This is a genomic window from Micromonospora sp. NPDC005710, from assembly GCF_040630995.1.
Taxonomy (GTDB): Bacteria; Actinomycetota; Actinomycetes; order Mycobacteriales; family Micromonosporaceae; genus Micromonospora.
The window spans coordinates 1-57,671 of record NZ_JBEXYP010000004.1 but is presented as its reverse complement, the minus strand read 5'-3'; the positions used below and the strand labels follow the sequence as shown (position 1 = coordinate 57,671).

General features: G+C 70.0%; 44 protein-coding genes and 1 pseudogene. 15 read left to right on the top strand and 30 right to left on the bottom strand.

All coding sequences use genetic code 11. The annotated features are described in order from the left end of the window. Nucleotides 1–419: 419 nt before the first annotated feature. Nucleotides 420–1,598 carry an alcohol dehydrogenase catalytic domain-containing protein gene (locus ABZ406_RS06735; protein ID WP_357756445.1) on the bottom strand — a complete coding sequence of 393 codons (1,179 nt, stop codon included), beginning with the start codon at nt 1,596–1,598 and terminating at the stop codon, nt 420–422. Nucleotides 1,599–1,737: 139 nt separating this feature from the next. Here ABZ406_RS06735 and ABZ406_RS06730 point away from each other — a divergent pair, with 139 nt between their 5' ends. After that, nucleotides 1,738–2,322, top strand: coding sequence for a TetR/AcrR family transcriptional regulator (locus ABZ406_RS06730; RefSeq protein WP_357756442.1), 585 nt, complete (start codon nt 1,738–1,740; stop codon nt 2,320–2,322). Next, the gene (locus ABZ406_RS06725) at nt 2,319–3,152 is read left to right on the top strand and encodes an alpha/beta hydrolase (protein ID WP_357756439.1); all 834 of its coding nucleotides are present in this window, start codon (nt 2,319–2,321) and stop codon (nt 3,150–3,152) included. The genes ABZ406_RS06730 and ABZ406_RS06725 overlap by 4 nt, the downstream gene beginning before the upstream one ends. A gap of 76 nt (nt 3,153–3,228) precedes the next feature. Here the strand turns inward: ABZ406_RS06725 and ABZ406_RS06720 are convergent, their stop codons facing one another. Further along, nucleotides 3,229–3,621, bottom strand: coding sequence for a PPOX class F420-dependent oxidoreductase (locus ABZ406_RS06720; protein ID WP_357756436.1), 393 nt, complete (start codon nt 3,619–3,621; stop codon nt 3,229–3,231). Between the two features lie 399 nt (nt 3,622–4,020). Here ABZ406_RS06720 and ABZ406_RS06715 point away from each other — a divergent pair, with 399 nt between their 5' ends. Both ABZ406_RS06715 and ABZ406_RS06710 read left to right on the top strand, forming a co-directional pair. Beyond that, nucleotides 4,021–5,736 (top strand): ATP-binding cassette domain-containing protein, encoded by a 1,716-nt coding sequence (locus ABZ406_RS06715; RefSeq protein WP_357756432.1) that lies wholly within the window; start codon nt 4,021–4,023, stop codon nt 5,734–5,736. Next, entirely contained in the window at nt 5,726–7,192 is a 1,467-nt protein-coding gene (locus ABZ406_RS06710) for an aminotransferase class V-fold PLP-dependent enzyme (RefSeq protein ID WP_357756429.1), read from the top strand. Before ABZ406_RS06715 ends, ABZ406_RS06710 begins: the two co-directional genes overlap by 11 nt. A gap of 5 nt (nt 7,193–7,197) precedes the next feature. On the opposite strand, the gene ABZ406_RS06705 is transcribed toward ABZ406_RS06710, so the two are convergent. Beyond that, on the bottom strand, nt 7,198–7,596 hold the full coding sequence (locus tag ABZ406_RS06705) for a hypothetical protein (protein ID WP_357756426.1): 399 nt from the start codon (nt 7,594–7,596) through the stop codon (nt 7,198–7,200). A gap of 375 nt (nt 7,597–7,971) precedes the next feature. Between ABZ406_RS06705 and ABZ406_RS06700 the strand changes: the two genes are divergently transcribed. The 4 genes from ABZ406_RS06700 (at nt 7,972) to ABZ406_RS06685 (ending at nt 12,124) form a co-directional block, all read left to right on the top strand. Continuing rightward, nucleotides 7,972–9,228, top strand: a complete 1,257-nt coding sequence (locus ABZ406_RS06700) for a family 16 glycosylhydrolase (protein ID WP_357756423.1) — start codon at nt 7,972–7,974, stop codon at nt 9,226–9,228. 168 nt (nt 9,229–9,396) lie between these two features. Next, on the top strand, nt 9,397–10,419 hold the full coding sequence (locus ABZ406_RS06695; RefSeq protein WP_357756420.1) for a DUF4331 family protein: 1,023 nt from the start codon (nt 9,397–9,399) through the stop codon (nt 10,417–10,419). A 159-nt stretch (nt 10,420–10,578) separates the two neighbouring features. Next, the gene (locus ABZ406_RS06690; RefSeq protein WP_357756417.1) at nt 10,579–11,124 is read left to right on the top strand and encodes a hypothetical protein; all 546 of its coding nucleotides are present in this window, start codon (nt 10,579–10,581) and stop codon (nt 11,122–11,124) included. A 76-nt stretch (nt 11,125–11,200) separates the two neighbouring features. After that, the gene (locus ABZ406_RS06685) at nt 11,201–12,124 is read left to right on the top strand and encodes a hypothetical protein (protein WP_357756414.1); all 924 of its coding nucleotides are present in this window, start codon (nt 11,201–11,203) and stop codon (nt 12,122–12,124) included. A 235-nt stretch (nt 12,125–12,359) separates the two neighbouring features. Here the strand turns inward: ABZ406_RS06685 and ABZ406_RS06680 are convergent, their stop codons facing one another. From ABZ406_RS06680 to ABZ406_RS06670, 3 genes are all read right to left on the bottom strand, one after another. Next, complete coding sequence (locus tag ABZ406_RS06680; RefSeq protein WP_357756411.1) at nt 12,360–15,368, bottom strand: fibronectin type III domain-containing protein; 3,009 nt, start codon at nt 15,366–15,368, stop codon at nt 12,360–12,362. A 163-nt stretch (nt 15,369–15,531) separates the two neighbouring features. Beyond that, on the bottom strand, nt 15,532–15,762 hold the full coding sequence (locus ABZ406_RS06675; protein WP_357756408.1) for a DUF2188 domain-containing protein: 231 nt from the start codon (nt 15,760–15,762) through the stop codon (nt 15,532–15,534). A 72-nt stretch (nt 15,763–15,834) separates the two neighbouring features. Then, the gene (locus ABZ406_RS06670; protein WP_357756405.1) at nt 15,835–16,494 is read right to left on the bottom strand and encodes a M23 family metallopeptidase; all 660 of its coding nucleotides are present in this window, start codon (nt 16,492–16,494) and stop codon (nt 15,835–15,837) included. 121 nt (nt 16,495–16,615) lie between these two features. Here ABZ406_RS06670 and ABZ406_RS06665 point away from each other — a divergent pair, with 121 nt between their 5' ends. From ABZ406_RS06665 to ABZ406_RS06655, 3 genes are read left to right on the top strand one after another with little or no spacing between them, the layout of a single operon-like run. Beyond that, nucleotides 16,616–19,063, top strand: coding sequence for a PEP/pyruvate-binding domain-containing protein (locus ABZ406_RS06665; protein ID WP_357756402.1), 2,448 nt, complete (start codon nt 16,616–16,618; stop codon nt 19,061–19,063). Continuing rightward, nucleotides 19,060–19,725: a hypothetical protein gene (locus tag ABZ406_RS06660; protein ID WP_357756399.1), complete on the top strand. Its 666-nt coding sequence runs from the start codon at nt 19,060–19,062 to the stop codon at nt 19,723–19,725. The genes ABZ406_RS06665 and ABZ406_RS06660 overlap by 4 nt, the downstream gene beginning before the upstream one ends. Nucleotides 19,726–19,776: 51 nt before the next feature. After that, nucleotides 19,777–20,343, top strand: a complete 567-nt coding sequence (locus tag ABZ406_RS06655; RefSeq protein WP_357756396.1) for a TetR family transcriptional regulator — start codon at nt 19,777–19,779, stop codon at nt 20,341–20,343. A 127-nt stretch (nt 20,344–20,470) separates the two neighbouring features. Here the strand turns inward: ABZ406_RS06655 and ABZ406_RS06650 are convergent, their stop codons facing one another. The 4 genes from ABZ406_RS06650 to ABZ406_RS06635 form a co-directional block, all read right to left on the bottom strand. Then, nucleotides 20,471–21,787: a hypothetical protein gene (locus tag ABZ406_RS06650; protein WP_357756394.1), complete on the bottom strand. Its 1,317-nt coding sequence runs from the start codon at nt 21,785–21,787 to the stop codon at nt 20,471–20,473. 14 nt (nt 21,788–21,801) lie between these two features. Beyond that, nucleotides 21,802–23,328: an alkaline phosphatase D family protein gene (locus ABZ406_RS06645; protein ID WP_357756393.1), complete on the bottom strand. Its 1,527-nt coding sequence runs from the start codon at nt 23,326–23,328 to the stop codon at nt 21,802–21,804. 121 nt (nt 23,329–23,449) lie between these two features. Continuing rightward, nucleotides 23,450–24,433, bottom strand: coding sequence for a hypothetical protein (locus ABZ406_RS06640; RefSeq protein ID WP_357756391.1), 984 nt, complete (start codon nt 24,431–24,433; stop codon nt 23,450–23,452). After that, nucleotides 24,430–25,737, bottom strand: coding sequence for an MFS transporter (locus ABZ406_RS06635; RefSeq protein ID WP_357756388.1), 1,308 nt, complete (start codon nt 25,735–25,737; stop codon nt 24,430–24,432). Before ABZ406_RS06635 ends, ABZ406_RS06640 begins: the two co-directional genes overlap by 4 nt. Nucleotides 25,738–25,953: 216 nt before the next feature. Here ABZ406_RS06635 and ABZ406_RS06630 point away from each other — a divergent pair, with 216 nt between their 5' ends. Beyond that, complete coding sequence (locus tag ABZ406_RS06630; protein ID WP_357756387.1) at nt 25,954–27,333, top strand: DNRLRE domain-containing protein; 1,380 nt, start codon at nt 25,954–25,956, stop codon at nt 27,331–27,333. A 175-nt stretch (nt 27,334–27,508) separates the two neighbouring features. Here ABZ406_RS06630 and mmsB read toward each other — a convergent pair whose 3' ends face one another. The 18 genes from mmsB to ABZ406_RS06540 form a co-directional block, all read right to left on the bottom strand. Continuing rightward, nucleotides 27,509–28,759: a multiple monosaccharide ABC transporter permease gene (gene mmsB / locus ABZ406_RS06625; RefSeq protein ID WP_357756385.1), complete on the bottom strand. Its 1,251-nt coding sequence runs from the start codon at nt 28,757–28,759 to the stop codon at nt 27,509–27,511. Beyond that, a complete protein-coding gene (gene mmsA / locus ABZ406_RS06620; RefSeq protein WP_357756383.1) occupies nt 28,756–30,294 on the bottom strand; it encodes a multiple monosaccharide ABC transporter ATP-binding protein in 1,539 nt (512 codons plus the stop codon). Before mmsA ends, mmsB begins: the two co-directional genes overlap by 4 nt. A gap of 83 nt (nt 30,295–30,377) precedes the next feature. After that, nucleotides 30,378–31,520: a multiple monosaccharide ABC transporter substrate-binding protein gene (chvE, locus tag ABZ406_RS06615; RefSeq protein WP_357756381.1), complete on the bottom strand. Its 1,143-nt coding sequence runs from the start codon at nt 31,518–31,520 to the stop codon at nt 30,378–30,380. 313 nt (nt 31,521–31,833) lie between these two features. Then, nucleotides 31,834–33,489, bottom strand: a complete 1,656-nt coding sequence (locus tag ABZ406_RS06610; protein ID WP_357756379.1) for a ricin-type beta-trefoil lectin domain protein — start codon at nt 33,487–33,489, stop codon at nt 31,834–31,836. A 268-nt stretch (nt 33,490–33,757) separates the two neighbouring features. Then, nucleotides 33,758–34,744: a LacI family DNA-binding transcriptional regulator gene (locus ABZ406_RS06605; protein ID WP_357756377.1), complete on the bottom strand. Its 987-nt coding sequence runs from the start codon at nt 34,742–34,744 to the stop codon at nt 33,758–33,760. A gap of 413 nt (nt 34,745–35,157) precedes the next feature. Next, on the bottom strand, nt 35,158–37,278 hold the full coding sequence (locus tag ABZ406_RS06600) for a family 43 glycosylhydrolase (RefSeq protein ID WP_357756375.1): 2,121 nt from the start codon (nt 37,276–37,278) through the stop codon (nt 35,158–35,160). Nucleotides 37,279–37,899: 621 nt separating this feature from the next. Next, entirely contained in the window at nt 37,900–39,402 is a 1,503-nt protein-coding gene (gene araA, locus ABZ406_RS06595) for an L-arabinose isomerase (RefSeq protein ID WP_357756373.1), read from the bottom strand. A 26-nt stretch (nt 39,403–39,428) separates the two neighbouring features. Next, nucleotides 39,429–40,418, bottom strand: coding sequence for a galactofuranose ABC transporter, permease protein YjfF (yjfF, locus tag ABZ406_RS06590; RefSeq protein ID WP_357756371.1), 990 nt, complete (start codon nt 40,416–40,418; stop codon nt 39,429–39,431). After that, the gene (locus tag ABZ406_RS06585) at nt 40,415–41,485 is read right to left on the bottom strand and encodes an ABC transporter permease (protein ID WP_357756369.1); all 1,071 of its coding nucleotides are present in this window, start codon (nt 41,483–41,485) and stop codon (nt 40,415–40,417) included. Before ABZ406_RS06585 ends, yjfF begins: the two co-directional genes overlap by 4 nt. Beyond that, nucleotides 41,482–43,023: a sugar ABC transporter ATP-binding protein gene (locus tag ABZ406_RS06580; protein ID WP_357756367.1), complete on the bottom strand. Its 1,542-nt coding sequence runs from the start codon at nt 43,021–43,023 to the stop codon at nt 41,482–41,484. Before ABZ406_RS06580 ends, ABZ406_RS06585 begins: the two co-directional genes overlap by 4 nt. Before the next feature lie 188 nt (nt 43,024–43,211). Next, nucleotides 43,212–44,207, bottom strand: a complete 996-nt coding sequence (locus tag ABZ406_RS06575; protein WP_357757246.1) for an ABC transporter substrate-binding protein — start codon at nt 44,205–44,207, stop codon at nt 43,212–43,214. Between the two features lie 137 nt (nt 44,208–44,344). Beyond that, a complete protein-coding gene (locus tag ABZ406_RS06570) occupies nt 44,345–45,037 on the bottom strand; it encodes an L-ribulose-5-phosphate 4-epimerase (RefSeq protein WP_357756365.1) in 693 nt (230 codons plus the stop codon). Next, complete coding sequence (gene araB, locus ABZ406_RS06565) at nt 45,034–46,716, bottom strand: ribulokinase (protein ID WP_357756363.1); 1,683 nt, start codon at nt 46,714–46,716, stop codon at nt 45,034–45,036. Before araB ends, ABZ406_RS06570 begins: the two co-directional genes overlap by 4 nt. 759 nt (nt 46,717–47,475) lie before the next feature. Beyond that, nucleotides 47,476–48,264 carry an ABC transporter permease gene (locus tag ABZ406_RS06560; protein WP_357756361.1) on the bottom strand — a complete coding sequence of 263 codons (789 nt, stop codon included), beginning with the start codon at nt 48,262–48,264 and terminating at the stop codon, nt 47,476–47,478. After that, nucleotides 48,261–49,238, bottom strand: coding sequence for an ATP-binding cassette domain-containing protein (locus ABZ406_RS06555; protein ID WP_357756359.1), 978 nt, complete (start codon nt 49,236–49,238; stop codon nt 48,261–48,263). Before ABZ406_RS06555 ends, ABZ406_RS06560 begins: the two co-directional genes overlap by 4 nt. A 50-nt stretch (nt 49,239–49,288) precedes the next feature. Then, complete coding sequence (locus ABZ406_RS06550; RefSeq protein WP_357756356.1) at nt 49,289–50,131, bottom strand: DUF4097 family beta strand repeat-containing protein; 843 nt, start codon at nt 50,129–50,131, stop codon at nt 49,289–49,291. A 70-nt stretch (nt 50,132–50,201) separates the two neighbouring features. Then, the gene (locus ABZ406_RS06545; RefSeq protein ID WP_357756354.1) at nt 50,202–50,726 is read right to left on the bottom strand and encodes a hypothetical protein; all 525 of its coding nucleotides are present in this window, start codon (nt 50,724–50,726) and stop codon (nt 50,202–50,204) included. 91 nt (nt 50,727–50,817) lie between these two features. Then, nucleotides 50,818–51,966, bottom strand: a complete 1,149-nt coding sequence (locus ABZ406_RS06540; RefSeq protein WP_357756352.1) for an FUSC family protein — start codon at nt 51,964–51,966, stop codon at nt 50,818–50,820. A gap of 363 nt (nt 51,967–52,329) precedes the next feature. On the opposite strand from ABZ406_RS06540, the gene ABZ406_RS06535 reads away from it, so the two are divergent. Beyond that, nucleotides 52,330–54,519 carry a hypothetical protein gene (locus ABZ406_RS06535; RefSeq protein ID WP_357756350.1) on the top strand — a complete coding sequence of 730 codons (2,190 nt, stop codon included), beginning with the start codon at nt 52,330–52,332 and terminating at the stop codon, nt 54,517–54,519. Between the two features lie 11 nt (nt 54,520–54,530). On the opposite strand, the gene ABZ406_RS06530 is transcribed toward ABZ406_RS06535, so the two are convergent. Continuing rightward, entirely contained in the window at nt 54,531–55,274 is a 744-nt protein-coding gene (locus tag ABZ406_RS06530; protein ID WP_357756348.1) for an SDR family oxidoreductase, read from the bottom strand. Nucleotides 55,275–55,392: 118 nt separating this feature from the next. Here ABZ406_RS06530 and ABZ406_RS06525 point away from each other — a divergent pair, with 118 nt between their 5' ends. Continuing rightward, entirely contained in the window at nt 55,393–56,043 is a 651-nt protein-coding gene (locus ABZ406_RS06525) for a methyltransferase domain-containing protein (RefSeq protein WP_357756346.1), read from the top strand. Between the two features lie 147 nt (nt 56,044–56,190). Next, a pseudogene (locus ABZ406_RS06520) lies at nt 56,191–56,946 on the top strand (ice-binding family protein); the annotation flags it as partial. Nucleotides 56,947–57,001: 55 nt separating this feature from the next. On the opposite strand, the gene ABZ406_RS06515 reads toward ABZ406_RS06520, so the two are convergent. After that, nucleotides 57,002–57,370, bottom strand: coding sequence for a hypothetical protein (locus ABZ406_RS06515; RefSeq protein ID WP_357757307.1), 369 nt, complete (start codon nt 57,368–57,370; stop codon nt 57,002–57,004). Nucleotides 57,371–57,671: the final 301 nt, after the last annotated feature.

Genomic DNA, 57,671 nt, shown 5'->3' with positions numbered 1-57,671 from the left:
ACCCGACCCGACCTGCGACAACGGGCCGATCGACAGGGGCCGCTCCGCACCGCTGTCCCACCAGGCAAGACGCCCCCGAGAGGGTCCGGAGGGTGGCCCAGGCCACGCCCCGCGCAATCGACCAACGGTGATCAGCCACCGACCCCAACGCCCTACGAGCGGCACGCCACCCGCTGCGGTCGACTGATGTGACCCACGCCTCCACCGCCCAGACGCATCGACCGCCAGCACGAGGAAGCGCCAAGCCCCGAACGGCAGGTAGATGCCTTCCCGCCCGCTAAGCGCAGTTCGTCACCCACGCACCCGTCGCGAGCAAAGAGAACCCCGTCGATCTTGCAGTTCCGGTTGTCGACATGGGCGGAATGCACCTTGATGTCGGTACAGAAAGTGCAAGATCGCGGGGCAGGGGTGGGTGGGGGTCAGCTCGGGTGCAGGACCGCCTTGATCACGCCGTGCTCCCGCCGGTCGAAGTGGCGATACAGCTCGGGGGCATCGGCGAGGGTGCCGTGGTGGGTGACGATCATGCTGGGCCGCGCCCGGCCCGCCACGACCAGGTCCCGCAGCAGGACGGTGTAGCGGCGGTCGTGGGTACGACCGAACCGGACGGCGACCCCCTTGCTGAACAGCGTTCCCCAGGGCGCGACAAGGTCCTCGTGACCGTCCGCGCCGGGTCCGGGGCGTGGGTCCCGGTCCGGGTACACCCCCGCGACAGCGATCGCGCCGGCGGCGTTCACCAGCCGGGCCGCGTCGGCGATGACCTGGTTCGGGCGCTCCCGGTCAGGGTGCTCCCGGTCGCGGGCCTGGAACCCGACCGCGTCGATGACCTTGTCGATCCCGCCGAGTTTCTCCTCGCCGAGCGGCAACCCGGTCCGGGCCCGGTCGGCCCGGATCTGCTCGACCGGGTCGCCCCGGCGGAAGTCGATCGGCACGGCTCCGATCTCGCCGGCCATGTCGAGTCGGGCGTCGACGCCGTCGACGGAGTAGACGACCCGGGCACCTCGGAGCAGCGCCGAGTAGGCGCCGAGCAGACCGACGGTGCCGGCGCCGAAGACCGCCACCGTGTCACCGGGCCCGACCTCGGCAAGGGTGGCCGCCGCGTGCCACCCGGTGACGAACGCGTCGGCGAGCAGCACGAAGTCGTCCTCGTACGCGTCCCCCGGCTCACCGGGCAGGGGCACGCAGTTGGCGTCGGCCCACGGCACCCGCAGCAGGTCGGCCTGCGCACCCCGGTACGGACCCATGCCCGCGTACCCGTACGCCGCACCCGGCCCCTCGGCCCGGACCCGCAGGCAGGCCGCCGAGAGCCCGCGAGCGCACATCACACACGTGCCGCAGAACAGGTGCGTGGGGATCACCACGCGGGTTCCCGGCCGGACGGTCTGCACCCCGGCTCCCACCTCCTGCACCACACCCAGGGGTTCGTGACCGAGCACCAGGCCGGGCTCGGCGCTGGTGCGTCCGTCGTACATGTGCAGGTCGGTGCCGCACAGGGCGGTGGAGGTTATCCGCACGATCGCGTCGGTCTCCACCTCCACTGTCGCGTCGGGCACGTCCCGCACCGCGACCGTCCGGACGTCCGTGTACACGACGGCTCTCATCCCGGGTCTCCTGTTCGGCGGCGGAACGGCAGGTCTTCCCCCGACTGGGCCGTTCATGCCGACCCGGGCACGGCCTCGGGGGGACGGCAGTGCTATCTTAGGGCTCCTAAGTTATTTCCTAGCGATGCAAAGGATCGGTATGCCACGGCAGGGTCTGACCAGCGCGCGCGTCTCGGCCGCCGCAGCCGAGCTGGCGGACTCGGTCGGCCTGTCCCGGTTGACGGTCGCCGCCGTCGCCCGGCACTTCGGGGTCTCGGACGCCGCCCTGTACGTACACGTCCGCAGCCGGGACGCCCTGATCGAGCACGTCGCGGTACGGGCGGCGGCAACGTTCGCCGACGCGCTCGCGATCGCGGTGGCGGGGCGGGCCGGCCGCACGGCCCTGGTCGGGTTCGCCGACGCCTGGCGCGCGTTCGCCGTGACGTACCCAGGGCAATACGCGGCGACCCAGCTCCACCTGCCGCCCGAGGTCGGCACCCGGTCGGCCGGGCACCTCCGCCTGATCGAGCTGAGCTACGCCATGCTGCGCGGCTACGGGCTCGACGAGCCGGCGTTGACCGACGCGATGCGATTCGTCCGCAGCACCTTCCACGGCTTCGTGAGCCTCGAGACGGTCGACGGTTTCGGGCATCCCCGCGCTCTCGACGCGTCGTGGCAGTCGATCCTCGACGCGGTGCACGGCACGTTGAGCGCCTGGCCCACCGAGAGACGGGAGCAGCAGTGATCAGCCACGACCAGTCGGTCGAGTCGTCCGACGGGACCCGTCTGGTGGTGCGACGCCTGGGCGGCGGCGACCCCGTCGTCCTGGTGCACGGCTCGGGCGGCGGGCTGCACTCCTGGGCCGCCGTCGCTGACGACCTCGCCCACGACCACGAGGTGTGGCTGCCGGCCCGGCGCGGATACGGTCCGAGCGACGTGCCGGCCGGCACCAAGTCGTTCCCGACCGAGACCGCCGATCTGATCGCCGTCATCGACGCGGCCCGGCGGTCGTCGGGCCGACCGGTCCATCTCGTCGGCGCGTCCTACGGAGCGACAGTGGCGTTGCACACCACCTCGGCCGATCCGCGCGACGTACGCTCACTGGCGATCTTCGAGCCGCCGCTCTTCGCGGCCGGGCCGGAGATCGTGCCGCTGCTCGACAGGTACCGGGCCGCCTTCGAACGCGACGACGCCGCCGCGATGGCAGCGGCCCTCAACGACGTGACGCGGGTTCCGGCCGAGATCGTCGCCGCGATGGTCGCCGGCTCGGGAAACCGGGTGCCCGACCGGGCAGAGGCGCACCGCTCGGCGGTCGGCTGGCTGCACGACCTCGAGGCCCTCGCGCAGGACAGCACCGACATCGACAGATGGGCCTCGATCTCCGTGCCGACTCTCCTGCTCGCCGGGGCGGACACCTGGGAGCCGATGCCCACCACGATGAACGCCCTCGCGAGGACGATTCCGGCCGCCGGTCACGTCGTCTGGCCGGGTCAGTCGCACTTCGTGACCATGACGGCACCCACACTGGTCGCCGACGCGCTGCGGCAGTTCTACGCCGAGGCGCCGACGGCCTGACGGAGCCGGCCGAGGCGCCACCGCCCGACCCAGCCGACCCCGACGGCGCCGGCGCAGTCGAGGCGTCCGACCACCGTCAGCCCATCGAACGCACCCGGTCGGGTTCGATGGTCAGGATGATCCGGACCTGGCCGCGGCCACCGAACCAGGGGTACGGCCCACCGAGGTAGCGCTGCGCCAACTGGTCGATGTGCTCGGCGGCGCCCTCGGTGCTGGTCTGCACCACCCGCCCTCGTACCTCGTGGTAGCGGCCCGGCTTCTGCGGGTCGGAGATCGCCACCGCCACCCGCGGATCCCGCCGGACGTTGCGGGTCTTCTGGTGGGTCTCCACCGTGTTGATCAGAATGTGCGTGCCGTCGGTGTCCACCCAGGTCTGGGTGAGCTGTGGTGAACCGTCGGGCATCAGCGTCGTGACGAAACAGGTGCTCGGCTCGCGCAGCAGGGTGAGCAGGTCGTCGGGCAACTCCACGAGACAGTCTCCTTCCGGGCGACCAACCTCGTGTTGATCACCCGCCAACGGTCGCACGACATGATCAGCGACGCCGACTGGCGACGACAGGTGGTCCACCGGTGTGCGAGTCGGTGGCCGCACCACCCACGTACCCCCGCGCGAGGGTGTCTCACCCGCCGCGGCCGGGGAGATCCGCACCACCGGGCCGGGATCGGCAGGCATCCAGCGGGAGTTCACCGTCCCCCGCATGCCGGGGTGACCAGGTCGAAGTCCCTCCTCCAGGCACCCCGGCCCCAGCACCGGCTGAACGGCGACGGTCGTTGACCGTCCGCTCGGGGCACGCTGCGCGGTCACTCAGTACCATCGACGAGGCACGATATTGACGCCGACCACTCCCGACCGGATCGAGCAGTCGACATGACGACCGAGCAGACCACGTCTCCCCCATCCGCCGGTGTCGGCATCGCCGCTCAGGGGCTCGGCCAGAGCGTCCGGAGCGGTCGCCAGATCCTGACCCACGTCTCCCTGAGCATCGCGCCGGGCGAGCTGGTCGCGATCATCGGTGCCAGCGGCGCCGGTAAGACCACCCTGCTGGAACTCCTCGCCGGGATACAGCGACCGGCGACGGGCATCGTCAGGTACGACGGCAGCGCCGCTGCCGGCACGATCGGCGTCGTTCCGCAGGACGACATCATCCATCGCGAGCTGCCGCTGGCCCGCACCCTGCGGTACGCGGCCCGACTGCGTCTCCCCTCCGCCGCCGGGTCAACCGAGATCGACGACCGGGTCGCGGAGGTGCTCGCCGAACTGCGACTCACCGACCGGGCCAGCACACCTGTCGGCCTGCTCAGCGGCGGTGAACGCAAGCGCGCCAGCATCGCTGTCGAACTGCTCACCCGACCCGGTGTGTTCTTCCTGGACGAGCCCACCTCCGGGCTGGACCCGGCGATCGCTGTGGAACTGCTCCGGGTGCTCCGCGCGCTCACCGACACCGGCGCGACAGTCGTACTGACCACCCACCAGGTCACCGACGTGGACCACTGCGACCGGGTCGTCGTGCTGACCCGTCAGGGCCGCCTGGCGTTCACCGGCACCCCGGCCGCCGCCCGGGAGTTCTTCGGCCTGCGGTCCCTGGCCGAGGTGCACCTGCGGCTGGACGAGGCGACCCGACCCACCGAGTGGCCCGACCGCTTCGCCAGCCAGCACGAGACCGACCAGGGTGCGGCCAGCCAGCACGAGGCCGGGCACCCGCTGCGGACCAGCGACGACGGTGACGTCACCGGGACGCCGCCGCGACGCGTCGGCCGGCTCCGCCAGTGGGCGATCCTCACCGTCCGCAACGCCGAGATCGTCGTCCGGAACCGACTGACCCTCGCCATCCTGCTCGGCTCGCCACTGATGGTGCTCGGCATGTTCGCGTTGTTGTTCCGTCCCGGGGCGTTCGACCCGACCAGTCCCAGCCCGACGGTGACCGTGATGATCCTGTTCTGGATCGCGTTCGGTGGCTTCTTCTTCGGGCTGACCTACGGGCTCCTTCAGATCTGTACCGAGGTGCCGATCCTGCGCCGGGAACGGCTGGCCGGTGTCCGGCTCGTCCCGTACCTGTTGGCGAAGGTCGCGGTGCTGCTGCCGCTGCTGGCCCTGGTGGACCTCGCCCTGCTCGGGGTGCTGCGCGGCCTGGACCGGCTGCCACCGGTGGGCGGCGCCGACTTCGCCGCCCTGTACACGACACTGCTGCTCTCCTCGGCGGCGGCGCTCGCCCTCGGCCTGCTCTGCTCGGCGGCAGTGTCCGACGCGGCGCAGGCGACGCTCATGCTGCCGATGCTCTGCTTTCCACAGGTGTTGTTCGTCGGCGCGATCCTGCCGGTGCCGGCGATGGCGGTCGGCGGTCAGTGGCTCAGCTACGCGATGTCGAACCGGTGGGCGTTCGAAGGCCTGGGGCACACCGCCGGGGTGGAGCGGCTCTGGCGTGACGGTGGCTCCCCGCTCGGCCCGCCGCTGCTGGCCACGTACGGCGACAGCTTCTCCCGGCCGGTGTGGGTCGACTGGCTGGTGCTCGGCGGGTTCGTGCTGCTGTTCCTGGGCGCGGCCTGGACGGTGCTGCTCCGACGGGATGCCCGTCGTGCGTCCTGACCCGACACCGCACGCCTCACCCACGGCGCTGCCGGGATACGCCGCCACCGCCCGGATCGACGAGTTGCGCGCCACCGAGTACCGACACCTGGACACCGACGGGCAGGTGTATCTCGACTACGCCGGGGCCGGGGTGGCGGCCCGCGCCCAGGTGCGCGCCCACCACGACCGGCTGCTCGCCGGCCTGTACGGCAACCCCCACTCGGAGAACCCGACGAGTGTGGCGGCGGGCTCACTGGTGGAGTCGGCGCGACAGGCGGTGCTCGACTTCTTCCGCGCCGATCCGGCCGAGTACGCGGTGGTCTTCACGCCGAACGCCAGTGGCGCCTGCCGGCTGGTCGGCGAGGCGTACGACTTCGGCCGGGCCGCGCCGCTGGTGCTGACCTGGGACAACCACAACTCGGTGAACGGCATCCGCGAGTACGCCCGGTCGGCACGCGCGCCGGTACGTTACGTACCGCTGAGCGGGCCGGAGCTGCGGGTCGCCGAGCCGGACCTGGTCGCGGCGCTCGACGCCGGCCGGGGCGGCCTGGCACGTCGGTGGGGTCGGCCCGGTCGTCGGGGGTTGCTCGCCTACCCGGCGCAGAGCAACTTCTCCGGGGTGCAGCACCCGCTGGGTTGGGTGGAACTGGCCCAGCGGCGGGGCTACGACGTACTGCTCGACGCTGCCGGCTTCGCGCCGACGAACCGGCTGGACCTCAGCGTCGCTCGACCGGATTTCGTCTGTCTGAGCTGGTACAAGCTCTTCGGCTACCCCACCGGGGTCGGGGCGCTGTTGGCCCGCCGTTCGGCGCTGGCCCGGTTGCGCCGGCCGTGGTTCGCCGGCGGCACGATCCGCGCGGTGAGCGTGCAGGGTGGTTGGCACCGACCGATGGACGACGAGTCGGCGTTCGAGGACGGCACGCTGAACTTCCTGAGCATCCCGGACGTGGAGTTCGGGTTGCGCTGGCTCGACTCGATCGGCGTGGACCTCGTCCACACCCGGGTCGGCCTGCTCACCGACTGGCTGCTGGCGCGGCTGGCCAGCCTGCGGCACGACAGCGGCGGGCCGCTGGTCCAGGTGTACGGGCCGGCCACGGGTACGGGACGCGGCGGCACCGTGACGTTCAACCTCCGCCACCCGGACGGCACACTCGTCGACGAACGACTCGTCGCGCGGGAGGCGGCAGCGGCGGGGTTGTCAGTGCGTACCGGCTGTTTCTGCAATCCGGGCGCGGGCGAGGGCGCGTTCGGCATCAGCCGGGCGTCGACCCGGCAGCGGCTGTTGGCCGGGATCGACACGATCGACAGGTACCTCACCGCGCTGCGGCTGCCGACCGGCGGCGCGGTCCGTGTCTCGTTCGGGCTGGCCTCCACCGCGACCGACGCGGAACGCCTCGTCGCCTTCGTCCAGTCGACCTATCTCAACCGGGACGCCGGTGCCGGGCCACCACTGCCGCCTCGGCTGCGCTGCTGACCTGCCTAGCCGACCTGGGCCACCGGGGCCGGGCGTTGCTTGATCTCTTCCATGAACGGGAACCGGGCGGTCAGCTCGGCGAACGTCAGGCCGGCCCGCCAGGCCGCTGCCAACTGGGCGACCTGCACCAGGTCCATGACATCACCGCGGGCGAGAACCTCACCGGAGATGCGCAGGTCGATCATGAAGTATCGGGCCTGCGACCCCAGCCCCACGCAGACCACGCCCTCGTCGGAGTGCAGCTCGGCGCTGGTGAACCGGGCCCGCCCCTGCTCCGGCGCTGTCGCCCGGCCGACGTCGAGCCCGTGGCGGGCAGCGGTTTCGATGAGCGCGGGGGCCAGGCCACCCCGCTCGACCAGATCCGGGTAGAGGCGCACACCCAGCGCCGTCGAAGCCTCGCTCATGACTGACTCCCACTTCCTTGTGACAGAGACCAGCAGCGCGCAGGTTACGGGAACGTTTCCGGCACGCCTCGTCATCCTGTCCCGCGTGGACGCCCCACGGCAATAGGAAGGGTCGATTCGACTGCTATCGAGTAGCTCTCGGGGCCACGACCTCCTTCGATGGGTTGGTGTCGTCCATCTCGGAGGCATCGATCGACGCCGCACTGACACCCGGGGCGGCGCTTCACCGCTCACTGTTCAGCATCGGGCGGTAACGGACGGTCGTGATATTGGAAACACTCTTGACAGAAAGACACGATATCGACATGCTTCGCTCTAGAGAGCGCTCTCTATCCTGGTAGACCGCCTTCACCCCCCACCGCTGAGGAGCCTCCCGTGTTCACAGCCCGGCCCAGCCTTCGCTTCCGCCCCCTCGTACTCCTGGCGGCCGCCCTCGTCGCGACCGCGACGGCGCTCGTCGTCCCGGCGCACCCCGACCGGGCCGAGGCCGCCATCGGCGCCATCAGCTGGCAGGACGAGTTCAACTCCCCCGCCGGTACGCCCGTCGACCAGAACAAGTGGCGGTTCGACATCGGCGGCGGCGGCTGGGGCAACAACGAGCGGCAGTACTACACCAACAGCACCAGCAACGCCGTCCACGACGGCCAGGGCAATTTGGTCATCACCGCCCGCAAGGACAACCCCGCCAACTACCAGTGTCACTACGGGCGCTGCGAGTACACGTCGGCGCGGTTGCTGACGGCGGCCACCTTCACCCAGACGTACGGGCGATTCGAGGCCCGGATCAAGATCCCGCGTGGTCAGGGCATCTGGCCGGCCTTCTGGATGCTCGGCACCGGTGGCGGGTGGCCCGACTCCGGCGAGATCGACGTCATGGAGAACATCGGCCGGGAGCCCAACACCGTCTACGGCACCGTGCACGGGCCCGGCTACTCCGGTAGCGGCGGCATCACGGGCAGCCGCACCCTCGGTGCGCCGCTCGCCGACACCTTCCACACCTACCGCGTGGACTGGGAGCCGAACGTGGTCACGTGGTACGTCGACGGGGTGCAGTACCACCGGGTCGATCCGGCTCGGCTCGGCGGCAGCCGCTGGGTGTTCGACCACCCCTTCTTCATGATTCTCAACGTCGCCGTCGGTGGCAACTGGCCCGGCTACCCGGACGGTTCGACCCAGTTCCCGCAGCAGATGCTCGTCGATCACGTCCGGGTGTCCAGCTACACCTCCGGCGGAGGCGACCCGGCTCCCGGCACCAGCCGGATCAGGGGCGCGCAGAGCGGTCGCTGCATCGACATCCCCAGCGCCAACCCGGTGGAGGGCGCCAAACTCCAGATCTGGGACTGCAACACCTCGGCGGCCCAGAGCTGGACCTTCGCCTCCGACGGGACCGTCCGCGCGATGGGCAAGTGCATGGACCCGGCCTGGGCCGGCACCGCGAACGGCACCGAGGTCAACCTGGTGAGTTGCAACGGCAACACCGCGCAACGCTTCACCCTCAACGGTGCCGGTGACCTGGTCAACCTCAACGCCAACAAGTGCGTGGACGTACGGGAGGCCAACCCCAACAACGGCGGCAAGCTGCACCTGTGGGACTGCCTCGGGGCCGCCAACCAGAAGTGGTCCCGCATCTGATCGGACCGGTGTGAAGGAGTGGGCCGTCCGAGGAGAACTCGGGCGGCCCACCGTCGTGCGAGTCCCCGCTCCCCGCCGGGAGCGGATTGACGCGATGGAGCGAGCGGCCAGCCTGACGCCCACTATGTTCGGATTAGTCCAAAATCCGGCAGTTCCGGGAGTGAGCTCATGTCGCACCATCTCGATACCCCGCTGGCCGCCCAGGGCGGCCAGTTGTACATCGACGACCTGTACGTCTTCAACGGTGACCGCGCCACGGTCTTCGTCATGGACGTCAACAGCTCGGTGACCAAGGCAGACATCAAGCGCGGCTTCCACGCCGAGGCGCGTTACGAGATCAAGATTCACATCAATGGCGCCGAGGTGGAGGACCTGACCTACCGGTTCGCCTTCGGCGAGCCGGACGGCGACGCCCGGCAGGCCCTCCAGTTGTACGAGCTCACCGGCGCGGACGCTCGCGACGACGCCGCGATGGGCACCCCGGTGGCCGAGGGACGCACCGGCGAGGTGACCACCGGCGGCAACGTCCGGATCTGGGCCGGCCGGATCACCGACCCGTTCTACGTCGACCTCGACGAACTCGCGACGATCAACGGCGCGGTCAAGAACGGCTCGCCAGTGGACCGCTCGGCGTGGCGGGTGGACCAGGCCAAGAACAGCTTCGCCGGCACCACCGTCGAGTCGATCGTCCTCGAGGTCTCCCACGACGAGCCACTGCTGCGCGACGGCACCGAGATCGGCGTGTGGTGTCGCACCATGCTGGCCACCGACGCCGGCGGCTGGCGGCAGATCAACCGGGCCGGCCACCCGATGATGTGGCCGATCTTCTGGCCGCACGACACCGACTTCTCCGACCCCGCCAACTTCCGGCACCCCAGCAAGGACCTCACCGAGGGCGGTGAGGAGATCGCGAACGCGGTCGCCGGGGTGGTCAAGGCGAACGGCACGGCACCGGACCCCCAGGCGTACGGCTGGAGCGTCGCCCGGCAGATCTACCCCGACCTGCTGACGTACAAGGTCGGTACGGCGGCGAACTTCGGCTTCGCGCTCCGCAACGGGCGCGCCCTGGCCGACAACGCACCCGAGGTGATGTTCTCCCTGGTCCTCAACGCCGGCACCACGGCCGGCCTCACCTCGGAGGTCACGAAGGCCGCCCGTTCCGCCACCTTCCCGTACGTGGTCGCTGCCTGAATCCGCTCGCGGGGCTCGGCGGCCGACACGGCGCCGAGCCCTTGCCGTGCGCGCGGTCCCGACAGCGGGTGACACTGGTGCCATTCGGCCACTTATGGGCGTTTCGCGTAGTTAGTCTCCTAAGTGCTTCCCAAGGTTCTTTAGGACAAAGGAGACTCGATGCGTAGAAAGATTCTCGCGGGCCTGGCCGGCGTCGCCGCCGTCGTCGCGCTCGCCGGACCGGCCGCAGCGGACACGACCGGTGACACGATCGTGACCCTCACCGTCGACGCCGCAGGCGGCCTGTCGATCACGGTACCGGCGACGGCGAACATCGGTCACGGCATAGAGGGCTCGACCGTCACCGGCCTGCTCGGCCCGGTCACCGTGCTGGACCAGCGAGGGTCGCTCACCCCCAACTGGACCGCCACCGTCACCTCCACCGACTTCAAGACCGGTGGCGGCTCCTCCGGGGAGACGATCCCGAACATCAACGTCCTCTACTGGTCCGGGCCGGCCACGGCGACCGCCGGTAGCGGCACCTTCACGCCCGGTCAGCCGACTGCGGCCCAGCAGGTGATCATCAATGTCCCCCGGACGGCGATGACCCACACCGGCGGCAGTGGCAACAACTTCGCCACCTGGAACCCCACCCTGGTGGTGAACATCCCCGTCGGCACCGTCCAGGGTGTCTACACCGGGACGGTGACACATTCGGTGGTCTGACCCGCTCGGCCGGCTGGTGCTGCTGGCCTCGGTCGCCCTCGTGGCGCTCGGGGTTTCGGCGGCACCAGCCGTTGCCGTGCGGGAGCAGCGACAGGACCCGGCCGAGGAGCCCGCGATCAGCATCCGGATGCTGGACATTCCGGCCAGCCGGGTGGACGACCCCCGGGCCCAGGTCTACATCGTGGATCACCTGAAACCCGGGATGACGATCAACCGACGCGTCGAGGTGCAGAACGCCTCGAACGAGACGCAGAAGATCGAGTTCTACTCGGGCGGGGCGTCGGTCGAGAACAACGCCTTCACAGTGCCCGAGGGCCGCACGGGCAACGAACTCAGTGGGTGGATCCGGCTGAAGACCGCCACCCTGCAGTTGGACCCGGGCGAGCGACGGCCGGTCGAGGTCGAGGTCGCCGTACCGGAAAAGGCATCGAAGGGCGAGCGGTACGCCGCGATCTGGGCACAGGTCACCAGCGGTAAGGAACGCACCGGAAACGTCACCCAGATCCACCGGGTGGGAATCCGGGTCTACCTCGACGTCGGCCCAGGTGGTGAGCCGCCGACCGACTTCCGGATCGAAGGGCTGGCCGCCGAGCCCGGCAGCGGCGAGTTCCCGGTGGTCACCGCGAAGGTCACCAACACCGGCGAACGCGCCCTGGACATGACCGGCACCCTGTCGCTGACCAAGGCGGCGGTCACCGCCGGCCCGTTCAAGGTGACGAACGGCGTGACGATCCTCCCCGGCCACAGTGGCCAGGTACGGATCGAGGTCAACCAGGCCCTGCCCGCAGGAACCTGGGACGTGCACGCGAAGCTCGCCAGTGGCACCGTGGAACGCATCGCGACCGGGAAGATCGTCCTACCCGTCGCGGCGCCGATGACGGTGTCGACGTCCAGCGGGCCGAGTTGGCTGGTCTACACGGTCGGCGGGCTCGCCCTGCTGGTGCTTGTCACCCTTGGCGGCTGGTACCTCGTGCGCCGGCACCGGACCCAGTTCGCCTGACCACCGTCCGACTCCGAACCACCATCTGCCCGGCCGTTCCCCCCGGAACGGCCGGGCAGCGTCGTCCAGGCCGGTCCAGGCCCAGCCCAGGCCCAGGCCCAGGGCCAGGCCGGTCGGGTCCGTCGATCATGGACTTGTGGTGCCTGGCTTGGGCACGACAGGACTGAATTGTCGCCCACCACAACTCCTTGATCCACGAGGGCAAGGGCGGGCGCCGGGCGCGAGTGGGGGTTGGCTAGATGACGGAGTGCGTTACCACTGCTACGTAGTTGCCTACCACCAGCCCGGACGGGAGGGTGACAAACAGGGTGGGGTTCCAGGTGGCGGAGTTCGGGCCGCCGGTCTGGCCGGACCACCCGGCGGCGGTACGCGTGGTGTTCAGCACCGCACCGGGTTGCGGAACGAAGGAACCAACACCGGTGCTGGCGAGAGCGGGCCCGGAGGCGTACGTGATGTTGCTGTTCGGGATGGTCTCGCCACCCGAGCCGGAACCTGTGGTCAGGCTCGTGCTGGAGACGACTGTGACCCAGTTTCCGGAGTACGGCCCGCGGTCGTCGGTGACTGTCACCGGGCCGAGACGGCCCGACACTCCGGTGGTGCCCGAGGTGACGGTGCCGAGCGGCGAGATCGCCGGGACGCTGATGGACAGCCCGCCGAGCGGGGTGATGACCAGCTCGACGGGTCGGGTCGCCGACTGGTTGTACGAGTCGGTCACCCGGACGGTGAACGGGAACGTCCCGGACACGGTGGGCGTGCCGGAGAGTAGGCCGGTGACCGGGTCGAGGGTCAGCCCGGCGGGTAGGCTCCCGGCGCTCACGGACCAGGTGAATGGGCTGGTGCCGCCGTTCACAGTCAGTTGGTACTGGTACGGGTCGTAGGCCTTGCCGGGTGGGGGTGGCGGGAAGGTGAGGGTCGGTGCCGGGTTGACGGTCACCGGCGCGGAGGGGGCCGACTGCGGGCCGGTTCCGGCGGCGTTCGTCGCGGCCACCCGGAACGTGTACGTGGCACCGCCGGTCAGCCCGGTGACGATCTGGGTCGTGGCGGTGCCGCTGAAGACCTGCGGGGTCTGCGCCACGGCACCGAGGTAGGGAGTGACCGTGTAACCGGTGATCGGCGAACTCCCGTTGGCCGGGGCGGTCCAGCTCACCCTGGCGGCGTTGGTTCCGGCGGTGGCCGAGGTGTTCGTGGGCGCTCCCGGCAGTGTGTACGGGACCACCGCCGCCGAGGGTGGGCTGGCCGCGCCGGTGCCGAACGCGTTCACCGCCGCCACCCGGAAGGCGTACGACGAGCCGGCGGTGAGCCCGGTCAGGGTGCGGCTGGTGGTGGAGGCGTCGAAGGTCAGTGTTGGTTGGGTGACGCCGTCCCGGATCGGGGTGATCAGGTAGCTGGTGATCGGGCTGCCGTTGTTGTCCGGCGCGGTCCAGCTCACCGTCGCGCTCGTGACGCCCGGGACGGCGGTGGGGGTGGTGGGCGTGCCCGGTGTGGAGGCGTAGACGAAGTTCGCGGACCCGGCCGAGCCTCGGGTGACGACGCTCACCGTGACGGTCGCCGGGCCGGACCGGGCGGGCATGGCGGAGATGGCGAGGGTGCCGTTGGGGTTCACTGTGAAACACCCGGCGGCGGGGCCGGAGGTGCACGGCACCAGCAGCACGGACGTGCCGGCCTGTTGTTCGGCGGCAGTGCCGATGGTGATCGCGGTGGCGCCGCTGAGGTTGCTGCCGCCGACAGTGACCGGGATGCCCCCGGAGACCGAACTCTGGGCCGGTGTGACGGTGACGCCGCTGGGTGCGGTGGCCGGCGCGACGGGAGTGGTGCCGGTGGCGAGACCTGGGTTCGCGTCGATCGACGACGAGGTCGCGACGGTGGTGGTCTGAATCTGCGCCGGTGTGACACCGGTGCCGGTGACTGTCGCGACGACGGTGATGGGCGGCAGGGAGGTGCCGCCGGCGAACGGGCCGTTGCTGTTGGTGCAGGTGACGGTCTGTCCGGACGGTGCGGCGCAGACCCAGCCGGAGCCGTACGCGGCGCGGGGGACGACACCGTTGGGGGTGGTCTGGGTGACCGAGATCGGCGACGTCTCGGCGGTGCCGCCATCGACCCCGGTGGTGATCGAGTAGGTGACCGGGTCACCGGGCTGCGGGGAGGCGCCGACGGAGCTGGTCTGTGACACGTTCAGGTCCGGCACCGGGTTGAAGCTGACCGCCCTGGCGTTGTCGACCTCGTGGAAGTCGGTGACCGAGCCGGTCGAGCCCACCCAGCCGAAGGCGAGTTGCCGGGGATAGCCGCTGGCGTTCAGCCAGGTCGGCGACGGGTACAGGCTCGGCGACACGACCGGGAGGGCGCCGGCCAGAGTGCGTGCGGCGCCGCCGACGGGGGTGAACCTGACCCGGTACTCGCCGGCCGGAACGGTGATGCCGGTGTCGGTGGTGAACGGCGACGAGGTGGTGTTGGCGACCACCTCGACAGGTACCACCGAGGCGGGCCGGGTGGCGGCCCGCAACGCCAACGCCGCTGAGGACGTGCTGGTGGCGGTGCTGTTGATCGCGCAGTAGCCGACCCCGTTGCGGCCCGGTCCGCGAACCACGACCTGGCCGGGGACCCGCCCGCCGGTGGTCGAGATGTACGGCGGGTTCGTGCAGCCGGTCCCCTGGTAGGTGCTGTTGCTGAAGTTGCCGAAGACGTCGAGCCCGATACCGAGGTACCCGTTGGAGAGGCCCGCCGAGACACCGTTGAACGCCGCCGAGTAGCCCAGCGACCCGCCCGGCTGGCCGAGGGTGGACGGGGGTCTCGGGTTGGCCGGGTCGACGGCGGCCAGGACGAAGGCGAGGCCGTCCGCTCCCGGGTTGATGCCGCCGTACTGGTAGGTGTTGAAGGTGACGTGGAGTCCCTGCGAGGTGGGCACGCTCACGGCGCCGAACACGCCACCCTGACGGGTGATGGCGGCGGGGGTGAGGCGCAGCTTGCCGGCGCCCTGCGGGTCGGTGGAGGTGGTGCAACTGAGCAGCGGGCCGATGGTGGAGTTGCCGGCCGCGCTCAGGCAGGCGGCGTTCGTGGCGAGGACTCCGGGCACTGCTGGTACCGCCACCGCGCCGATGCCGTTCGCGGTGTTGTTGTGGAAGGGTTGGTCGAACAGGACGGAGCCGGCCGCCGTCGCCGGGAGCGGCGCGACCACGAGAGTCCCCACTGTCGCGGCTACCGCCAGTGCGGCGATTCTGCTCGGACGACGCCGACCTCGAAACGACATGTCCACTCCCAGCTTTCACTCCAGTCCCGGGTGAACTATATCGCCCTAAAACGCCCATATTTCTCTTACGGGGATAAAGCTGACTCCCCCTTTCGCGCGCCGGAAGCGCATCGACCCCCTCGGTCACGCCGAGGGGGTCGATGCGCGAGGTGCTGGGAGCTGTTCAGCCCTCGATGTCGCGGGGGTCACGGCTGCGGGGGTAGGTGTTCTTCTCCCCGATCGTGCCGTCCTGCTTCTTGATCACGTGTTCGACGCCGCGGTCGGCCGCCATCTCGCGGCCCTGGGCCTGCGCGTCGGCCTTCACGTCATGCGTGCTGGTGGCCCGCTCCTGGCCCTCCGGCTTGTTCTTCCACTGCCCGTCCTCGTGGTACGTGTCGACGTCACCCTTGGCCATGGCCGGCTCCTCCCTGCGTCTGAACTGTCCTCTCAGTCAGTGCCCCGAGCCGGGCCGGGCAAACCGCCGTCCTCAGGAGACAGCCGGACAGTTGTTGCTCACCCGCCGGAGGATCTGTTCGCGTTCGTCGGTGGTGATGCCCGACGGCGTGCCGTCGAAGTGGGTCTCGACCTTCTCCCAGCCGCGGCGCTGCTCGTAGTGCAGGTGCGGTGCGCCGGAGTTGCCGGTGCTGCCGAGCCGCCCGATCTGGTCACCCTGGGCGACCTTCTGACCGACGGTGACGAGTGGCGGTTCGAGCATGTGCAGGTACTGCGTCTCCCACTTGCCGCCGTGGTCGATCTTGACCCAGTAACCGCCGCCGCGCCCGCGTGGACCGTCCGGGTCCTCCGGGGTCCGTCCACCCAACGAGCCGTTGATGCCCGCAACGGTGACGGTGCCGGCGGACGAGGCGAGCACCGGACGCCCCCACGTCTCGCCCTCGATCGGGAAGAAGTCGACGTCGTAGTCGTCGTGACCGGGGTAGGTGCTCAGCTGCCACGTCTCTCCGCAGGTCACCGGCATCTGGAAGAGCGGGCGCGGGCCGGCCGGCCGCAGCATCGGCACCGCGACCACGGCGATGCCGAGGACGGCCGCCAGTGCGACGAGCGCGAGGAGGAGGCGGATGGCACGGCTTCGGGGGCGGCGGTGGGAACGGGCTCTGGTCGGGCGGCCGGTCGTCACCGGGCCGAGCATGGCAGATCCCGGCAAGCTCTCGCCCTGAGGTCTGGCACCCGCCACGGTGACATTGCAGTTGCATCGCCAAGGAGGTACGGTCAGATTCAATGCAGTTGTATTGTCAAGAGAGTGGGCCGCCATGCACGTGATCGCACTGTCCGAGGTGACCGCCGCCATGACCGCCCTGGTCGGCGGCAAGGCGACCGGGCTGGGCGAGCTGATCCGGCACGGCGAGCAGGTCCCCGCCGGTTTCTGCGTCACCACCGAGGCGCACCGACTCGGCGTCGTTCCCACGGCCGAGGTCGTCGCCGCGTACCACCGGCTCGGCGCGGGCCCGGTGGCGGTGCGCTCCAGCGCCACCGCCGAAGACCTGCCGGACGCCAGCTTCGCCGGGCAGCAGGACACCGTCCTCGACGTCACCGGCGACACCGAGCTGATCGCCGCCATCGAGAAGTGCTGGGCGTCGCTGCACGGCGACCGGGCAACCGCCTACCGTGACGCCCGCGGCATCGATCATCACGCGGTGCGGATGGCCGTCGTCGTGCAACGCATGGTCACCCCCACGGTGGCGGGAGTGCTGTTCACCGCGAACCCGCTGACCGGGCGCCGCGACGAGATGGCCGTCGACGCCGCTCCCGGCCTCGGCACGACGGTGGTGGACGGCGCCACGGCCGTCGACCACTACATCCTCGACGACGTCGCGCGCGACGAGACAGGCTGCCTCACGGCCGCCCAGCTGACCCGCCTGCGCGCCGTCGGCGAGCGGTGGCAAACCCACTTCGGCTACCCGCAGGACATCGAGTGGGCGATCGACGCCAACGACGTGCTGTGGCTGCTCCAGTCCCGGCCGATCACCAGCCTGTTTCCCGCCCCACCGCCGAGCGAAAAGCCCCTCCCCCGCGTCTATCTGGAGTTCGGGCACGTCCAGGGCATGCGGCAACCGGTCACCCCGATGGGCATGGCGACCCTGCGGACACAGATCGCCGCGATGCTCGCCGCGCTCGGGGTGCGGGTCGAGATCGTCGACATCGGCGGCCGCCTCTACGGCGACCTCACCGACCTCGCGCGCGACAGGTCGGCCCGCCGGCGACTGGTGAAGCTCCTGGCTGTCGACTTCGGGCCGCGCGCCCAGGCGGTGATGCACCACGTCCTCGCGGATCCCCGGTTCGCCCCGACCACCGGCGGCACCCGGCCCGGCGGCGCGGCGGGCGCGGCGTCGCTGCGGACGGCCGGCCGCGCGGTGGTGGGGATCCTGCGGGCGCTGGCCCGTCCCGAGGCCGCGCGGACCCGGATGTTCGAGGCGATCGAGAAGCTGAGAGTAGGCTCCGCCGCCCCCGCCGACCTGCGGACCGCCGCGGACCGGCTGCGCTTCGTGCAGGCGCAGGACGCCGACGCCGACGCCGACGACACCGCCGACGCCATCATGTGGCCGATCGTCGCCGGGATGCTCGCCAGCGCGCTGCCCACCGCCCTGCTCAGGGGCGTCGCCAGCCCGGACGAGATCCACGCCGTGCTGGGCGGCATGCCGCACAACGTCACGATCGAGATGGACCTGGCGCTGTGGCGGCTCGCCCAGGAGGTGGGCGACCACCGTCAGCTGCTCCTCGACACCCCGCCGGCCGAGCTGGCCGCGCGCTACCTGCGCGGGACGCTGCCCGACATCGGCATGGCGGCCTTCCTGGACGTCTACGGTCACCGGGGCGCCGCCGAGGTCGACCTCGGGGTGCCGCGCTGGGCGGAGGACCCGACGCCGGTCTTCGCCGCGGTCGCCAACTACCTGCGGGTCACCGATCCGAGCCAGGGCCCCGACAGGCGCTTCCAGCGGGCCGCCTCAGCGGCCGAGACGGCGCTGCGGGAGCTGAGCACACGAGCCCGCCGTCGACGGCCGGTGCGGGGCCGCCTCGCCGGTTTCCTGTTGCGCCGGGCGCGGTCGCTCGCCGGCCTTCGCGAGGCCGGGAAGTTCGCCGGGTTGTACCCGCTGGCCGAGACGCGCCGCCAACTGCTGCTCATCGGCGCCGACCTGCACGACTCCGGCCTGCTCGACAAGCCCGACGACATCATGTTCCTGACCCTCGACGAGGCGCAAACAGTCGTACACCAGGGTGTTGATCTGCGCGGGACCGTGACCGCCCGGCGGGCGGTGCACCGCCGGGAGCTGCGGCGTGCAACGGTGCCGGTGGCACTGCTCTCCGACGGTACGGACGTCGAGACCGTCCTGCCGTCGTCGCCGGCCGGTGACGGAACGCTCGTCGGAGTGGGCGCGTCGGCCGGCCGGGTGACCGGCCCCGCCCGGGTCGTCCACGATCCCGGCAGCGCCCACATCGAGCCCGGCGACGTCCTGGTGGCCGCGACCACCGACCCCGGCTGGACGCCGCTGTTCCTCACCGCGGCCGCGCTGGTCACCGAGACCGGCGCGATCATGGCGCACGGCCCGACGGTCGCCCGCGAGTACGGCATCCCCGCCGTCATCTGCGTTCCGGACGCCACCCGGACCATCAGGACCGGGCAGCTCGTCACAGTGGATGGCAGTGCCGGAACAGTCACCCCGCACCGACAGTCGCCCCCCGACCGAGAAGGACGGCAATGACCGACACGACGACACCGGCCAGGGCGCGGGTCGGCCCGCTGCTCCGTCGGGCGGCCCAGGCCGAGGCCGCCACCTGGCGCAGCCTGTACGCGTGGGCGCGGCGTCGCCCACTGCCGCTGAAGCCCGGCGACGAGCCGTTCGGTTACCTCGGCGTGGTCAAGCCGATCCTGGGCATCTTCATCGGCCTGTCGGTCGTCGAGATCCCGATCTTCGACGTGGTGGTGACGCACGTGGTGCCGTGGCGTCCCGCCCGCTGGATCGTGCTGGGCCTGGGCATCTGGGGTCTGCTCTGGATGATCGGCCTGTACGCCAGCATGACCATCCACCCCCATGTCGTGGGCGACCGGGGCCTGCGGGTGCGGCTCAACTCGGGCATCGACATCTGGATCCCGTGGACGGACGTCGAGGCCCTCCGCAAGCGCTACCGCTCACTGCCCTCGAGCAGATCGGTGCAGGTCGAGCAGGAGGGCGACCGGCGGGTCGTGTCCGTCTCGGTCGGCAGCCAGACGAGCATCGACGTCCTGCTGCGCCGTCCGCTGACCTTCGACCTGCCGAAGACCGGTTCCCAGCCGATCAACGAGTTGCGCCTGTACGCCGACGACCCGGACGGCCTGCTGCGCAGCGCCCGGGGCACCCCCGCGAGCCACCCCGTCAGCCGGTGACCGCCGCGCTGGCGGGGAGTCCGGGCCACCCACTGTGAAACGATCGAGGCCATGCCCAAGAAGGTCGATCACCAGGAGCGACGCACCCTCATCGCCGACGCGCTGATGCGGGTCGCCGCGGACCAGGGCCTGGAGGCCGTCAGCCTCCGACACGTGGCTGCCGCCGCCGGCGTGTCCGCCGGAATGGTCCAGCACTACTTCCGGACCAAGGACGAGATGATGGCGTTCGCGCTGAGCGTGGTGCGCGAGCGCAGCCAACTCCGGGTCACCGAGGCGGTGACGCGGTTGGGCGGCGACCCGTCTCCCCGGCTGCTGCTGCGCACGATGCTCGCCGCGCTGTTGCCGCTCGACGAGGGCACCCGTGACGACGGGCGGGTGGCGCTCGCGTTCCTCGCCTACACGGCGGTACGACCGTCGGCAGCGCCCACCCTGCACGAGGACACCGCGCAGTTCACCGGGTTCATCGCCAGCGTCCTGCCCGACCGCCACGGCGTCGCCGCCGCAGCCGGCCTGCTGGCGCTGATGGAGGGGCTCGGTGTCTACCTGCTGGGCGGGCAGTACACCGCCGAACAGGCGCTGGGCGCGCTGGACGCCCAGCTGGACCTGCTCTTCGGCTGATCCGGTAACGGCGTGCGCGGTGACCCCCGGACCTGGGCGGCGTGATCGACTCGGTTCTGCCGAAGTCGCGGTGTCCCGCTGCCGGGAACACCGCGACTTCACCGGACCCGAGTGGATCAGGCCCGGCTCAGTGGGTCGTCACGCCCGCCCGCGCCTTCAGTCGGCGCAGCTCGTCGGCGGACATCAGCCAGGTGGAGTTCGTCGTCCCCAGGCCGAGGAGCACCTGGTCGAAGGAGTTGCCGTCGTTGTCGTCGGTGTAGCAGACGCTCACCTCACCCCACGGCGACGCCGCGACCGCGAAGTGCTCCTGGCGACCGGTAGTGGTCTGGCTCAGCGCCTGGGCGGCCAGGCGTCCGGTGGACGTGCCGTCCGGGTTGAGGCCCCGCGCCCAGACGTCCGGGTTGGCGCCGGACACCGTCCAGCCCACCACGACGTTGTCCTGGTCGTCGATGCCGACCCCCGGAGCGACGGCGCCGGTTCCGGTGGAGACCTGCACCTCGTCGTGGCGGGCGGTGCCCGTCGCGGTGAACGATCGAGCCCACACACCCCGGCTGCCGGTGTGGTCGGATTCCCACCCGACGGTGAAGTCGCCGGCGAAGTTCGCCGCCACCGAGGCACGCTGCTGCTGCCCGCCGCTCTGCGCGTTGGCAGTCCGCCGCGACAGCGCCACGGCGCCGTTGGACCGGGCCAACCGGGTCAGCCCGATGTTGTACGAGCCGTTCGCGTCGGCGTCCTCGTCCCAGACCACGAGCGCCTCGCCAGAGGCGGACACCGCCACGTCGGGGCGGTGGTGCGAACCCGTGGTCTGTGAGGCGGTCACCTCGTACGCCTTGGTGGTGGCAGCGGTGAAGCCGGCTGCCTTGACGGTGGCGGGAGCGGTGCCCTGCACGTCCTCCCACACCACTGTGAAGCCGACGGCCGCGGCGTTCGTGGGGGCGCCGTCCGGGTCGACCGAGACCTTCGGCCAGATCTGCTGCCCGGCGTCGCTGGCGTTGGCCTGCCCCGAGCCGAGCACGGCGCCGGCGGGCGACACCACCCGGTACTGGATGTTGTAGACGCCGTTGCCGTCGCCGTCGCCGGCCCAGACCACCACGGCGTTGCCCCGGTCGTCGAGCCCCACGTCCGGGCTGATGTGCCGCCAGGCGGCCCCGCTGGTTCCCCCGGTGGAGAGCTTCAGCTCGTACGCGGGCGTGCCGTCACGGAACAGCCGCAGGTAGATCTCGCTGTGGGTGTCGTCCTCCGGGGCGGTGCCGTCCCGGTCGTCCTCCCACACCACGGCGACGTGGCCGTTGCGGTTCATGGCGATGGACGGCAGGTCCTGGTCGCCGGTGGCGACGCTGTTCGCCGTGGTCCAGGTGACCGCCTCGGCGGTCATCGCGGTCGGGGCCGGGGCCAGGTTCGGGACCAGCAGGGATGCGGTGAGCAGTGCGGTGATCGCGGTCATTGTGGCTATCTCCCTTACCCGGCCTGCAGGCCGGGCTGGCCGTCGAGGATGACGAACGACCGCACTGTTGAGGCCGCCGCGCCGTGTTCGGTCACTGTGTTCACCGCACGGAAGTCCGCCCGGACCTGGCTGCGGCTGATCGTGGTACGGACGTAGCCGCGCCGGTCCGAGTAGAACTTCAGGTGCGGGTTGGCCGCCGCGTTCGGGACGGTGGTGCTGCCGCTGCCGTTACCTGTCGAGGTGATCGAGGTGCAGACCAGTTCGGTGCCGATGGTGGCCGAGGAGGGGTTGGCGTAGTCGGCCTTGAGGTCGTTGGCCCACGACTTGTGCACGTCGCCGGTGAGCACCAGCGGGTTGCGTACCCCGCGCTGCTGCCAGCCGGTCTGGATGCGGCTGCGGGAGGCCCGGTAGCCGTCCCACGCGTCCATGCTCGCCGCCCCGTTCGCGTCGAGCTGCTGGGCGAAGAAGACCTGCTGGCCGAGGATGTCCCAGGTGCCGTAGCGCTGGGCCAGCCCGTCGAGCAGCCACGCCTCCTGGGCGGCGCCGGTCAGCGACCGGGAGGCCAGGTCCGCGTCGGCGCAGACCTTCCAGCCGTCCCCACACGCCTGGTCGTCGCGGAACTGCCTGGTGTCGAGCATGTGGAAGGTGGCGAGTTGCCCCCAGCGGATGCGCCGGTACAGCGGGATGCTGTTGCCGCTGGCGGCGGAGGCCGGTCGCAGTGGCATGTTCTCGTAGTAGGCCCGGTACGCGGCGGTCCGGCGCGCGGTCCACTGGGCGGCGGTGAGCGTGGGGCTGCTGTCGTTGCGGACCATGTTGGCGTAGTTGTTCTCCACCTCGTGGTCGTCCGGCACCACCAGCCAGGGTGCCGCCGCGTGGGCGGCCTGCAGGTCGGGGTCGGATTTGTACAGCGCGTACCGACGTCGGTAGTCGGCCAGCGACACGATCTCGGTGCCGAGGTGCTGCCGCACAGTGGAGGTGCCGACACCGCCCTCGTAGATGTAGTCGCCGAGGTGCAGGATCAGGCCGGGGTTGTCCTCGGCCATCCGCCGGTACGCGGTGTAGTAGCCGGCCTCGTAGTGGGCGCAGGAGGCGAAGGCCATCACCAGGTCGCGGCCGAACGAGCTGGGCGCCGGGGCGGTCCGGGTCCGCCCGACCGGCGAGATCTGGCCCTGGGTGCGGAACCGGTAGTAGTAGTCGGAGTCGGCGGCGAGCCCGCCCGCGATGGCGTGCACGGAGTGCGCGTCGGCGTACCGGGCGGCCACCGAGCCGGAGGCGACAAGCGAGGTGAACCGGTCGGTGGTGGACACCTGCCACTCCACCGTCACGTCGGCGTTGGCCATGCCGCCCTGCCCGTCGGCGTTGAGCGGGGACGGTGCCAGCCGGGTCCAGAGGACCACGCTGTCGGGTGCCGGATCACCGGACGCCACACCGAGTTTGAAGGGGTACGGCACTGCGGCATGGGCGTTCTGGCGGGGTGTGAGCGCCACACCGGCGGTCACCAGTCCACCGAGGACGAAGATTCGACGACTGAGCCTTGTCATGGTCAACAGCCTCGGGAACGTCGATGAACGGCGATGGGTGCTCGGCGGAATCCCACATGACGGAATGCTGTCCGCGCCAAGGCGTTCAGGTGTCCGGGCCGCCGGCCCGGGACCGGTTCCGTCAGGTGAGGGGCGACGGCGACTCGGCTCCGGGGATCACCAGCGTCGGCGTGCCGGCCCCGTCCGCCGGGACGCTCCAGACGTCGGGCTGGCCGTCGTCCTTCCGCAGCGTGTAGGCGAGTTTCCCACCGTCCAGCCACGCGGCCTGGTCGTCGACGCTACGGGTTTCGGCGGTCGCGGTGACCCGCATGGTGGCCAGGTCGAGGACCGACAGCCGCCAGCCCTTCGCCGGGTCGGCGTCGATGGCCTCCTTGAACGCGAGCCGGGTGCCGTCCGGGGACAGCGACGGGCACTCGACGTTCTCCTTCAGCGTCTCGACAGTGCGGGCGGCGAGGTCACCCCGGACGAGATACCTCCTACCCCCGGTCGCCATCGTCGCGTAGAAGCGGTTGTCGTCGGCGGTGAAGGTGACGCCCCAGTAGTTGACGTCCGCGTTGCGGTAGGCCCGGCCGTCCCGCGTGATCGCGAACGCCTCGAGCGAAGCCACTGCGGCCCCGGAGCGGGTGTCGAGGATCCCGGTGCGGGTGGAGAAGCCACTTGAGGTGTACGAGTCGCCACCGACGAACGTGGTCCAGGAGACCATCCGGCCGGAGGCCGAGACCCGGGCCCGGTTCGGCAGTCCCGGCACGCTCACCACCCGCGTCTCGCGCAGCGCCGCGTCGAGCACGACCATCTGGTACGACCACGCCGTCTCCGGCTTCAGGCAGATACCGGTGCCGGCGGCGGCGTACACCCGAAGGCATTCCAGGGCGGCGACGGTGCGCGGCCCGGCGGGATCGGTCGCGGCAACTGTGGAGACGTGCCGGTCGGTGACGGCCAGCAGGCGCGGGCCGGGGGTCAGGGTGACCGCCTGGTCGCCGGCGGCGGGCGGCGGCGCCGGGGCGGGTTCCGCGGCCACTGCCACGTACCCGGCCGCCACACTGCCCAGCAGCACGGCCGAGGCGAGCACCACGCCGAGCTTCGCTCGGTTCGACATCGCTGTCATCGGGGAACCTTCCGGGAATTCAGACGGGACGGCGGAGCCAGCAGGAGGAGCGTGCCGACCAGGACACCGGCGACCGCGACGGCGGCCGCGCGGATCGCGTTCTCCGGCCCCCACGCCTGCCAGGCCAGACCGAACAGCACCGACGAGACGAGGTACGCGAGCGCCTGCCCGGTCTGCACCACAGCGATTCCGGTGGTCCGCAGGCGTGTCGGCAGCACCGGGGCGGCGAGCGCGATGAGCACGCCGTCGGTGGCCGCGTAGAACGTGCCGTACAACGTGAGCGTCAGCGCGATCAGGGGCCAACCGTCGACCGGTCCGGCCAGCAGCAGGTACGTCGCGCCGAGGGCGGTGTATCCGCCGATCACCACTGGCAGTCGGCCGATCCGGTCGGCGAGTACGCCGAGCGGGGCGGCGAGCAGCAGATAGGCCAGGCTGGTCCCCACCGCCAGCAGCGGAAACCAGCGCAGACCGAGGTCTTCCCGGCGTTGCAGCAACAGGTAGACGAAGCCGTCGCCGATGGTGGCCAGCCCGAGCATCGCGGCGGCCAGCACCAGCCGACGGGCGGGTCCGCCGCGCAGCAGGCCGAACGCCTCGCGCACGGAGACTTTCGGGTCGTTCGGTGCCTCGCCGTCGGGTGCCTCGCCGCCGTATGCCGCGCCCGGTGGTCGCTCCCGGACGAAGAGCACGAGCACGACAACGGCGAGCGCGGCGATACAGAAGCTGGTGACGAAGACCGCGTCGTAGGACTGCCCGACGACGAGCAGGACGGCGAACGCGGCGAGCGGCCCGAGGAACGCCCCGACGCTGTCCATCGCCCGGTGCACCCCGAACGCCCGACCCAGCGCCTCGGGTGGCGTGGAGAGCGTGATCAGCGCGTCGCGCGGCGCGCTGCGGACACCCTTGCCGATGCGGTCGACGGCGATGACGGCGCCGATCGCCGGGATCGACCGGCCGGCGAGCAGCAGACCGAGCTTCGCGACCGCCGAGAGCGTGTAGCCGATGCCGGCGATCAGTTTGCGCCGCCGGAACCGGTCGGCGGCGAATCCGCCGACGACCCGCAGCAGCGCCGTCGCGCCGGTGTGGACGCCGTCGAGGACGCCGAAGGCCACCGGGCTGAGGTGCAGGCCCAGCACCAGGTAGAGGGGCAGCACGGCGGCCACCATCTCGGCCGACACATCGGTGATCAGGCTGACCGTGCCGAGAGCGACGACGTTGCCGCTGACCAATGCGAACCGTCGGCGCCGTGGCCCCGGGCCGGGCTCCTCGCCGGCCGGCCGGGAGACGGTCGACAGGTACACGCGCATCTCCTCGGGTCGACGACTGACGGTCAGCCATCGTGGCGACCGGGCCGGAGGGGCCGCAAGGGACAGTGGGCGTCAGCCAGACATGCGACGGATGAACAGGCGACAAACATCGAGGAGTTTCGTTGGTTGAGCGTACTGTTCATCTGGCGGCAGCGCGCCGGTTCATCGGCCTTCCTACATTCCTTGCGCTCTCCACCCGCAGAGAAGGGGTCCTGGATGGACATTCGAATCGCCCGCCCACGGCTGACGGTGGGAACGGTCGCGGTGGTCGTTGTCGCCAGCGCCGCCGTCGTCCTCACCGGATCGGTAGCGGCATCGGCGGCGAGCGTGACGTTCACGCCGGTCGCCGACACCTACGTCCAGAGCGACACGGCCGCCACCAACTACGGCACGTCCACGCAGGTGGTGGTCGACAACTCACCGGTGCGGCGTTCGTTCCTCCGCTTCACGGTGAGCGGTGTCAGTGGCACCGTGACAAGCGCCAAGCTGCGGCTGCGCACGATAAGCGGCAACAGTGGCAGCGACGCCGGTGGCACGTTCCGCCGGATGTCGAACACGACCTGGTCCGAGACCGGCACCACCTGGAACAACCAGCCGGCCATCGACGGGGCCACGCTCGGCACGATCGGCGCGGTCAGCGGCAACAGTTGGTACGAGGTGGACGTCACGGCCGCGGTCACCGGCAACGGCACGTACAGCTTCGGTGCCACCTCGGCCAGCGGCGACGGCGCCTACTACGACACCCGCGAGAGTGGCGCGGACGCCCCGCAGTTGGTGGTCACCACCGGGAGCACCACGCCACCCCCGTCGGGCGACCCGGTCTTCGTCGGCGCCGGTGACATCGCCGACTCGGGCTCCGGCGACAGCGCCACCGCGACGCTGCTCGACTCCATCCCGGGCACTGTCTTCACCACCGGTGACAACGTCTACGACAGTGGAACGGCGTCGCAGTTCACCAGCTACTACGAGCCCACCTGGGGCCGGCACAAGTCGCGCACCCGCCCGTCGCCGGGCAACCACGACTACAACACGTCGGGCGCGACCGGCTACTACAACTACTTCGGATCGTCAGCCGGCCCGAGCGGTCGGGGGTACTACTCGTACGACCTCGGCAACTGGCACGTCGTCTCGCTGAACTCGAACGTCAGCATGTCGGCCGGCTCCACCCAGGAGCAGTGGCTGCGCGCGGACCTGGCCGCCAGCGGCAAGCCGTGCACCATCGCGTACTGGCACCACCCGCTGTTCACGTCCAGCTCCGACCACGCGCCGTCGACGTCGACGCGTCCGCTGTACCAGGCCCTCTACGACTACAACGCCGACGTCGTGGTGTGGGGACACAACCACGTGTACGAGCGGTTCGCGGCGATGAACCCGGCCGGCGGCGCCGACTCCAGCCGGGGTCTGCGCAGCTTCGTCGCTGGGATGGGCGGCGCCAGCCACTACGGCTTCGGCACCATCCAGCCCAACAGCGAGGCCCGCAACAGCTCGGCGTGGGGTGTCCTGAAGTTCACCCTGCACTCCAGCAGCTACGACTGGCAGTTCGTTCCGGTAGCCGGGCAGACCTACACCGACACCGGCACGGCGAACTGCCACTAACCCCCAGGTCCTATCCCGCACGGCCCCGTCGATCTTGCAGTTTGTGTCGCGGCCTCTGCCCACAAAAGCCGCATGACGTCGACACAAAGTGCAAGATCGCGGGGTGGGGTTTCACTGACGACGGTGGCCCCTGACCGTTCCACGGTCAGGGGCCACTGTCGTGTGGGTTCGGGCGTCAGCGGGCGGTGCCGGCCCGACGCTTGTTGTAGACGTCGAAGGCGACCGCGACGAGCAGGACGAGACCCTTGACCACCGACTGGGTCGACTGGTCGATGCCCATCAGCTGCATGCCGTTGCTCATCACCGCCATGATCAGACCACCGACCATCGCGCCCACCACGGTGCCGACGCCACCGGTGACCGCCGCGCCGCCGATGAAGGCGGCGGCGATCGCGTCCAGCTCGAACATGTTGCCGGCCGCCGGCTGTGCGCCGTTGGACCGCGACGAGTAGATGACGCCGGCCACCGCCGCCAGGAAGCCCATGTTGACGAACATCCAGAAGTTGACGGTGCGGACCTTCACCCCGGACAGCGCCGCCGCCGACAGGTTGCCGCCGATCGCGTAGACCTGGCGACCGAACACCGTACGCCTGGTGAGCAGGCCGTAGACCAGCACCAGGACCGCCAGGATGATCAGAACGATCGGCAGCCCTCGGGCGTGCGCCAACTGCCAGGCGAAGTACATGAGGACCGCGCCCACCAGCACGACCCGGGCGACGAAGAGCGGGAACGACTCGACGGGCTGCTGGTAGCGGATGCGCGCCACGCGGGTGCGGAAGCCGCTCACCGCGTACCCGGCAACGGCGATCGCACCGATCAGCAACGTGAAGGCGTCGAAGCCGTCGCCGCCGAGCAGGCCGTTGAGGAAGCCCGCCGCGACCTGCTGGTACTCCGACGGGAACGGCGACAGCGAGATGTTGTCGAGGACCCGCAGTGTCAGGCCCCGGAACAGCAGCATGCCGGCCAGGGTCACGATGAAGGCCGGAATGCCGGCGTACGCCACCCAGAACCCGTGCCACGCGCCGACCGCGACGCCGACGACGAGCGCGGCGACGACGCCGATCCACCACGGGTGACCCTGCTGGATCACCAGGACGGCGGAGACCGCTCCGGTGAGCGCGACGACCGATCCGACCGACAGGTCGATGTGCCCGCCGATGATCAGGATGACCATACCGATCGCGAGGACCAGGATGTACGAGTACTGGAGGACGATGTTCGTGATGTTGCCGGGGCTCAGCAACACCCCGTCGGTCAGGACCGCGAAGAGCGCGACGATGACGACCAGGGCGACGTAGATCCCGCTCTGCCGCAGGTTGTTCAACACCAGCGCCCGCAGGTCGCTCGTCCCGCTGTGCAGGGCGGCGGCGGGTGGGCTGTCCGGTGGCGTGGGGCGCTCCGTCGAAGGGGTCTTGATGCTTGTCATCCGACGAGCTCCTTGTCCTTGGTCATCAGCTCCATGAGGCTCTCCTGAGTCGCCTCGGCCACCGGCATCTCGCCGGTGATCCGGCCAGCGGCGAGGGTGTAGATGCGGTCGCACATTCCGAGCAACTCCGGCAGCTCGGAGGAGATGACGATCACCGCCTTACCGGCGGCCACCAGCCGGTTGATGATCGTGTAGATCTCGTACTTGGCGCCGACGTCGATGCCGCGGGTGGGCTCGTCGAGGATCAGCACGTCCGGGTCGGTGAAGAGCCACTTCGACAGCACCACCTTCTGCTGGTTTCCGCCGGAGAGTTTGCCGACCACCGCCATGACGCTCGGCGTCCGGATGTTCATCTCCTTGCGGCTCGTCTCGGCAACCTTGATCTCTTCGTTGCCGTTCACCCAGCCCAGGCGGGACAGCCGGTCCAACGCGGCGGCGGACACGTTGCGCCGCACGTCGTCGATGAGGTTGAGCCCGTAGCGCTTGCGGTCCTCGGTGACGTAGGCGATGCCGTTGTCGATCGCCTCGGCGACGGTGCGCGCCTGCACCTCCTGACCGTGGACGAAGAGTCGGCCCCGGATGTCGCGCCCGTAGGACCTGCCGAAGACGCTCATGGCCAGCTCGGTCCGCCCGGCCCCCATGAGGCCAGCGATGCCGACGACCTCACCGGCGCGGACGGACAGGCCGACGTTCTCGACGACCATCCGGTCCTGGACGGGGTGCCGCACCGTCCAGTCCTCGATGCGGAGGACCTCGTCACCGGGAGACGACTCGCGGTCGGGGTAGAAGCTGTCCAGGTCGCGACCGACCATGCCTCGGATGATCCGCTGCTGGTTCACGTCGTCGGACGTCATGTCGACGGTCTCCACCGCGCGCCCGTCACGGATGACGGTCGTCGAGTCGGCGATGGCGGTGATCTCGTTGAGCTTGTGCGAGATCATGATGCAGGTGATGCCCTGCTCCTTGAGGGCCCGCAACAGGTCGAGCAGGTGCGCCGAGTCGATGTCGTTGAGTGCGGCGGTCGGCTCGTCCAGGATGAGCAGGCGCACCTTCTTCGACAGCGCCTTGGCGATCTCCACGAGCTGCTGCTTGCCGACACCCAGTTGGATCACCGGGGTGACCGGGTTCTCGTGCAGCCCGACGGACGCCAGCAGCTTCGCCGCTTCGGCGTTGGCGAAGTTCCAGTCGATGAGCCCGGTGCGGCCGCGCCGCTCGTTGCCGAGGAAGATGTTCTCCGCGATCGACAGGTACGGCACCAGGGCGAGCTCCTGGTGGATGATGACGATGCCGTTGGCCTCGCTGTCGCGGATGCCACGGAACTGCATCGGCTTGCCGTCGAAGAGGATCTCACCGTCGTACGAGCCGGACGGGTAGACGCCGGACAGCACCTTCATCAGGGTGGACTTGCCGGCGCCGTTCTCACCACAGATGGCGTGGATCTCCCCGCGGCGCACTGCGAGGGTGACGTCCTCCAGCGCGATCACGCCGGGGAAGGTCTTGGTGATGCGACGCATCTCGAGGATGGTGTCGTCCATTGTCACTGTCCTCCGTCAGGTCTGGACGTGGTACGCGCCCAGGCGTCGGGCCCGGCGGGTGACCGCCGGGCCCGACGAGTGGCTTACTTCTTGGCCTGACCGGCGGCGACCTCTTCCGCCGTCCAGTAGCCGGAGTCGATCAGCGTCGCCTTGATGTCGTCCTTGTAGACGGTCGCGATCGGGAGCAGGTACGCGGGAACGACCTTGACGCCGTTGTTGTACGTCTTGGTGTCGTTGGCCTGCGGCTGCTTCTTCTGCAGGAACGCCTCGGCGGCGTTCACGGCCTGCTCGGCAAGCAGTCGGGTGTCCTTGAAGACCGTGGAGCTCTGCACGCCGTCGTTGATCAGCTTGATCGAGGCGATCTCGGCGTCCTGGCCGGTCACTACCGGGAGCTTCTTCGCGCCCTTGCCGTAGCCGGCGTTCTGCAGGGCGGTGATGATGCCGCGGGAGATGCCGTCGTAGGGCGAGAGGACCCCGTCGACCTTCGAGCCGTCGTTGTAGCTGGAGGTGAGGAGGTTCTCCATCCGCTTCTGCGCGGTCTCCTGCTGCCACCGCAGGATGGCTACCTGCTCGGGGGTGGTCTGCTTGGACTTGACGACGAGCGTCCCGTTGTCGATGAACGGCTTCAGCGTGTCCATCGCGCCGCCGAAGAAGTACTGGGTGTTGTTGTCATCCAGCGACCCGGCGAAGAGCTCGACGTTCAGCGGCCCCTTGGCGGTGCCCTTCGAGCCGTCCTTGTTCAGCAGGCCGAGGCCGACGAGCAGCGCGGTGCCCTGGGCGACGCCGACCTTGTAGTTGTCGAAGCTGACGTAGAAGTCCACGTCCTTGCTGCCACGGATCAGTCGGTCGTAGGAGATGACCGGGATCTTCGCGGCCGCGGCGGCCTGAAGCTGGCTGCTGAGCGCGGTGCCGTCGATCGCCGCGAGGATGAGGACATCCGCACCCTGGGTGATCATCTGGTCGACCTGCTGCGACTGGGTGGGGATGTCGTCGCCGGCGTACTGGAGGTCGACCTTGTAGCCCTTGGCCTCAAGCTTCGACTTCACCGCGTTGCCGTCGGCGATCCACCGCTCCGACGTCTGGGTCGGCATCGAGACACCGATGGTCAGATCGCTGGGCTTCTCGTCGCCGCTCTTCTCACCGCTGCCCGCACCCCCGCCGCTGCACGCCGCCAAACTGAGCGCGAGTGCCGCGCCGCCGAGAGCAACCAGGAATTTCCTGCCCACGGGCTTCTCCTCTCTGGACTCCCCCGCCGACTGCCGGGGCCAAGTGTCATCTTTCGGGTAGTGTTAGCGCTCACATAGATTGCGTCAACACCAGATTCGAAATACCGGTGTCACGGTCTCGTAACGGAGCATCCACGTGAGCGTAGCCAGGTGGCCGATCCACCGGAAGGGCAGGACGCGGCAACTCAGCGTGGTCGTCCGCTGCACTCTACAGACCGATGCCCGCGGACGACGTCTGTCGTCCGCGGGCATCGGGCACCACCGCCGGATCAGGTGGGTCGGCGCGACCTCGGCGGTCGGGCAACCCGGTCGGCTACCGCTGCGACCACCGCTGGTTGGCCGCTCCGGTGCACGTCCAGAGGATCACCGTGGTGCCGTTTGCCGTGGCGTTGCCGTTGACGTCCAGGCAGAGCCCCGTCTGCGTGTTGCTGATCGTGCCGCTGGCGTTGACGGTCCACTGCTGGTTCGTCCCACCGTTGCAGTCCCAGATCTGCACCTTGGAGCCGGCCGTGGCGTTCGACGGCGCGTCCAGGCACTTGCCGAGGGCCTGCAGGGTCTGACCGCTGCTGGTCCAGCGCTGGTTGGCGGCGCCGTTGCAGTCCCAGATGACCGGCTGCGTACCGTTCGTCGTGTTGCTGTTCGGCACGTCCAGGCAGCGGCCGGAGGCGGCGCTGGCGTACGCGCTCGACGTGGTCGGCGGCGGCGTCGTCGGAGGAGTCGTTCCGCCTCCGCTGACCCGGTACACCACGGTGCCGTGCGCGGGGACGCTGGCGCTGATGGTCCCACTGCTGGTGCTGGTGCCACCGGTCCAGGCGTCCACGAGCGTGAACGACGAGCCGGACTTGCCGACGGCCGCGGCCGTGGTCGAGATCGTCGTCGTCGAGCCGCCCTGGTTGAACAGGGCCACCGCGACGTCACCGTTGGCGAGCCGCTTGGCCAGCACCCGGCGGGTGCCGTCGAACGACACCTGCGTCCCCTGCAACCCGAGCGAGTCCTGGTTGACAGCGATCAGGTTGGCGTTCTTGAGGATGGTCTGCGTCGCGGCGTTCATGTTCCGCACGTCGTTGCCGGCGATCAGCGGAGACGCCATCATCGCCCACATCGCGAAGTGGCTGCGCATCTCCGTGTCGTTCATGCCGCCCCGACCGACCTCCATCATGTCCGGGTCGTTGAACCCACCCGGCCTCGCATAGGACGCCAGCGGAACCGTCACGTTGATGATGTTCTGGATGCCCATCGGGTAACCGTTGCTCTGGCCGGTGTCCCACGCGTTGGTGATGTCCTCGGTGGTTCGCCACATGTTCGCCACGTCGCCCCAGTTGCGCTGCGGGCCGGTCTTGGCGTGGATGCTGTTCGAGTTGATGCTGTAGACGATCGGTCGACCGGTGGCGGCCAGCGCGTCACGCATCTTGGCGAAGGTGGTCACCTGGTCGTTGATGCTGCCCTCCGGCGAGCACCAGTCGTACTTGAGGAAGTCGACACCCCAGGCGGCGAACTGGCGCGCGTCCTGCGCCTCGTGGCCCCGGCTGCCGGTGGCGCCGGGGTAGGAGCCGAAGTACTGCGCGCAGGTCTTGTCGACAGGGACCTGGTAGAGGCCGAACTTGAGGTTGCGGGCGTGCAGGTAGTCGCCGAGGGCCTTCATTCCGCTGGGAAACCGGGTCGGGTCGCCCTGGATGTTGCCGGAGCTGTCCCGGTTGGGGTTGAACCAGCAGTCGTCGACCACGACGTACTGGTAGCCCAGGTCCCGCATGCCGCTGCTGACGATCGCATCGGCTGCCTGCCGGATCAACGCCTCGTTGATGTTGCAGCCGAACGAGTTCCACGAATTCCAACCCATGGGCGGAGTACGCGCCACGCCGTTGTCGAGTGCCTGCGCCGTCGGGGCGCGAAGGCCGACGAGTGCGCCGGCGAGCAGTATTCCGGCCGCCAGTGCGCTCCCCCAGCGCCGACCTCGGGTAATGCGGTTCATCGAGCCTCCTCGTCGGTGGCGCCCGCCCGTAACATTGATCGCTGGTCGGTGCGCCAATAGTTGTACGCCAATTTTTGTTAGCGTTAACAGAGACGCCCATCATGTTACGGCGACATTTCACGAGGTTCAATACCTGCACGAGTTCGTATCGCCAGGCATCGATTGGTCACAGAGCGCAACCCATCGAGTCACGTCTTATCGACCGTGAAGCCGGGAATCGCCGGCCCGGCCGCGTCCCCGTGGGTGGATGGTGGTGGGGGGCCGGCCGTCAGCGAGGAGGCGGGGCGACGCTGTCGCGGGAGACCAGAGCCGGGGCGACGGTCTGCCGCAGCGCCCCAGCGGTGCCCGACTCGATCTGGGACAGCAGCATCTGCAGGCTCGCCCGCGCCACCGCGTCGAAGTCCGGTCGGACGGTGGTCAACGGCGGGATGAAGTACGCCGCCTCCGGCACGTCGTCGAAGCCGACCACGCTGATCTCGTGCGGCACCCGTCGACCGAACTCGTGAAGCGCCCGCAGCACACCCAGCGCGAGATGGTCGTTCGCTGTGAAGACGGCGGTGACCTCGGGCATCCGCGCCAACATCTGCCCACACCGGTAACCCGATGCCGCGGACCAGTCCCCCGGCATCGGCGGCGGCGGATCCAGCCCGGCGGCCAGCAACGCCTGCCGCCAGCCGTCGATCCGGCCCACGCTGTCGAACCAGTCGGTCGGCCCGGAGACGTGCCACACGGTCCGGTGCCCGGCGTCGAGCAGATGTTGCGTCGCCGCCCGGGCGCCCGCCACCTGGTCGACAGTCACCAACGGCACCGGCCGGCTCGGATCACCGTCGACAGTGACCAGCGGGACGTCCTTGGGCAAGCGCTCCAGCGCCTCACCGGCCGACTCGACCGGGGCGATGACGACGATGCCTGCCACCCGGTGCGACAGGTGCCGCTCGACGGCCGCCGAGATGGAACGGTGGTCCAGGTTTCGCACGCTGCCGACGCTCACCGCGAAACCCTCCTGGGCGGCGGTCTGCTCCAGGGCGGCCAGCAGCGACGCCGGGCCGTAGAGCGTCGTGTTCTGTGCGACCACACCGATGACCTGCGATCGACCGGTCACCAGGGCACGTGCCGCGCCGTTGGGGCGGTAGCCGAGTTCGGCGATCGCCGCGCGCACCCGAAGTCGGGTCTGCTCACGGACGTTGGGGTGCCCGTTGAGCACCCGCGACACCGTCTGATGGGAGACACCGGCGAGACGAGCAACGTCCGTCATCGCGGGACCGTGGACGGCCATTTCACTCCCCCCACTACATCTCCGGCCCGCGGCCCGTCGACGTCGACTGGAGCGGCCCGGCCCGATCCCCCTCGCTCAGTCACCACGCCGGTGCTGAATCCCAGGTGACCAGCGCTGGATCGCCGACAGTCTACGCCAGCGACGGCCCTGAACACGGCACGGAGGTGCGGGGACTGCACGACGTGCCGACGCCGTACGACGCGGTGCCCACCCGCCGCCCCCGACCGACCGGGGCGGGGCCACCGTCGCGATGTCGTACGCCGGCCTGCCCTCGCTCCTGGACAGAGCGTCGAGCAGGCCGGCGAGGACCTGAGACGGTGGCGCGGGCGTCACATGCCGTCGGGCCTGCGGTGCCAGCGCCACCGGTCAGAGCGATCGTCGTGTGACTGGTGTCACGGGGTGGTCAGGTCGAATCGCCGCACGGTGACAGCGCCACCGAGCGCCTGCGTCGCGTGGTTGAAGATGGCGAATCGGTAGCCCATGAAGAACTGCCAGTTGTTCGCAAGCGTCAGGGCGTTGCCGAACGAGGTGAAGTTGACCCCGTCGGTGCTGTACGAGAAGCGTGCCTGCCGGCCGGAGCCGGGTCTGATGTCGGCGTTGGCGCGCAACCAGATCCGGCCACCGGAGACGGCGGTGCTCGCCACCTCACTGCCGGTGCTGGTGGTGTTCCAGCTGCCGTCCATCGTCAGGCCGTTCTGCATGACCAGCCGGGTGGACCCGTTGTCCCGTCGGATTCCGATCCAGGCCGACGAGTTACGCAGCACGGCCAGGCCGGTGCGGTCACCGTCACGCATGGTGGAGTAGTCCAGCTCGATCGTCGCCGTCGAGGTGGGGCCCTGGATGCGGTGGGTCAACGTGTTGCGGGCCTTGTACAGGTCGTTGGTGACGGTCGCGGTCTGCAGGTTCAGCCCGTTGTTCACCGACCACTTGCTGTTGTCCGGGTTGTGGTTCCACTCCCACTGCGGGCCGAGTGTGGTGCCGGCGAACGTGTCGGTGCCGGTGAGCGGCTTGACCGCCCGGGGCGGCGCGGGCAGGTTCGGCTTCGGGTACGAGCTGCCCCAGGTGCCGTTGACCGTCTGCAGCACCGGCCAGCCGTCGCCGGTCCAGGTGATCGGGGCCATGGCCGGCATCCGACCACCGGGGTACGCGTCGACGAACGACATGTAGTACCAGTCCCCGTTCTGGGTCTGCACCAACCCGCCCTGGTGCGGCACGCCGCCACCGGAGATGGGGCCGGGCAGGTTGAGCAGCACCTGACGCTGCTCGTACGGGCCGAACGGGCCGTTCGTCGACTTCAGCACGTACTGGCCGTTGGCCGGCCGGGTCAGCCAGATGTAGTAGGCGCCGTTGCGCTTGTAGAAGCGGGCGCCCTCGAGCGTCCCGATGCTCGACGGCGTCTGGTACACCTGCTGGGCCCGAACCTGGGACTTCCCGTCGGCGGACAACTGCGCCACGCTGATGGTGCTGTTGCCGTACGCCACGTACATGGTGTCGTTGTCGTCGATGAGCATCCCCGCGTCGTAGTAGCAGTTGGGGATCGTGGTGTGCTTGCTCCACGTGCCGTCGACAGCCGACGCGGTGTAGATGTGGGTCTGCGCGAAGTCGATGCACCCGGCCCAGTAGTACGTCCGGTTGCTCGGCCGGTAGTTCAGCGTCGACGCCCAGATCCCGTCGACGTACGCGTTGCCGCCGCTCATGTCGTACTTCGAGCCGAAGTCCAGCTTGGGCACGGAGTGGCCGGCGTACTCCCAGTTCACCAGGTCGTAGGAGCGCAGGACCGGCGCACCGGGTGAGTAGTGCATCGTCGACGCCGACATGTAGTAGGCGTTGTCCACCCGGATGATGTCGACGTCGGCGAAGTCCTGCCAGACGACCGGGTTCGAGTACGTACCGGTCGACGGGGGCGGCGTGGTGGGGGGCGGCGTCGTGGGGTCGGTCCCCCCGTCGACACGGACGAACTGCCACTGCTGGTTGGTGCCGTTCCAGTCGTCGTACTGCACGATGTTGCCACCGTCGGCGGTCGACGCGCCCTGCACCTCCATCGCCTTGTTGCTGTTGCGGTTGACCAGCCGGACGTAGCCGCCGTCGGAGTCGGCCAACCGGAACTGCTGGTTGGTGCCATTGGTGTCGCTCCACTGCACGATGCTGCCGCCGTTGGCGGTCGAGAAGCCCGAGACGTCCAGCACCTTGTTCGACAGCCGCGACTTCACCCGGTAGTAACCACCACCGGAGTCGACGAACTGCCACTGCTGCTGGTTGCCGTTGTTGCGGGTCCACTGCGTGATCCGCGCACCGTCGTTCGTCGCCAGGTTGTAGACGTCCAGAGCCTTACCGCTGTTGCGGTTCACCAACACGTACCACGCGTTCGTGTCCACTGTCGCCGCGGAGGCCGGCGACGGGGCGACGGCGGCGAGTGCCGCACCGACCACCACCGCCACCACGGCCGCGCCGAGTAGTGACAATCTCCCGCGCCGGCGTGGTGCTCCCCGTGGAACCTGTCCAATGGAAATCATGATCCTCCTTCGCTGGCCTGAGGTGCCGGACGTTCTCCACCGGCAGCCGCACACTGGTCGGCGCCTCGGCCGGACCAGTGATGTGATCGCTAACAGCACCCTCCGCCAAGTCCCGGAGATCGTTCGACCCTCGACGGAGAGGAGCAGATCAGAGCCGGCGTGGCGCAGGGATCGAACTCTGTTGATGCTTACTGTTATCGATAACAAGACCGTAGTCAAGACGAAACATGAGCCCGGCGGTCGAGCGGGCGACCTCCACGCCGAAGGGCGCGATGAGGACGCGACCGAGTCACCACCAAGGACGCGGGAAGACCACTGCCGGAGGGCGCGCGGAGGCTGTCTCGGAGGGCGGAGGCGGGCGCAACGCGAGCATGCGGCGCCGGCCGGATGCGAATGCGCGATCGGTGGCAGCTCAGAGGTGCGGATCTCGGCGTGTCGAATGGCTCAGCCGTGATCCACTCGGGTTCTTTGAAGTCGGGCCTTCCGGGCCGCCCGCATACCGCGTGTTCAATGAACCCGAGTGGAGCACGGGCGTGATCGACTCGAGCCGGCAGGCCCAAGTCGATCACGCCCGCAAGGCCCGGCAGGCCCTGATCGAGCACAGCCGGCCGAGGCCGGTCGTCAGAAGCCGCGGGCCAACCGGTGGTAGGCCTGGTTCCAGCGCAGCTCGTCGGCGAAGCGGCGGGGCTCCGTGTCGGCGTCGATGACTACCAGCTCGGTGCGGCTCATCTCCGCCAGGTCGTGCAACTCCTCCACGCCCACCGCCTGTGACAGCACTGTGTGGTGCGGGGCGCCCGCGGTGATCCACGCCTCGGCCGAGACGGGCAGGTCGGGGCGGGGACGCCAGACGGCACGGGCGACAGGCAGCCGGCGCAGCGGTTGCGGCGGGGCCACCACGTCGATCTCGTTGGCCACCAGCCGGAAACGCTCCCCCATGTCGGCCAGCCCGAGCACGACGGCCGGGCCGGGTGCGGCGTCGAACACCAGCCGGACCGGGTCCTCCCGGCCACCGATGCTCAGCGGGTGGATCTCCACGTTGGGTACGTCGGAGGCGATGGTCGGGCAGACCTCGAGCATGTGGGCGCCGAGCACCAGCTCGCTGCCCGGGGTGAGGTCGTAGGTGTAGTCCTCCATGAACGACGTCCCGCCGCTCACGCCCACCGCCATCGCCTTCAGCGTGCGGACCAGGACCGACGTCTTCCAGTCGCCCTCGCCGCCGAAGCCGTAGCCGTCCGCCATCAGCCGCTGCACGGCGATGCCCGGCAGCTGACGCAGCCCTCCGAGGTCCTCGAAGTTGGTGGTGAAGGCCCGGAACCCGCCGGCGTCCAGGAAGGCACGCATGCCCAGTTCCACGCGTGCGGCGTACCGCAGCGAGTCGTGCTGCTCGCCGCCGGGCAGCAGCTCACCGACGATGCGGTAGGTGTCCTCGTACTCCTTGACCAGGTCGTCCACCTGCGCGTCGGTGACCTGGCCGACCACCTCGACCAGGTCGTTGACGCCGTAGGTGTTGACCGAGACCCCGAAACGCAACTCGGCCTCGACCTTGTCGCCCTCGGTCACCGCGACGTCACGCATGTTGTCACCGAAGCGGGCCAGGCGCAGCGACCGCATCGCCGACCAGCCCAGCGCGGCGCGAGCCCACGCCCCCACCCGGGTGGTCACCCGCGGGTCGCTGACGTGCCCGGCCACCGTCTTGCGGGCCACACCGAGACGCGTCTGGATGTACCCGAACTCGCGGTCGCCGTGGGCGGCCTGGTTCAGGTTCATGAAGTCCATGTCGATGTCGTTCCACGGCAGCAGAACGTTGGCCTGGGTGTGCAGGTGCAGCAGCGGCGTCTGCAACGCGTCCAGACCGGAGATCCACATCTTGGCCGGCGAGAACGTGTGCATCCAGGCGATGACCCCGACGGCACCCTGAGCGGCGGCGTCTCGACAGACCTGCAGGATCTCACCGCTGTTGGTCAGGACGGGCTTCCAGACCACGCGGGCGGGAATCTGCGGCGAGTCGTCGAGCGCTGCCGCGATCTGGCGGGACTGCTCGGCCACCTGGCGGAGCGTCTCCTCGCCGTACATGCCTTGGCTGCCGGTGAGGAACCAGATCTCGGGTTCGGTGTGTGGTGCCATGGAGTTGCCTTCCGCGAGAGGGGCGGTCACTTGTAACGGATTCCGATGAGGCGCTGGAGGAGGATGAACGCGAAGAGCAGACCGCCAATCACGATCTTGGTCCACCAGGAGTTGAGGCTCCCGTCGAAGGTGATGAGGGTCTGGATCACGCCGAGGACCAGCACGCCGAGCACCGTGCCGAAAACGTAACCCGCGCCGCCGGTGAGCACCGTGCCACCGATGACGACAGCGGCGATGACGTCCAACTCCATCCCCACGGCGATCAGCGGCGCGCCGGAGAGAGTGTAGAAGGACAGCAGAATGCCGCCGATGGCCGAGCACAGACCGCTGATCGTGTAGACGGCGATCCGGGTCCGTGCCACCGGCAGGCCCATCAGCAGGGCCGACTGCGGGTTGCCGCCGATGGCGTACACGTTGCGTCCCAGCCGGGTGTAGGCAAGCGTGTACGCGGCGATGACGACGACCACGAAGGCGATCAGCACGCTGATCGACACGAAGTTGCCCTGCGGGTTGCCGATCCGCTCCTGCGACATCGAGGTCCAGAACCCGTCGGTGATCGGGATCGACGCGCCGGAGATGAACGTGCACATGCCCCGGGCGAAGAACATCCCGGCGAGCGTGACGATGAACGGCTGGATCTCGAAGAAGTGGATGACGCAGCCCATCAGCAGGCCGAGCGTCGGGCCGATGAGCAGGGCGATGACCAGCACCAGAGCCGCCGGCATGCCGTCCTTCAACAGCGCAGCCGACACCATGGCCGTCATGGCGACCACCGAACCGACCGACAGGTCGATGCCGCCGGTGAGGATCACGAAGGTCATGCCCACCGCGACGACGAGCAGGAAGCCGTTGTCGATGAAGACGTTGAAGATGACCTGGACGTTGGAGAACGCCGTGTACTGCGAGACGCCGATGGCGTACATCACCAGCAGCAGGGCGAGCGTCGCCAGGACGGGTATCTGCTTCCGCGGCAGCCGGAACCGGGTACGACCGGCGGTAAGCGTTCCAGTGGTCATGCCGGCACCTGCTCCTTCGGCTTGTCGGCGATGGTGGCGGGCGGCGGGACGTTGCGCCTCCGTCGGCTGAACCGGGCCCGGAAGGCCGGTGCCTGGATGAGGCAGACGGCGATGACGACGACCGCCTTGAACAGCAGCGAGGTCTGCGGTGAGATGTCCATGGCGTACACGGTGGTGGTCAGGGTCTGGATGATCAGCGCGCCGATGATCGTGCCGCTGAGGAAGAACCGGCCACCCGCCAGTGACGTACCGCCGATGACGACAGCGAGGATCGCGTCCAGCTCGACCCAGAGGCCCGCGGCGTTGCCGTCGGCGCTGGAGACGTTTGCCGTCATCATGAAACCGGCTACCGCGGCACACGCGGCGCTGATCACGTAGGCGAGGAAGATGACCCGGCCGGACCGGATGCCGGCGAGCCGGCTGGCAGTGGCGTTGCCGCCCACCGACTCGATGATCATGCCGAGTGCGGTGCGACGGGTGAACGCCGCCACCAGCAGGGCCGCGGCGAGGGCGATGAAGATGGCCAGCGGCAGGGTCAACGCGTGGCCCAGGCCGATCGCCCGGTACGGCTCGGAGTTGATGGTGATGATCTGACCCTCGGTGATCAGCTGGGCGAGACCCCGGCCGGCGACCATCAGGATCAGGGTGGCGATGATCGGTTGGATCCCGATCACGGCCACCAGCACCCCGTTCCAGGCGCCGAGCACGAGCGCGACCCCCATCGCCATCGCGATGGCGGTCACCACCACGCCCAGGCTGTTCTGGTCGGGCTGCTTGCTGATGTACATGCAGGCGATCGCGCCGCTGATCGCACAGAGCGAGCCGACCGACAGGTCGATGCCGCCGGTCGAGATGACCAGGGTCATGCCCAGGGCGACGAGGATCAGCGGCGCGCTCAGCCGCAGGATGTCGATGGGCGTGCCGTACAGGTGCCCGTCCTTCAGCTCGACGGACAGGAACCCGGGCCGGTAGATCGTGTTCGCGGCGAGCATGACGAACAGCACGGCGGCGGGCCAGAACAGCCGGTGCCCGGCGATCGTCCGATAGCGGCTCGTGGTGTCGTTCATCGGTCTACCTCCTCCCGGTGGGATCCGCTGGCGATGGTCTGCATGATGCGGTCGGCGTCCAGGCTCTCGTCGTTGGCGAGCTGCGCGACCATCTGCCGGTCCCGCATCACCGCCACCTTGTGGCTGAGGCGCAGCACCTCCTCCAGCTCGGCGGAGATGAACAGCACCGCCATGCCGCCGTCGGACAGCTGCGTCACGAGCTTCTGGATCTCGGTCTTCGCCCCGATGTCGATGCCCCGGGTCGGCTCGTCGAGGATCAACAGTCGGGGCTCGGTGATCAGCCACCGGGCCAGCAGCACCTTCTGCTGGTTGCCGCCGGAGAGGTTGCGGACCGGCACCTCCGGGTCGGCGGGCCGGATGTTGAGCGCCTTGACGTACTTGTCGACCAGCTCGTCCTGGCGGCGACGGGGAACGGGACGCAGCCAGCCACGGGCCGCCTGCATGGCGAGGATCATGTTCTCGCGGACCGACAGGTCCGCGACGATCCCCTCGGCCCGTCGATTCTCCGAACAGAAGCCCACACCGTGGTCGATGGCCTGCGCGGGGGTACGCAGGCTGCTCGCGGTGCCGTCGATGGCCACCTGACCGCCGTCGGTCCGGTCGGCCCCGAACAACAACCGCGCGACCTCGGTACGCCCCGAGCCCAGCAGACCGGCCAGGCCCACCACCTCGCCGGCGTGGATGGTGAGGCTGAACGGCTCGACCGCGCCGGACCGACCGAAGTCCGACACCGCCACCAGGGGGGTGCCCTCCTCCAGCACGGCCAGGTCCCGTCGGGAGTGCTCCTCGATGCCCTCCAGGACGTCGAGTTCCTTGCCGATCATCTTTTCGACCAGGGAAAGCTGGGGCAGCTCGGCGGTCTGGTACTCGCCGACGAGCCCGCCGTTGCGGAGCACCGTGATCCGGTCCGCGATCTCGTAGACCTGGTCGAGGAAGTGGGTCACGAACAGGATGGCGATGCCCTCGTCGCGCAGTTGCCGCATGATGCGGAACAGTTGCGCCACCTCGCTGGCGTCGAGGCTCGACGTCGGCTCGTCCAGGATCAGCACCCGGGCCTTGATGTCGATGGCGCGGGCGATGGCCACCATCTGCTGGATCGCCAGGGAGTATGAGCCGAGTGGCGCGCTGACGTCGAGGTCGAGGTCGAGGCGGGCCAGCAGGGCGCGGGCGCGGCGGCGAACCTCACCCCAGCGGACGGCGCCGAGGAGCCGGGGCTCCCGGCCGATGAAGATGTTCTCCGCCACCGAGAGGTTGGTGCAGAGATTGACTTCCTGGTAGACGGTGCTCACCCCGGCGGCGTTCGCCTGCATCGGCCCCGTGAAGGACGCGGGCTCGCCGTCGAGGGTGATGGTGCCCTCGTCGGTGTCGTAGACACCGGTCAGCACCTTGATCAGGGTCGACTTGCCGGCGCCGTTCTCGCCCATCAGGGCGTGCACCTCGCCGGGAAAGAGCTGGAAGTTGACATCGTGGAGTGCGCGCACCCCGGGGAAGGACTTGCTGATCCCGGTCATCGTCAGGACCGGACGGCTATCCGTCATCCCATCAGACCTCTTCTGGGTCGTCGACACGGAAGGGCCGCCACGCTCCCGCCACGCCCGCCCGTCGTCCCTGGGGGGTCGCTCGGGCGGGCATGGTACGAGAGTCGTCGCGGGCCAAGCCCGGTCCGTTTCGGGTAGGAAAGCGACGCGGCGGGGCCGCCACGCGAGCGCGGCGACCCCGTCGTCGATCAGTACTTACGGTTGGGCAGAGCTTCCTTCGCCTGCGCGGACGTGAAGGTGGTCTCCTGCGTCTCGATCCGGGCAGGCACCTCCTGGCCGTCCTTGACCTTCTTGGCGAGGTCCATCAGCTGTGGGCCGAGCAGCGGGCTGCACTCCGCGATGAAGTTGAACTTCCCGTCGGCGAGAGCCTGCATGCCGTCCTTGACAGCGTCGATCGTGATGATGGTGATGTCCTTGCCGGGCACCTTGCCCGCCGCGGTGATCGCCTCCAGAGCACCCAGGCCCATGTCGTCGTTGTGCGCGAACAACACGTCGATCTGCTTGTTGGCCTTGAGGAACTGCTCCATGACCTGCTTGCCGCCGGCCCGGGTGAAGTCACCCGTCTGGGACGCGATGACCTTCAGGTTCGGGTTGGCGGCGATCGCCTCGGCGAAGCCCTTCTTACGGTCGTTCGCCGGTGCCGCGCCGGTGCTGCCCTGCAACTCGACGATGTTCACCGGCCCCGAGGCGGTCTTCTTCTGCTCGACGAGCCAATCACCGGCGAGCTTGCCCTCCTTGACGAAGTCCGAGCCGAGGAAGGTCTTGTACAGCGACTTGTCGGCCGAGTCGACCGAGCGGTCGGTCAGGATGACCGGGATGCCGGCGTCCTTGGCCTCCTTGAGCACGGTGTCCCACCCGGACTCGACGACCGGCGAGAAGGCGATCACGTCGACCTTCTGCTGGATGTAGTTGCGGATCGCCTTGATCTGGTTTTCCTGCTTCTGCTGCGCGTCGTCGAACTTCAGCTCGATCCCGGCCGCCGTGGCGGCCTCCTTGATCGAGATGGTGTTCGCGGTACGCCATCCGCTCTCCGCACCGACCTGGGAGAAGCCCATCGTGATCTTGCCGTCGTCCTTGGTGCCGCCGCCGCCCGTGTCGCTGTTGCCGCAGGCCGCCACGCCGCCGACCAGCAGCACGCTGGCGAGGACCGCGACAGCGCGCCACGGCGCGGACTGCGTTCGCATCTTTCCCATCGAATCTCCTTGGCTGGATGTGGTGGGTAACCGCGCCAACCGCCGAGGTGCGAAAGAGCGGCGTACGCGGGTGGTGCGTGCTGGTGCGCGTGGTGCAGACCGACGGGTCCCGGGTGATCGGTGCAGGGTCAGGAACCCGCTGGTGCGACTGGTTGTTGGCCGTAGACGTTCTGGTAGCGGTCGTAGAGCGAGTCGATGTCGGCCTGGGCCATCGGGACCGGTTGCCCGAGGGTGTGGGCCAGGTGCGCGGTGCGGGCCACGTCCTCGCACATGACCGCCGCCTTGACCGCCGCGCGGGCGTCACGGCCGATGGTGAACACACCGTGGTTGCGCATAAGCACCGCTGGCGAGCGGTGCCCGGCGAGCGTGGCGACGATGCCCTTGCCGATGTCGTCACCACCGATCAGCGCGAACGGCCCGATCGGGATCTCCCCGCCGAACTCGTCGGCCTGCGCCGTCAGGTGGCAGGGGATCGACTCCCCACACGCGGCCCAGGCGGTCGCGTACGAGCTGTGCGTGTGCACGACCCCGCCCACCTCGGGCATGGCCCGGTAGACGTAGGCGTGGGCGGCGGTGTCGCTGGACGGGGCGAAGTCGCCCTCGACGAGCACGCCGTCGAGGTCGCACACCACCATCGTGGCTGCCGTGAGGTCGTCGTAGCTCACCCCACTCGGCTTGATCACCATCAGGTCCTGGCCGGGAACCCGCGCGGAGACGTTGCCGGACGTCCAGGCGACCAGGTTGTACCGGGTCAGCTCGGCGTGCAGGCGGGCGACGGTCTCGCGCAGATCGCCGATCTGTCGGGTCACCTCGGCGTTCACGCCACCACCTCCAGCGGGGCCTCGTGCGGGGTCTCGGCGCTCTCGACCGCCGCGTTGCGGATCGCCCGCAGGCGGAGCATGACGTCGTTGCCGCCCCGACCGAAGTGGTCGTGCAGCGCCCGGTACTCCGCGTAGAGGGCGTCGTAGGCGCGGGCCCGCTCGGGGTCCGGACGGTAGACGGCCTCGTGCACCCGACCCATCGCCTGCGACGCCTCGTGGATCGAGGGGAACTCACCGGCGGCGACGGCGGCGTGGATCGCCGAGCCCAGCGCCGGACCCTGCGCCGAGGCGATGATATTCAGCGGTCGCCTGGTCACGTCGGCGTAGATCTGCATCAGCAGCGCGTTGTTGGTCAGACCACCGGCGATCACCAGGTCGTTCACCGGAACTCCGGCGTCGACGAACGCCTCGATGATCATCCGGGTGCCGTACGCGGTGGACTCCAGCAGCGCGCGGTAGATGTCCTGCGGCCGGGTGGCAAGTGTCATGCCGACGATCAGCCCGCTGAGGTCGTGGTTGACCAGCAGGGAACGGTTGCCGTTCCACCAGTCCAGAGCGATCAGGCCGTGTGCGCCGACGGGCTGACTCGCGGCCAGCTCGGTGAGACGTTCGTGCGAGTCGATGCCGGCCGGGGCGGCGTGGTCGACGAACCAGCCGAAGATGTCACCGACGCCGCTCTGCCCGGCCTCGTAACCCCACGCGCCGGGGCTGATGCCGCCATCCACGACACCGCACATGCCGGCCACCTCGGCGACCTCCGCGCCGTTGACGACGTGGCAGGTCGACGTGCCCATGATGGCGACCAGCCGACCGGGCTCCACCGCCTGCGCGGACGCCGCGGTGACGTGCGCGTCGACGTTGCCGACGGCGACCGCGATCCCCTCCCGCAGACCGGTCCAGGCGGCGGCCTGGGCGGTGAGCGCGCCGGCCCGGGCACCGAGGGGCAGCAACGGGCCGTCGAGCTTGGCCACGAAGTCGCCGAAGTCGGGGTTGAGCGCGGTCAGGAAGCCCTCGGACGGATAGTGACCGTCCTGCAGGATGCCCTTGTATCCGGCCGTACAGACGTTGCGGGTCTCGGTGCCGCAGAGCTGCCAGACGATCCAGTCGGCCGCCTCGATGAAGCGCTCGGCCCGGTCGTAGACCTCCGGGTCCTCCTCCAGGATCTGCAGGCCCTTGGCGTACTGCCACTCGGCGGAGATCTTGCCGCCGTACCGGCCGATCCACGGCTCGGCCCGCTCGTGGGCCAGCGCGTTGATCCGGTCGGCGTGCGGCTGCGCGGCGTGGTGCTTCCACAGCTTGACCCAGGCGTGCGGTCGGTCGCGCAGCTCGGGCGTCTCGCACAGCGGGGTGCCGTCGGCGAGCGTCGGCAGCACGGTGCAGGCGGTGAAGTCGATGCCGATACCGACCACCGCCGCCGGGTCCACCCCTGCGGCGGACAGGGCCGCCGGGACGGCGTACCGCAGCACGTCGCGGTAGTCCTGCGGGTTCTGCAGGGCCCAGTCCGGGGGCAGCGATCGGCCTCCCGGAAGAGCCGTGCTGATCACGCCATCGCCGTACTCGTGCACCGCGGTCCCCAACTCGGCACCATCGCCGACACGGACCACCAGAGCTCGCCCGGACAGGGTGCCATAGTCGACACCGACGACGTATCGGTCGTCAGCTCCGTCCACACGGTTCATGTTCACCTCCACCGTTAACGGGGATAGTGTTAACGCTCACATCCAGGCTCGTCAAGACATCTACCCGCAACAGCTCCGTAACGGAACGCCGAAGGCGGACCGACTCGGGAGGGTAGATAGCGGACTGGTCGAAACCAGGCGATTTCGGCCGCAACCGCGGCAGCCATCCGACGAAATCGTCCATCCTGCCGCACGGGTGTCGCCCGGAGACCCGTCGAGAGGTGCGGCGGCAGGTCCAGCCCGCCGGGCACCGCGGGACGGCCGTCCGAAAGCGGCCACTTCCCACTGGTTGGCGATGGCAGCGATAACATCGCCTAGCCGTCCCGCCCGCGTACCCGGATGTGCGCCGCAGCCATCGATGACCATGCGGGCTCACCACTGAGCGCTCGGGAGGGCGGGCCCGCGCGGCGCGCAGTCGGCGGATGAGCCCGTGTTATCGATAACATTCAACGTCTTGAGGCGCTCCGCCGTTTAGGTCTGCCCCGTGGTCCGGACGGCGCTGGTGGGCAAGGTCCACTCGCGTTCCCTGAAGTCGTGGAGTCCGTAGCGGTGCGACCGGCCGGCTTCAGGGAATCGAAGTCGATCATGCGATCACCGCCGACCCGCGACCAGATCATGCGATCAACCGTCGGCTTGCCGCCCGATCGCGCGTTCGCGCCGCCGGTCCCGAGGTCGTCCCACGCCACGAGCCGGCAGCCCGACCCCCTCGGGGCCGAGCTGCCGGCTCTTCGTCGCGACGGCGGGACCGCGCCGGTCGGATCAGGCCGTCCGGTTGCGGTTGTACAGGGTCTTGGCCCAGAGGAAGCAGCCCACGGTGATGACGGCACACCAGCCGACCGCGATGATCCCGTTGGCGCCGATCCCGGTGCCCAGCAGCAGGCCACGGAGGGTCTCCATGACCGGCGTGAAGGGCTGGTAGTCGGCGAACAACCGCACTGCGGTCGGCATCGAGTCGGTCGGGACGAACCCGCTGCCGAGGAACGGCAGGAGGATCAGTGGCATGGGAAGGTTGCTTGCCGTCTCGACGCTGTCACTGACCAGACCGAGGGCGACGGACAGCCAGGTGAGCGCGAAGGTGACCATGGCGAGGACGCCGACCGCAGCGAGCCACTCGACGGGGCTGGCCGTGGGCCGGAACCCGACCAGCAGCGCCACGACGGTGACGGCCGCGAGGCTGAGCATGGTCTGCACCAGGCTGCCCAGTACGTGACCCGTCAGGACCGACGGTCGGAAGATCGACATCGTACGGAACCGGGCGATGATCCCCTCGGTCATGTCCATCGCGACCGAGATGGCGGTGCCCTGCGCCGCACTGACCACCGTGATGAGCAGGATGCCGGGGGTGACGTAGTTGGCGTACTGGGAGCGGTCGCCGGACGGGCCGAGGCCGGCGCCGAGCGTGCCTCCGAAGACGTAGACGAAGAGCAGCAGGATGATGATCGGGATGCCGATGAGCAGGAACGTCATCGACGGGTACCGCCGCATGTGCAGGAGGTTGCGCCGCAGCATGGTGCTCGAGTCGCGGACGGCGAGGGAGAGGGTGCTCATCGCGCGGGAGCCCTTTCGTGGTCGGAACGGCTGGCCCGGGGGTCGGGCTGACCGGTGAGGGTGAGGAAGACGTCGTCCAGGTCGGGGGTGTGCACGGAGAGCCCCGCCACGCTGATCGAGGCGCTGTCGAGCTGGTCGAGCAGGGATCGCAGCGAACCGACCCCGCCGTCGTTCGGCACCTGGAGGGTGAGCGCCGCGTCGTCCCGGGTGCCGGCCTCGAACGTCCGGGCGGCCACGTCGAGCCCTTCCTGGTCGGCGAACTGCAACACGACGTGGCCGCCCGGGATGAGCCGCTTGAGTTCGCGCGGGGTGCCCTCGGCGATCAGGCGCCCGTGGTCCAGGAAGGCCACCCGGTCGGCGAGCTGGTCGGCCTCCTCCAGGTACTGCGTGGTGAGCAGGATGGTGACGCCCTCGGCGGCGAGCGCACGGATGATGTGCCACATGGCCCGGCGGCTGCGCGGGTCGAGGCCGGTGGTCGGCTCGTCGAGGAAGATGACGCGGGGCCCGCCGACCAGGGTCATCGCGAGGTCGAGCCGCCGGCGCATCCCGCCGGAGTACGTCGAGACGGGCTTGCCCGCCGCCTCGGTCAGGTCGAACTGTTCGAGCAGGTCGACGATCCGCCGCCGACCGGCGGCCCTGTCCAGGTGGCACAGATCGGCCATCAGGGTCAGGTTCTCCCGGCCGGTGAGCAGGTTGTCCACTGCGGAGAACTGGCCGGTGACACCGATGAGCGCGCGTACCGCGTCGGGTTCCCGGGTCAGGTCGTTGCCGAAGACGCGGGCGTTTCCGCCGTCGGCGTCGATCAGGGTGGAGAGGATCTGCACGGTGGTGGTCTTGCCGGCGCCGTTGGGCCCGAGCAACGCGAAGATCGTGCCCTCGGTGATCGTCAGGTCGATGCCGTCCAGCACGACAGTGTCGCCGTAGGACTTTCGCAGGTCGGTGGCGATGATCGCGGGGTTCGTGGAGCTGGTCATGGTCTCCTCATCGGTGGTCGGCGCGGTGATCGGTCAGGCGGGGCGGTGGATCAGGCGCGGCGGATCATGACGTCGCCGTACGAGGTGTTGGCCCGGACCTCGACCGTCTCGTCGGTCTGCGCGGGGCTGTCGGTCGACTCCAGCGCGTTGTGGACGCGGCCGTGCTTGGAACTGACGTCGAGCCAGGCGGCGGTGCCGCGACGGATGCCCACCTCGATCGCGCCGTAGGAGGTCTGCAGGTCGATCGCGCCGCGAATGACCTCACCCAGCCGCAGGTTGCCGTAGGCGGTGCGCGCCGTCACCGAGGCCAGCGACGCGTCCACTGTGATGTCGCCGTAGGCGGTGTTGATCCGGACGTCGCCACCGCTGCGTCCGATCCAGCAGTCGCCGGACGAGTTCTTGATCTCGGCGGTGCCGTCGACAGCGCCGATGCGCACCTTGCCGGACGATGCCTTTACCCGGGCGGGGCCCAGGACGCGCTCGACAGCGACCTCGCCGTGGCTGCTGTCGATCTCCAACGGCCCGGTCTCGTCGAGTCGGATGCCACTTCCGGTCTTGATCCGACACTCGCCGAGCCGCCCCTCGCAGCGGAACGCCGCCCACGCCGCCTCGGCGTGCACCCGTGACCCGGTCGGCACCTCGATCAGAACGTCGACCGACGGCCCGGAGCCGAACCCGTAGCGGCGCCAACTCTTCGGCACCCGGATCACCAACTGCCCGGCGGAGAACTCGACAGTGGTCTGTTCCGCGGCACCCACGTCGGCCTTGCTCGACGCGTCGCGAGGCCGGACCGTCACCACAGTGTCGGGGCGGTCGCTCGCGGCGATCCAGGCATCGCCGATCGGCATCTCGATCTGGACGGAAATCGGTTCTGGCGTCTCGAAAACAGGCATGGTGGTCTCCCCAAACGTGGTCGGCGAAGGTCGCCGCTGGTCAGCGGCGTGGTGGAGGGGGTACGGGAAGTTAGCGGGCCCAGCCGGTGAAGTGCTGGCCGGAGCGCGGCTCCGGCCGGCGGGGCGTACGACGCTCCGTGTCGCCCGCCCCGATGGCACCGGCGACGGCGCGCACCAGCCAGGCGTTCACCGACAGCCCGGCGCGGCCGGCGGCGTCCTCGACGCTTGCCTTCAGGTGGTCGGGGAGCCGCAGGTTGATCCGCGAGGTGCCGCCCTCGTCACCGTCGGGCGCGGACACCGGCGCCGACAGCGGTGGCGGGCCGCTGGGCTCGCTCGCCGCCTCGACCGGCGGGCTGGCCGGTGCCACCACGAAGTCGGGCTCACGCCCGCGCAGTCGCACGTGCACCGACCCCGGTGCGAGGTCACGGGTGATCTCGTCGGCCGCGTCGGACAACGCTTCGAGCAGTGTGAGGCGGGTGGCCGCCTCCAACTGGGCGAAGAGTCGTTCGGCAAGTGCCCGGGCTTCCGGGTCCACGCCCTCGGCGGCCAGGGCGAACTCGGTACGCAGGTTCTCGACGTATGACCTCAGCTCCATGGCACCATCATGGCACCACTTTGGCTCAGACTGCAACAGGCATGGCTCACGAAGATGCCATTCTCTGGCTCCGCTGGCGGTGCGCGCGCTCTCAGACGTCTCCGAAAACCCTGCGGACCAGGTGATTCGCGTCCTCCTGACGCAGCCCGGAGGCGACCAGCAGGTCGCTGACCGTCGTCCGGACCTGTGCCACCACCACGGCACCGGAGAAACCCACCCCGTCCCGATAGGCGTGCCCGGCCGTCCGAACCGCCCGCAGCGCCTGCTCCCGCGCCCGATTCGGCTCGGCACCGGCGGCGAACTGTCGCTTCAGCAGGCGTACGGCGTCGGCAAGCTCGGCCACCGCCGTCGGCAACGACTCCGGCACCGGCTCGCCGTCCTCGACGAGCGTCACCGACCGTCGGATCAGGGTGCCGCTGTTGCGCATCGCCCGCTCGACCGGCTCCGCCGCCTCCGCGTAGCGACCCACCGGCCCGTGCCGTTGGCGCCAGTAGACAGGTGACAGGGTGCTGGCCTCCCGGGCCCCCTGGGTCGCCTCGACGAACGCCTTCAACCGGCCCGCGCTCTGCCGCAGCTCACTCCGGGCGGCACGGGCCAGAGCGGCGTCCCGCGCGCTCAGCGCCTCGGCGGTGGCGTCCAACTGGGTGGCGAGGAGATCGAACGCTGGCCGGGCGGCCCGGTTGAGCACCCGCAACGGGTTCAGCGGCAGCAACACGGCGGTGACCAGCAGCGCCACCCCTCCCCCGACGAGGGCGTCCACGAACCGGGGGATCTCCAGATCACGCACGGCCGGGCTGAGCGTGGCGATGAGCACCGCCGTCGCCCCGGCCTGGACCACCACCGCCGCGCTGCCCGCCAGGAAGAGCGCGACGACGATCGCCAGCACCACGATCAGGGCGAGCTGCCACCACCCGGTGCCGATCACCAGGAGCAGCAGGTCACCGATCAGCACCCCGACGGTGACCCCGATGATCAGCTCGACGGTGCGGCGCAACCGCTGGCCGACGGACGCCGCGAGCGTCGAGACGGCGGAGATCGGCGCGAAGACCGGCTGCGACACGTGCAGCAGCGAGTGCGCCACGAACCAGGACAGCCCGGCGGCCAGGCCGGCCTGGAGGGCGAGGCCGCCGACCGTGCGTACCCGACGGGCCCGTTCACGCAACGCGGCCACCACACGGCCCCAGAGCCGGACGACGGTCGACGGGCCCGCGTCCGCTCCGCGCCGACCGGCAGCGACCATGGCGGCACGTACCCGGCCACGGCCGGATCACTCCTCCCCGGCCCGGGCCGGCCACCCCTCAGCGCGAGGCCAGGGTCTTCTCGGCGTACGCCCAGAGCCGGTCGGCGGCGGCCGGGTCCAGCGAAGGCGAGTTGGCACGACGTACCCGGACCGACGGTGACCGCCGAGCCGGCCCGGCCCGGGCGGCAGCTCCCCGGCCTGCCGCGATTGAGGTCGTCCGGTTCGGGTAGACCCGGCTCGGCCGCCGGCGGCCCCCGGCGTGCGACGTCGGGGCTTGGTCGCGCGGTCAGGGCTGCCACACGCCTCGGGAGGACGTCGGATGGATCAGCGCGGTTGAACGGGCCGGACGACTCCGCTGACGTCGTGGAGCTACGCGTGCACGGAGTCTCCGGCGCGAGTGCCGCACAGGTTCTGGACCTGGGACAGACCGGGCAGGTCGCCGGGGACCGCAGTGGCGGGTTCTACCGCCCACGCCTCCGGTGCTCGGACGCCCCCGGAGTGCACGGGGTGACGCTTGAGGCGTACCGCTGGGGTGACCTGCCCTCCGGGACCGTGGCCCGCACCCTGGCGGTGGTCTTCCTGCTCCCCCTCATGCTGGTGAACGTCGCGATCTGGATGCGGCCAGCGAACCCCGGGTCCGAGGCGGCGGTCAAGTCCCTGTGCCGGGTGCTGGCGCTCACACTCACCGTGCTCTACGTGCTGGCCATCGCCGGTGTGGCACTGGATCTCGTCGGTTGGAAGTGCCTGGCCTCACCTGACTGCCTGACCGGACGGAGCTGGCTGTCCTGGTTGGGTGGGCGGCCGGTCGGACAGCGACTGGCCGTGCTGGCGCTGGTCCCGGTCGCCGGGATCGGCCTGATCTGGCGAATCAGCTGCCGTCCAGGGCGAAACTTCGAGGCGTTTCGGGCACCCGACCGGGCCGGCTCCACCACCCGGCTCGGCACGATCGGCAAGTGGGACGCCGAGCCGCTGGTGGGCCGATTACGCGCCATCCATGTCGCCGCGGCCTTCGCGACGCTGGACCTCGTCCTGCTCCTGGCCCGAGTCACCAGCGACGCCTCGGTGGCCAGCGTCGCGTTGACGGCGATCACAGGGGTGATCCTGGCCTGCTGCGTGGGGCTGCTCTGCACACCGCCGCTCATCGACCGGGCCCCCGGCGACCAGCGGCTGGACCGGGTCACCCGCACCCTCCGGACCACCGCCATCATCCTGACCGTGATCGTCGTGGCGGAGGTGCCGACGAGCGCGCAGCCGTGGCCGGAGGAGCACGGGCTCCCCGGTTACGAGCCGACCCTGGCCGGCCTCTTCGTGGCGCAGACGACGCTGTTGGCCGCCCTGGGCGTGGTGCTGCTCTGGCGGCGCGGCGGGCCCGACGCCGCCCCGCTGTTCGGGTTGGGCGCCCTCGTCGTCAGCGCCACCGGGATCAGCATCGCGGTGGCGTACTCCGCCGAACTGGTCTACCGGGTGGCGGACTTTCTGGATCGCGACGTGCCGACCGGTGCGGGCATCGCCGACGGTCCACCCCGCGCCTACACCTGGGCAATCTTCGGCTTCTTCCGCGCGGTGCTGGTCACCGCGACAGTCGCCGGCCTCGTCGTCCTGTTCTCCCGCCGGGGTCGACGCCGGGCCGCGGCGGCGATCGTCGCGAGCGACTTCCCGAACCCGCCCGCCGGGGCAGGGGTCCGGCTGCGGCAGGTCCGCGACGCGATAGCCCGGGCCCGGTTCACCGAGAAGCTGGTGCCGCTGGCAGTGCTCTACGCCTGCTTCGCCGGGCTCGCCACCGCCACCACCACCCTCGGCCTGCTGGGGCAGGTCCCGGGCGACGTCGTCGAACGGAACATCGGATTGCCGGCGGACGCGATCACGTTCGCCATCGCCTTCGGCAGCTGGGTGATCGCGGCGATCATCCTCGGCCTGATCATCGGTGGAATCTTCGCGTACCGGACCGAGTCGTACCGCAGGTACATCGGTGTCCTCTCGGACCTCGGCACCTTCTGGCCCCGGGCCGCCCATCCGTTCGCGCCGCCCTGCTACTCCGAGCGGGCGGTGCCGGAACTGGCCCGCCGGATCACCTACCTCGTCGAGCGCGGCAACGCGGTGCTGCTCACCGGGCACAGCCACGGCTCGGTGCTGCTCGCCGCCACGGTGCTGCAACTGCCGCCGCAGGTCGGCGACCGGGTTGCCCTGCTCACCCACGGATCACCGTTGCGCCGCCTGTACGCCCGACTGTTCCCCGCCTACGTCGATGACGCGGCACTGCACGAGATCGGCAGGCGGGTGGGCTGGCGTTGGGTCAACCTGTGGCGCGACACCGACCCCATCGGTGGCTGGATCTTCTCCCCGCACGCCGCACCCACGCCGGCCGACCCCGCCGCCGCCGTGGATCGCCGCCAGCGTGATCCCCAAGATGTCGTGACGCCCCCGGGGGACAGCGTCGCCCCACCCATCCACGGGCACTGGCCGCACGAGTCCGACGAGCCGTTCACCACTGTCGTACGGGAGTTGGTGCAGCGCCTCGACGGGCGGGCCGACCCGCCCGGGACGCCGAGGTAGCTGGTCGCGCACTAGCCCCGGGTACGCCACTCGTCCAGGCCGGTGCCGGCGATGCGGGCGCCGTCGGCGGGGACGAGCGAGCGTTCGCCCAGCCTGGCACCGAAGTACCGGGCGTCGGGGTCGGCCACCACCGAACGACTGTCCTGCTTGTCGGCGAGAAGGGTTCGGCCCAGCTCGTCGAGGCGGAACTGCCCCGGGCCGGCGACCTCGACAACCGAGTTCGTCGGCGCGCCGAGCGCGACCTCGGCCACCGCGGCAGCGACGTCGTCCGCTGCCATCGGCTGGATGAGCACCGGCGCGAGGTGCACCGTGTCGCCCTCAGTGGCGGTGTCGATGATGCCCTGGAGGAACTCGAAGAACTGGGTGGCGTGCACCACCGAGTACGGGAGTCCGGACGCGACGACGAGCTTCTCCTGGGCCACCTTCGCGCGCATGTACCCGCTGTCCGGGATCCGGTCGCACCCCACGATGGAGAGCGCCACGTAGTGGTTTACCGCGGCGTCCGACGCGGCGGCGAGGAGCGTCCGGGTGGACGTCTCGAAGAACTCCAGCACGGCGGCGTCCTCGAACGACGGCGAGTTCGACACGTCGACGACGACCTCGGCGCCGGTGAGCGCGTCGGCCACTCCCTCACCGCTGAGTGTGTTCACGCCTGTCTTCGGCGATGCCGGCACCGCCTCGTGGCCCTGGGCGCCGAGGCGGTCGACGAGCTTGGAACCGATGAGGCCACTGCCCCCGATGACGACGATCTTCATGGTCGAACCACTCCTGCCTGCGCTGGGTTGGGTTGTGCCACCCCCCAGTAGGACGGAAAGCGTGCGCGGATGCAGGACAATCGGCGCAGACCAGTTCGTCGGAGATCAGGAGGTCGACGTGGCCACGGTGTCCCACCCTGTCTTCGCCCGGGTGTACGAGCGGCTGAGCGTCGCCATGGACCGCGCCGGGACGGCGGTGTTCCGACGAGACCTGGTCGCCGGGCTGTCGGGCCGGGTGATCGAGATCGGCGCGGGCAACGGGCGGATGTTCTCCCACTACCCACCGGGGGTGACCGAGGTCCTCGCCGTCGAACCGGAACGTCGTCTGCGTGCCGCCGCCGAGCGCGCCGCGACCGATGCGCCGGTTCCGGTCACCGTCGTCGACGGTCTGGCCCAGGCGCTGCCCGCCGCTGACGGCGAGTTCGACGCGGCGGTGGTCGCGTTGGTGTTGTGCACGGTGCCCGACCAGTCGATCGCGTTGGCCGAGATCAGCCGGGTGCTGCGCCCCGGAGGCGAGGTGCGTTTCTTCGAGCACGTGGCCGCCGACGAGGCCACCGGTCTGCACCGCACCCAACGCCTCCTCGACGCCACGCTCTGGCCGAGGCTGTTCGCCGGCTGCCACACCGGCCGCGACACGGTCACCGCCATCGCGGCGGCCGGCTTCGAGGTGGCAGAGCTGCGCCGGTTCCGTTTCCCGGCCACCAGCAACAGCCCCTCCTCCCCCTGCGTCCTCGGCCGCGCGACCCGGCCGCTCCCGACTGGCCGCTAGCTGGGCCGAGATCCGCTCGGTGGCGCTTGCCGCGTGCCCGCCCGCTATTCACGGGAGCGGCGCACACGAATGCGAAGGTCAATCCAGTTCGGATAGACAATCTCTACTATTGTCCGTATTTAACCCCATTTGAACACCCGCCGTGATGTGGTGGTCAACGCACATATCGATCGCCAAACAGGCCGTACCACGCAGGACGCCGCTCGCTGGGCGTCTCCTGCGAGTACCCACGGAGGGTGTTCTGTGACAGCAAAACCCACACATTGGCTACGACGACGGGTCGTCCTGCCGACGCTCGCGGCTGGAGCAGCCGCCACGGTGGCCGCCAGCCTGCTGCTCTTCAGCTCGACCGCCGCCAACGCTGCGGACGCACCTGTCAACCTGGGGACTGCGGCTGACTTCTCCGTCCTGGCCGGAGCGGAGCCCACCAACACCGGCCCCAGCTTCCTGGCCCAGAGTCTCGGACGGTTCCCCGGAAACACCGCGACCGGCTTCGGAACGGCAACGATCGGCGGCGAGGTGCACCTCGGCGACGCGGTCGCACTCCAGGCCCAGAGCGACCTGACCACCGCCTTCAACGACGCCGCCGGCCGGACCCCGTTCACCAACCTTCCGGCGGAACTCGGCGGCAACACGCTCAACGCCGGGGTCTATCGGATCGGCGCGGCCCAGCTGACCGGGGCGTTGACGCTCAACGGCCAGGGCGACCCGGCGGCGGTGTTCATCTTCCAGGTCGACTCGTCGCTGACGACGGCGTCGAACAGCAGCGTGGTCCTGACCAACGGGGCTTCGGCCTGCAACGTGTTCTGGAAGATCGGCAGCTCGGCGACGATCGGCACGGGCACCACCTTCGTGGGCACCATCATGGCTCAGGCCGCGATCACGATGGCCACGGGCGCGACCCTCCAGGGCCGCGCGCTGGCGCGCACCGCCGCCGTCACTCTTGACACCAACGTCATTACCGCTCCGATCTGCGCCGGACCAACCGGCCCGCCCGGACCGTCCGGCCCGCCCGGACCCAGTGGCCCGCCCGGCAGCCCCGGCGCACCAGGCAGCCCCGGCGCACCAGGCAGCCCCGGAGCACCAGGCAGCCCCGGAGCACCAGGCAGCCCCGGAGCACCAGGCAGCCCCGGAGCACCAGGCAGTCCCGGAGCACCAGGCAGTCCCGGAGCACCAGGCAGTCCCGGAGCACCAGGCAGTCCTGGCGCGCCCGGCGCGCCAGGTAGCCCGGGAGCGCCCGGCAGCCCCGGAGCACCAGGCAGCCCCGGAGCACCAGGTAGTCCGGGCGCGCCCGGAGCACCTGGCGCGCCAGGTAGCCCCGGCGCACCTGGTCCGTCCGGACCCCCCGGTCGACCTGGTGGCGGCGGCAAGCACCCCATCCTGCCGGTGACCGGCGGCGGTGCGGTTCCGGCCATGACGGGCATCGGAAGTGCGCTTGTCGTACTGGGCGCTGTCGCGTTCTTCCTTGCCCGGCGTCGGCGCCTGGAATCCTGATCGGCGGCCCGGCCGGCATGATCCCGGCCGGGCCATGTGACGTCGTGGGGGGCGCGCCCCCCCCGGCGGGGGCGGAGGCGCCGCGCCGAAAAGGGGGGGAGAGGGGGGCCGAGATTGGAAGGTGGAGAGGGGAT

Bases quoted from the DNA above. Each gene is read 5' to 3' on its own strand.
- ABZ406_RS06630 (WP_357756387.1), top strand. From the start codon at position 25,954: ATGGACATTCGAATCGCCCGCCCACGGCTGACGGTGGGAACGGTCGCG.
- ABZ406_RS06715 (WP_357756432.1), top strand. From the start codon at position 4,021: ATGACGACCGAGCAGACCACGTCTCCCCCATCCGCCGGTGTCGGCATC.
- ABZ406_RS06675 (WP_357756408.1), bottom strand. From the start codon at position 15,762: ATGGCCAAGGGTGACGTCGACACGTACCACGAGGACGGGCAGTGGAAG.
- ABZ406_RS06650 (WP_357756394.1), bottom strand. From the start codon at position 21,787: ATGACCGCGATCACCGCACTGCTCACCGCATCCCTGCTGGTCCCGAAC.
- ABZ406_RS06660 (WP_357756399.1), top strand. From the start codon at position 19,060: ATGACCGACACGACGACACCGGCCAGGGCGCGGGTCGGCCCGCTGCTC.
- ABZ406_RS06730 (WP_357756442.1), top strand. From the start codon at position 1,738: ATGCCACGGCAGGGTCTGACCAGCGCGCGCGTCTCGGCCGCCGCAGCC.
- mmsB (WP_357756385.1), bottom strand. From the start codon at position 28,759: ATGACAAGCATCAAGACCCCTTCGACGGAGCGCCCCACGCCACCGGAC.
- ABZ406_RS06545 (WP_357756354.1), bottom strand. From the start codon at position 50,726: ATGGAGCTGAGGTCATACGTCGAGAACCTGCGTACCGAGTTCGCCCTG.
- ABZ406_RS06655 (WP_357756396.1), top strand. From the start codon at position 19,777: ATGCCCAAGAAGGTCGATCACCAGGAGCGACGCACCCTCATCGCCGAC.
- ABZ406_RS06680 (WP_357756411.1), bottom strand. From the start codon at position 15,368: ATGTCGTTTCGAGGTCGGCGTCGTCCGAGCAGAATCGCCGCACTGGCG.
- ABZ406_RS06640 (WP_357756391.1), bottom strand. From the start codon at position 24,433: ATGACAGCGATGTCGAACCGAGCGAAGCTCGGCGTGGTGCTCGCCTCG.
- ABZ406_RS06555 (WP_357756359.1), bottom strand. From the start codon at position 49,238: ATGACCAGCTCCACGAACCCCGCGATCATCGCCACCGACCTGCGAAAG.
- ABZ406_RS06605 (WP_357756377.1), bottom strand. From the start codon at position 34,744: ATGACGGACGTTGCTCGTCTCGCCGGTGTCTCCCATCAGACGGTGTCG.
- ABZ406_RS06530 (WP_357756348.1), bottom strand. From the start codon at position 55,274: ATGAAGATCGTCGTCATCGGGGGCAGTGGCCTCATCGGTTCCAAGCTC.
- ABZ406_RS06635 (WP_357756388.1), bottom strand. From the start codon at position 25,737: ATGCGCGTGTACCTGTCGACCGTCTCCCGGCCGGCCGGCGAGGAGCCC.
- ABZ406_RS06735 (WP_357756445.1), bottom strand. From the start codon at position 1,598: ATGAGAGCCGTCGTGTACACGGACGTCCGGACGGTCGCGGTGCGGGAC.
- ABZ406_RS06580 (WP_357756367.1), bottom strand. From the start codon at position 43,023: ATGACGGATAGCCGTCCGGTCCTGACGATGACCGGGATCAGCAAGTCC.
- yjfF (WP_357756371.1), bottom strand. From the start codon at position 40,418: ATGACCACTGGAACGCTTACCGCCGGTCGTACCCGGTTCCGGCTGCCG.
- ABZ406_RS06550 (WP_357756356.1), bottom strand. From the start codon at position 50,131: ATGCCTGTTTTCGAGACGCCAGAACCGATTTCCGTCCAGATCGAGATG.
- ABZ406_RS06575 (WP_357757246.1), bottom strand. From the start codon at position 44,207: ATGCGAACGCAGTCCGCGCCGTGGCGCGCTGTCGCGGTCCTCGCCAGC.
- araB (WP_357756363.1), bottom strand. From the start codon at position 46,716: ATGAACCGTGTGGACGGAGCTGACGACCGATACGTCGTCGGTGTCGAC.
- ABZ406_RS06600 (WP_357756375.1), bottom strand. From the start codon at position 37,278: ATGATTTCCATTGGACAGGTTCCACGGGGAGCACCACGCCGGCGCGGG.
- ABZ406_RS06665 (WP_357756402.1), top strand. From the start codon at position 16,616: ATGCACGTGATCGCACTGTCCGAGGTGACCGCCGCCATGACCGCCCTG.
- ABZ406_RS06670 (WP_357756405.1), bottom strand. From the start codon at position 16,494: ATGCTCGGCCCGGTGACGACCGGCCGCCCGACCAGAGCCCGTTCCCAC.
- ABZ406_RS06705 (WP_357756426.1), bottom strand. From the start codon at position 7,596: ATGAGCGAGGCTTCGACGGCGCTGGGTGTGCGCCTCTACCCGGATCTG.
- ABZ406_RS06585 (WP_357756369.1), bottom strand. From the start codon at position 41,485: ATGAACGACACCACGAGCCGCTATCGGACGATCGCCGGGCACCGGCTG.
- ABZ406_RS06695 (WP_357756420.1), top strand. From the start codon at position 9,397: ATGTCGCACCATCTCGATACCCCGCTGGCCGCCCAGGGCGGCCAGTTG.
- ABZ406_RS06610 (WP_357756379.1), bottom strand. From the start codon at position 33,489: ATGAACCGCATTACCCGAGGTCGGCGCTGGGGGAGCGCACTGGCGGCC.
- ABZ406_RS06645 (WP_357756393.1), bottom strand. From the start codon at position 23,328: ATGACAAGGCTCAGTCGTCGAATCTTCGTCCTCGGTGGACTGGTGACC.
- araA (WP_357756373.1), bottom strand. From the start codon at position 39,402: ATGGCACCACACACCGAACCCGAGATCTGGTTCCTCACCGGCAGCCAA.
- ABZ406_RS06540 (WP_357756352.1), bottom strand. From the start codon at position 51,966: ATGGTCGCTGCCGGTCGGCGCGGAGCGGACGCGGGCCCGTCGACCGTC.
- mmsA (WP_357756383.1), bottom strand. From the start codon at position 30,294: ATGGACGACACCATCCTCGAGATGCGTCGCATCACCAAGACCTTCCCC.
- ABZ406_RS06690 (WP_357756417.1), top strand. From the start codon at position 10,579: ATGCGTAGAAAGATTCTCGCGGGCCTGGCCGGCGTCGCCGCCGTCGTC.
- ABZ406_RS06560 (WP_357756361.1), bottom strand. From the start codon at position 48,264: ATGAGCACCCTCTCCCTCGCCGTCCGCGACTCGAGCACCATGCTGCGG.